Here is a 57,486-nt window from a genome sequence, read left to right on the forward strand (position 1 = left end):
AAGCTCGTCGACTTCGGCATCGCCAAGGCCGCGCTCTCCTCCAGCGAGGTGACGGAGGCGGGCCTCGTCAAAGGCAAGGTGGCCTACATGGCACCGGAACAGGCGCTGGGGCAGCCCATGGACCGGCGCGCCGACATCTTCGCCATGGGCGTGGTGCTCTGGGAGCTGCTTGCCGGCCAGCGCCTATGGCACGCCGACACCCCCGCGGCCACGCTGCAAAAGCTGATGCAGGAGCCCATTCCCTCGCTGTCGGCGCTCGTGCCGGGCCTGGACCCGCGGCTGGAGGCCATCTGCACGCGCGCGCTGGAGAAGGACCCGGCCCGGCGCTTCCCCACCGCGGGTCAGTTCCGCGAGGAGCTGGAGGCCGCGCTCGAGGGTCTGAGCCCGCGAGCACCGCGCCGGGACGAGATCGCCCGCACCCTCCAAGCCCTCTTCTCCGAAGAGCGCGCCAAGGTCGAGGAGCGCATCCAGCAGATGATGCGCTCGGCCCATGACGAGGACCTGGACCTGGACGTGACGGTCGAGGCAGAGCCCCTTGCGCCCGCCCTGCCCAGCCTCGTCACCCCGGCCAGCCGCAAGCAGCCCACCAACCCCTTCTCGCGCGCCCAGGCCCACACCGTCCCGTCCATTCCCAAGTCCGAGCCCACCACCCCTGCCCGGGCACCTGGGGCCTCGAGAAAGCGGGGGGTCCTCCTCACCGTGGCCGCCCTCACGCTGGTGCTGCTGGCCAGCGCCGCGGGGGTGGTGGGACTGCGTGACTCCGGTGGCAGGCCCCCAGCAGCAGTGGCGGTGGCCGCGCCCGCGCCCGCTGCCGAGCCCACTGCACGGCCGGACCCCATGGTCTCGGGCGAGCTGGTGCTCCGCATCTGCGGCTCCAACACCATCGGCGCGGAGCTGATGCCTGCCCTGGTGGAGTCCTTCCTCAAGCAGAAGGGGGCCAGCCAGATTTCGCGCGTGGCAGGCCTCCAGGCGGATCAGCTCTACATCTCGGCCCAGGTAGCGGGCCAACCCCGGCCGCAGCTCATCCGCATCGACGCGCAAGGCAGCGCCACCGCCTTCACGGGCCTGGCGGCGCATACGTGCGACCTGGGCATGGCCTCCCGCCCGGTGAAGGACGACGAGGCCGAGAAACTGAAGGCCGCGGGCCTCGGGGATGTACGGCTGCCCGGCGGCGAACACGTGCTGGCGCTCGACGGCATCGCCGTCATCGTCCACCCGGCCAACCCCGTGCGCGAGCTGACGGTGGGGCAGCTCCACGGCATCTTCACCGGCCGGCTCAAGGACTGGTCCGAGGTAGGAGGCACAGCGGGGCCCATCGGCCTCTACGCGCGCGACGACAAATCCGGCACCTTCGACACCTTCCAGAACCTGGTCCTCCACAAGGACAAGCTGCCCGGTGGTGCGAAGCGGTATGAGGACAGCAACAAGCTGTCGGATGACGTGGCGGGAGATCCCTCGGGTATTGGCTTCATTGGCGTGGCCTACGTGCGCAACGCGAAGGCGCTGGCGGTGGCCAGTGGAGAGGCCTCCGCGACGTTCCCCTCGGCCTTCACCGTCAACACCGAGAGCTACGCCCTCGCCCGCCGCCTGTACCTCTACACGCCGGTGGGCACCCGGGTGCCGCTGATGTCCAATCTGGTGGGCTTCGCGCTGTCCCCGGCGGGCCAGGAGGTGGTGCGTGCGCAGGGCTTCGTGGACCTGTCCGTCGAGGCCCAGGTGGTGGAAGCCTGCACCCGGTGCTCGCCGAAGTACCGGCAGCTCGTGAAGGGGGCCCGGCGGCTCAACCTGGACTTCCGCTTCCGCACCGACGGCGACACGCTGGACTCACGAGGCCAGCGTGACCTGGAGCGGCTGGTGCTCTTCCTGCGGGGCCATTCTGGCAAGCGGCTGCTGCTGCTGGGCTTCTCCGACGCGGGAGAGGACCCGGCCGCCAGCCACAAGCTCTCGCTGGAGTGGGCCAGGCGGGTGGGCACGGAGCTCTCGGCGCGCGGCGTCCATGCCGCGGAGGTGCGGGGCTTCGGCGCGGAGATGCCCGTGGCGCCCAACACGGAACCGGCCGGCCGCGAGCGCAACCGGCGTGTCGAGGTCTGGCTCGAAGGCTGAGGCTCCCCGACGGACGCGCGGTCTACCGCAGACGCCCCTCGAGCCAGGACTTGGTGAAGATGTTGGGGTCGAGCGGTGCCAGCTCCACCTCTTCGTACTTCACCACCACCCGGGTGCCCTCCTCCTCCTCCATCTCGAGCACCTCCTTGTAGTGGTAGACGAGCTCCCCGCTCACCGGATCCTTCAGCCGCTGGTAGGCGCGGATGATGTCCGTGCGCAGCACCTTGCCCGAGGGGGCGTACCCCACGCGCTTCACGATGTTGTCATCCGGATCCACCCAGAGCCGGTACAGCGGGAAGGACACCTGGGCATCCGGCTTCGCCGTCAGCAGCAGCTTGCGGTAGGCCGTGCCCTCGATGGTCTCCACGCCCTCGTCCTTCGCGGTGTAATCCTCCGCGAGCTTCGAGCGGTCGAAGTCGCCCTCGCACGCGATGGTGCCGACGATGTTGGCGCGCTGGGTGGTCCGGTCCCACTGGCCGGTGGCCGGGGTGTACTCCCACATGTTCTTGCCGATGCGCAGGTAGCCGCCTCCCGCCATGTTCCGGGGCTTGGTGATGAGGAAGAGCAGGTTGCTGGACGCGTCGCGCCGGTACACCAGCATCTCCGACACGCGCTCGGAGCCATCCTTCCGGGTCTCCTTCATGCGCACGGCGCCCTTGTAGTCACTCGCGAAGGACATCCGCTTGTCGATGCGGCGCAGGAGCTCTTCGGGAGACTCCTTCTCGGCGGCACCGGCCAGGGACGGGAGCAGCGCGGCGAGGATGACGGCGAGGCATGTCGGCAGGGCACTCGGTTTCATCACAGGGACTCCATGGCGGAACGAGGAGCGAGGGCAGCGGCGCGAGCCGCGGGGAGGATGGAGGCCACGCCCGCGGCCAGGGTGACGAGCAGCACGGCGAACAGGGCCTCCACGGGCTGGAGCTCCAGCGGAAGCGTGCCGCTGAAGAACAGGCTGGAGACGACCTCGGGGAGGACCACGGAGCCCTGGAGCACCTTGCACAGGGCGGCGGCCACACAGACGCCGGTGGTGGAGGCCGTCAGGCCCAGCAACAGTCCCTCCAAGACGAACATCCCCACCACCGAGGGCCGCTGCATCCCCATGGCACGCAGCATGCCGATCTCCCGGGTCCGCTCGCGCACGGCGACGCTCAGGGACACGAACAGGCCCACGATGACGACCGCGAGCACCACCAGGCCCACCAACACGGTGAGGGCCGCGAGCCCGTCCGTCACGAAGGAGAGGAAGGCTCCCTCGTCCTCCCAGGTGGTGACGTCGAGCCGCTGGCCCGCCCAGCCCTCTCGCAGCAGCGGCCCCGTCTTGTCGTCGAAGGCCTGGTGCAGGGCCGGGAGCACCTCGAAGCCCGCCTGGCGCAGCGACTCGCGCAGGTGGCTCGCCAGCGCGTCCACGTCCGTGTCCCGGCCGCACGTGAGCTGGAGCACCCCGACGGCCTCGGGCCGGAAGCCGTTCAGCTCGCGCAGTGTGGCGTTGGAGACGAGGATGCCCGCGGTCTCCCCCATCAGCCCGGCCCTGTCCGTGATGGCGACGACCTCGGCATCGAGCGCGTTGCGCTTGCCTCCCAGGGTCCGGGTGAAGAGCGTCGTCATGTCGCCCACCTTCACCCGGAGCCGCGCGGCGAGCTGCGAGGAGAGCGCCACCGTGCGCGGCTCATCCAGCGCCTCGAGCGAGCCCTCCTTCACCTTGAAGAGGCGCAGGGAGTCCCGCTCGCGCGAGGCGTCCAGGCCCACCAGGTACGAGCGCGTCCGCTGCAGGCCCGCCTTCGCGGTGGCCGAGCCGCGGCCGCGCTCGCGCAACTGGCACCCGGCGGGGAGGAGCGGCTCCACCACGGCCCGCACCGGGCGGGCGTCCCCCAGCACCGGGGAGATGGCGTCGGGATGCGCCTTGAAGAAGCCGCCGACGTTGACGTCCCCGCTCAGCAGCGTCGTCACCGCCTCACGCTGGGCCGAAGCGACGCCCGTCTTCAGGGCCATCATCCCCACCAGCAACGCGCTGGAGCCGGCGATGACGGAGAACAGCAACAGCCCCCGCTCCCGGTGGAGGAAGAGGTTGCGCAGGGCGAGGTGCAGGAGCGCCAGCATCCGTCAGCCCTCCGCCCGGCTCATGGCCACCCGGGGAGTCACCGCGCTCCCGCGCCATGCGGGCACCAGCGCTGCGCCCATCATCCACACCACCACGCACAGCTCCACCGTCAGCACCTGCCACGCCTCCAGCTGCGGAGTCAGCACCGCGCCTCCGAGGAAGAATTGAAGGGACGGGTCGGGCACGGGGATACCTCCGCCCGCTCCGAACAGCAGCAGGGCCGCCCCGAGCCCGATACCCACGAGGCTCCCCACCGCCCCGAGCAACAACCCCTCGAGCAGCAGGGAGAGGAACACCTCCCGGCGCTGCATGCCCACCGCGCGCAGGGTGCCCACCTCGCCCACCCGCTCGCGCGCCAGCAGCAGCAGCGTCCCCGCCGACACCAGCAGCACGAAGAAGCCGAGCAGCGCCGCGAGCACCACCAGCAGCACCTGCGTCATCCCCACCACCCCGCTGACGAAGCCGCCCACCTCTTCCCAACCCACGGTGCTCAAGGGCAGCTTCCGCTCGCCCGCGAGCTGGCGGATGCGCTCGGCGGTCTCCTCGGGTGACGCACCGGGCTTCAGCACCACAGCGGCCTGGAGGATGCTGTCGCCCCTCAGCTCATCGTCGGTGAAGGTGGAGGGAATGTGCTCCACCCGCTCGAAGACGGGGGCCACCCAGGCGGACTTGGAGGCCTCCGTGTCGACGATGCTCGGCCGGCCGAACGAGGTGGACGACGCCGGCTCCGGTGCATCGGAGAACCCGAGCGTCTTCGCGAGCCCGCGCGCCTCCTCCACCTGCGCCCGGGAGAGCCGGCCCGACAGGGCGCGCAGGGTGACCAGGTCCACGAGGTGCGTGGCGTTGACCCGGCTGGTGTCTCCGCCGAGACCGCGGAACCGGTAGGTGCCCCACACCCGCACCGGGACATTGGGGCTGTCGTCAGCCATTTTCTTCAGGACGAGCATGTCCCCGGGCCGCACGCGGTACATGGGCAGGTGCGGGGCCAGCTCGGCATAGAAGAGCGCGTAGCGCGCGTCGAAGTTGGCGTCATCCAGCGTCAGGAACTCCGTGAGCAGCGCCTCCAGCTCACCCGGGTGTCCCAGCACGCGGGCCAGCACTCCCTGCAACGCGGTGGACCGCTCCACGTCGAGCCGCGCCAGCAGATCCGGAAGCTCGGTGAGGTTGCGCGTCACCAGCGTCCTCAGCCGCTCATCCTCGGCAAGGGTTCCTCCCCGCTCGCGCTCGCGGTGGAGCTCGTCGAGCCGCGCGGCCAGGGGCAGCTTGAACTTCTCCTCGTAGGCCCCCTGTCCCAGCAGGATGCCGCGCGTCCCCGGAGGCGGCATCTGCCCCGAGAGCAGCTCGAAGCGCGGGAAGGCCCGCGTGAACAGGGGCAGGTCCGTGCCCAGCAGATCGACTTCAATGGACTCGCCCTCCCCCACCTGCTTGGCCACGTGGTTCTCGAGGAACTCCAGGGCTGGAATGGGCTCGGTGGAGAACCGCGCCCAGAAGGTCTCCGAGGCAGCTTCCTCCAGCGCGCGCCGATCCTCCTCCACCTCCGCCCCGCTCGCGAACGCCTCCTCGCGCCGGCGCGAGTCGTGGGAGATGCGCTGGACCGTGCGCGCCAGGTCCTCCCCGATGCGCTTGAGCCGGGCCTCGCGGGCCTCGGAGGCGGGCTCCCGCACCACCGCGCGAGCCGCCGCGAGCTTCTCGTCCAGGTAGTTGCCCCGGAACACCATGCCCAACCCCACCTCCAGGGGGACGACCTCCTGCACGCCCTCGACCGAGCGGAGCTGCACCTCGGTGGCGGGATAATCCGCGATGGGGGTGAGCTGCGGAGCGCCACCAGGGCCGATGATCATCTGGGGCGGCTCGGGCGAGGCGGAGTGGTACACCTGCAGGTGTCCGGCGCCGCTCTCGATCATGCTGCGCCGCGTCCCGTCATAGATGCTCGCCACGAGCGAGAGGCCCAACGTGAGCAGCAACGCCATACCGGCGGCGAGAAGGCCCACGAGCCAGCTGTGGGGCCGGGCCTTCACGCTCTGCAACGCGAACAACACCAGCATGACCGGGGGACTCCTGCTGTCGTGCGCACCACCTCGTCCGGGCTCCTCGGGGGAGACCCGGACCCAGGGTGGAGCTGGTGGGGGGAACCCGGACTTTAGGGAACTCCCCCCGCCCGAGACAAGCCACCCACCTCAGGGGGTATGCAGGGCGTGCAGCAGCAGATCCACCTGCGCATCGGTGAGCTGGGACACGTCCAGCTGGCTCAGGTCCACGGAGCGCCGCAGATGGTCCGCCAGCCGGGAGACCGAGGGGTGCTCGAACAGCGCCACCTCGCGCAGCCGCAAGCCCGTGCGCTCGTTGATGCGCGCCATGACCCGGGTGGCCTGGAGCGAGCTGCCCCCGAGGGAGAAGAAGTCCGTCTCCCGCCCCACCGCGTCCACGCCGAGCACGTCGCGGAAGGCCTCGACGATGACCTCCTCGAGCGGCCCCGTGGGCGCGTCACCGGATCCGCCCGAGGCCCGTGCGGCGAGCGCCTCGCGATCCACCTTCCCGTCGGGACCGCGCGGGAGCGAGGGCACCCGGTGGAGCACGGCGGCTGGGAGCCCCGGAAGAGGCGGGCCATCGCCCTGCGCCACGAAGAGATGGGCCTGCTCGAGCGGCGCGCCCTCTCCCAGACCCACGGAGCGCCAGGGCGGAGCCGAGCCCTCCACGCCCGCGAGGACGTGCGACTCGCCGGACTCCACCGCGAGCACGAGGGTGGCCAGCGCCTGGGAGGGCTCGAGCATCCGGTAGCCGGGAGGAGACGCCTTCAGCCCGCGCGCCATCCCCGTGGCACGGATGGAGCTGAACGAGACCGCCACTGCGCGCCGCCCCTCCGCCGCGAGCGCCTGAGCGAAACGGTCCACGAAGCCGGAGGCGGCGCAGTAGCCCGCGTGCAGCCCGGCCCCGAGCGTCCCCATGAGGGAGGAGGCGAAGACGAGCACCACCTCCGGCCGCTCCCGGAAGGACTCGGCGAGGGCCACGGCGCCCAGCACCTGCGCGGCCGCGCTCCCCACGAGCTCCTCCGCCGTCTGGCGGCCCAGAGGCGCGGACTCCAGGGTATTGGCGAAGTGGAAGGCCCCGTCGAAGGCGCGGCCATGACGGGCCTCGGCACCGCGCAGCACCTGTTGGAGCCTCGCCACGTCCGTGACGTCCACCTGAACGTATTCCGCGGCCCCGAGCTCGCGCTCCAACGCCTCGGCCACGGCATCCCGCTCGCGGCGGCCCACGAGCACCAGACGGGCACCGAGGCTCCGCCGCAGGTAGCGCGCCCAGAGCTGCCCCACCCCTCCGAGCGCACCGGTGACGAGGTAGAGCCCCTCCCGCTTCAAGCGTGGGTTGCTCCCGGGCCGCGAAGGAACCCAGGGAGTGAAGACCCGCTCGGAGCGCTGCCCCTCGCGCCAGAGGACCTCGCGCGTGGGGCGCAGCCCCTGGAGCTCCTCGGCCACGAACCGGGCGGCCAGCTCTTCCACGGGAGGCACCCAGACGATGCGGGCTTCCAGACCGGGCGTCTCCGCCATCGCCGACCAGAGCAGGCCTGGAGCCATCAGGGACGCCACGCCCGCGGCCTGAACGCTCTCGGAGAGGGGCACCACGACCCGGAGCCGGAGGGGCGCGGTGGCGGCATGCGGAGCCAACGCCCGCACCAGCGCCAGGAGCGGCGCCACCACCTCCGCCAGCGCGCCGCGAGCCAGAGCAGATGACCCCTCCGTCCGGCCCACCACGTACACGATGTCCTCGACACGAGCGCCCTCCGCTTCGAGCGCACGCGCCACCGCTTCACCAGGGCCCGGCGCCACCCGCACCACCCGCCGGCCAGCGGCATGGGAACGGAAGGACTCGGCGAACCCCTCCCCGGCGATCAGCAGGAGCGGACCGGACGGCACGGCCTCTGCCCCGGTGAGCTGGGGCCGGGGCACCCAGCGCGGAACGGCCAGGCAGGGCGGCAGGGTCGACGGCCCGCCCAACGCGCGTTCCGCCTCACGCCTCTCGGCGGACAGCTCTCCCGACTCGAAGCGGCCCCGCATCTCGGTCCGTCCGCGCTTGCCCAGACCCGTCTTGGGCACCTGGTGCTCGGAGACAGGAATCAGGTGAGCGATCTGCAACCCGAGCGTCCGTCCCACGTGCTCGCGGATGGAGCGCAGCAACTCCGCGAGAGGCGGCGCCTCCGGCGAGGGGACGAAGAAGACGACGAGCTCATCCGTGCGCGCGCCGGCCGCCCGCGTGGGACTGGCCACGGCGAACGACGGCAGCACCCCCGGCACCTGCTCCACCGCCGCTTCGATCTCCTGGGGGTAGACGTTGGCCCCGTTGATGATGAGGACTTCCTTCTGGCGGCCGGCGATGGCCATCTCGCCGTCGCGGACGATGGCGAGATCCCCCGTGCGGAACCATCCCTCGGGCGTGAAGGACTGGGCGTTGAGCGCGGCGTCGTCCAGATACCCGGACATCACCGAGGCCCCTCGCACCTGGAGATGACCGATCGTCCCCTCCTGCACCACCGCGTCCTGTTCATCGACGATCCGCATGGCGGCGCCCGCCACGGGGGGCCCGAGCACGACGAAAGGATCTCCAGCCAGGGTGCGGACTCCGCGCGTGGCGAAGAAGGCCGACGAGGTCTCGGCCATGCCCCACATCGGGCAGATGACATCCTGCCGGAGCCCTTCCCGGGCGAGCGGCACGAGGAAGCGCTGGAGCGTGTCCACGACGAGGGGCTCGCCCGCGCAGACGAGCACGCGCAGGCGCGAGAGATCCCACGCATGGCGCTCGCCGCGCTCGAGCCGTTCAGCGACGAGGCCGTAGGCGAAGTTGGGGGCCCAGCTCTGGGTGGCGCGGAGCTCGGAGAGGAGGTCCAACCAGCGCAGCACGTCGGCCAGGACGTAGTCACGCGCGACGAGGGTGTGCGAGGTCCGCGTGCGCACGCTGGTGATGTGAGCGAAGGCCACGCCCGCGACGTGGTCCAGGGGCATCCAGCTCAAGCCGGTGTCCTCGGCGGTGTACCAGCCGCCGACGATGACGGCGTCGCACATGGCCAGCAGGTTCTGGTGCGCGAGGACGACTCCCTTGGGGCGTCCGGTGCTGCCGGAGGTGAAGGACAGCAGAGCGGGAGCCTCGGGCGTCAGCGTCACGGGGTGGCCCTGACGCGTCCGGTCCAGGGACTGGAACGCGGCGGTGCGCAGACCATGGGCCTGAAGCGCCGAGGCGGCACGCGAGTCGGTGAGCACGAGCGGGCCGCCCAGACGCTCCGACGTGGACAGGATGCGGGCGACACCGGGATGAGAGCGCTCGAAGGAGGGCGTCCAGGGCATGGGCACCGGGACCAGACCGCCCAGGAGGCAGGCCCAGAAGGCGCGGATGTACTCACCCGGCTGCTCCAGCAGGAGCATCACGCGCTGTCCGGCCCCGAGCCCCAGCGCCTCGAGCCCGCCCAGGAGTTGAAGGACCTCGGCCCAGAGGTCGGCGTAGCGGACGGCCTCGCGGCGGCCCTCGGTGTCGATGAACGTGACGGTGCGCTCGGGCTGACGCTCCGCGGCGAACCGCAGCACGTCACCGAGCACGGAGGGCTCACCGGGAGGGCTTCTCCGGGGGCCCCCATCGACGAGGGCCGGACGCCCCGAGCCAGCACTGTTCGCGGAGGAGGCACGCACCGGAGCATCGGCCACCGCGCTCTCCTTCGGGAGCAGGGGCTCGGGCAGCAGCTCGTCGAGTGGCGCGAAGACCTCGGTGCGCGGCCTCGGACCCCGGAGGGCCACGGCCTCGCGACCCTCCCGGAGCAAGCGAGCCTCGAGTTCCTGGAGGAGCGAGGGCGACACGGGAGTCAGCCGGGAGAGGGCCTCGATATCGGGCGAGCCCGAGGCCGTGAACGGAATGACATCGATGAGCGCGACCCGTGGGGCCTCGGAACCCAGACGCTCCTGGAGGAGCGAGTCCAGGACCTCCGCGCCCACGGCCCGGCGAGGAACCACCCAGGCCACGGCGGAACGGCCCTCGCCCACCACCTGGACGTCCTGCACTCGGGAATCCGCCAGGAGGATTCGCGTGGACTGCTCGGCCAACATCGTTCGAGGCGCCATGGCGCGGGATGGTAACGCACGGCGCGCGAGCACCGGAACCCAGGTGGATTTGCATTGAAGCGCGCGGAAGGGAGAAGCTGGCGCCCCCCCGAACGAGGTTCCGATGACGGCTCCGCGGAGCGCCCCGCCCCCTTCCCTGGCCCAGTCACTGCACTTCTGGGCGCGCAACGCCTCGAACGAATCGGCGCTGCTGCGCACGTCACTGAGCGTGGGCCTCTTCGACGCACTGCCCGTGGAGGGCGAGGGCACGCCGGTGCCGGTCGAGCGGCTCGCGGAGAAGGTGGGGGCCTCGGTGCGCGGAGTGCGCTCGCTCGTCGAGCTCCTGGTGTGCCTGGGACTGGTGCACATGGATGAGACGCGAGGCCTCGCGCTGACCCGTCCGGTGGCGGCCTTCCTGCGGGACGCCGCGTTCCGCGAGAGGCTCCAGGAAGCGGCGCAGTGGTGGGGCGCCATGGGCCATCTGGAGGAGGCGGTGAAGACCGGGGAGCCCGTCACCCACGAGGGCCAGCGCTGGGACGTGCTCGAGCACTACCGGCGGCTCTTCCTGGAGACGACGCCCTCGCCCTCACCCGAGGCGGAGAACTTCTTCGACCGCTTCGCGCGCAGTGCCGCGCGCACCTGGCTGCTGGTCGCCGTGGGCCGGCTGGGACTGCTCGAGCAGCTCGCCACGGGCCCGAAGGACGAGGCGGCGCTCCGGAGCGCCACCGGTGCCAGCGAGCGGGGCCTGCGCCGGGTGCTGGACGTGCTGACGCACCTGGGCATCACCCAAACCGAGGGCCAGACGAGCACCTTCACGGACGAGGCGAAGCAGGTGCTCGATGGCAAGGCGCTGCCGTACCTGCTGCGCTCCTTCTCCGTGTCCGCGCAGTACTGGGAGGCGCTCGAGCGGCTCGAGGAGACGGTGCGGCACGAGCGCTTCATCCTGGACCTGAAGGATGCAGAGGTGAGCCGACGCTTCTACGCGGACAACTCGAACCAGATCACGGCGGTGTTCGCCTCGCACTTCCAGCTCAGCCGGCGCGCGGCGGCGACGATCGCCCAGGTGCGCCCGTTGGCGAGGGCGTCGGTGCTCGACATCGGCACGGGCTCGGGGGTGTGGGGAGTGGCCTTCGCGCGGACGGAGCCCACGGCCCAGGTCACCTACTTCGACCAGGAGGTGGTGCTCGCGCAGGCCCGGCGCAACGTGGAGCAACTCAAGGCACTGGGCCAGGCGCGCTTCTGGCCGGGCAACCTCTTCACCCAGGACTTCGGCGAGGCCGCGTACGACTTCATCATCCTGCCGCAGGTGCTCAACGTGCTGCGGCCCGAGTCCCTGCCAGACATGTTCCGCCGGGTGGCGCGAGCGCTGAAGCCGGACGGCATCCTGGTCATCGCCGAATACGTGCTGAACGAGCGGCGCGACGGCCCGATGGATCATCTCTACTTCGGGCTGCGGCGCTTCCTCACCAACGAGGGAGACCTGCTGTCCCACTCGGAGTACGCCGCGCTGCTGTCGGACGTGGGCCTCACCTCAACGGTCTGCCTGCCGCTGCCTACCCAGGAGCTGCTCCTCGCCGCGCGCCCCGGGGTGATGCTGCCCGAGCAGCTCGCACCTCCCGCCCGCGCGGCCGCCTAGTACAGAGCGCCCCCACACGCGAGAGGTGCTTCGGCGAGTCGCGGCCTGGACTGTGCCTGAGGCGCCGCTCGCTGGCATGGGGGCCGCCGTGCAGCGTGGCCTGTCATGGGGAGACAGGACAGCTGTCCGTCATCAACAGTTTGCGCCCAGCCGCACCTGCGTTCCCGCCGGGACTCGTGCCTCCGGCCCCACCGGACCCAAGGCCTTGCTCGGAGAGCGCCGTGAAGGAGGCGAAACCGGCATTCGGGCCGCACCACACACCCACCGATGGGCCGCCACCACCACCGCCACCCGCGCCGCCCCTACCGCCATCGCCGCCCTGGCCACCCTTGCCGCCATCGCCGCCCGCGATGTGGAAGGGGAGCTCTTGTCCCATCGAAAAGTACCCGGAGTCCCCCATCCCTCCGGCACCGCCCGAGCCACCCAAGCCCCCCTCACCACCCGCGCCGCCGCTGCCACCCGGGCCACCGCCGAGCGCTCGCAGTTGCGTGCCTTCACCCACTGTCACCCGCGAATCGATCAGGAGCAGCGCGATGGATGCCCCGCCACCTCCGCCGCCCTGTCCACCTGTGCCGCCGCAACCACCGCCGCCGCCTCCCCCGCCGCCTCCACTGGCAAAGGGAGCAGGGAGGAACACGATCTCTTCGCTGCAGATTCCGCCGCCTCCTCCGCCCCCGCCACCCTCGCCGGGGAGGCCTGCGTCACCAGCGCCACCTTGCTGGTTGGGGCGCCATGTCAAACCCGTCAGATCCAGTACCCCCAGACCACTGCCCCCCGAGCCGGAGGGGCCCTTGGCGCCCAGGACTCCCGGGAACCCGTTGCCACCCGAACCGCCATGGCAGTCGCAGAATTCGGGGTCCGACTCGCAATCGACGACGCCACCGCTCCCCCCATTGCCGCCTCTCGTATTGGGCTTGCCTGGACGGCCCGCGATGCTGCCGGAGTTTTTGTCCGATATGCCCGCTCCACCCACTCCACCCGAGCGGTCGCTCCCCGAGCAGGTCGTCATTCCCGCCGGGCCGGCGCCGCCTGCGCCGTTGTCATCGGAGGCCTCACCGCCGTTACCTCCCCCAACACCCGCCTGGCCTGGAGTCCCGGAGCGGCCGTCCGCGCCCAGCGCCCCGAGGCCCGCCTCCAGCACGACGTCGCGCAGTTCCACCCCGGAGGACCGCAGCACGCGCAGGGCAATGGAGGGCGCACCGGGCTCCACCCCGTTCGCGGAGTGGATGCTCACGTGCTCCAGCACGATGCCCGCGTCAGACAAGTCGCGCACGGTCAACCCCACCGTGCCACCCGCCAGGCGCGAGCGCTGTCCCGGCCTCGTCACCCAGTCGTTGACCCCGCCATAGCCACCGTACAAGGACACGGGGACATCCAGGGTCAGTCCAGCCTCGTCGAACGAACCGCTTGCCAAGTAGATGGCCGCCTTGCCTCGGACCTGGCCACTCCGAAGCCGTTGGAGCGCCTCCCCCAGTGTGCGCAGGGGCGCTTCCGGTGAGCCTGGACTGGCAGGGGCATCGCTGCCCTTCACCGGATCCACGTAGAGCCCAGGCGCGGAGGGCACGCCGTCGCCGTTGCCCATGTCCGAGTGGCGTTTGCGCCAGTCATCCACCGCACCATCGAAATCGGCGCAGGCGGAGATGCCGACGAGCAACACCGCCACCCCCAGGACGAATCGCGACCCAATCGAAGCAATCATTGCCATCTCCCGTGGACGAAGGCCGACGTTCCATCCGTACTCACACCGAGTGCCATGGGCTGAGAAGTTCCGCCCAGCAGGTACAGGCCCGCCGCGACGCCCAGCCCCACGAGGCCCGCCCCCGCGAGTCCGAAGCCCGCCGTCTGCAATGCCTTGCCACGCGACGCGGTGGCTTGTGCGTCCGCGTCCGTGGCGATGTCGTCACCGCCCAGCTTCGCCAGCTCGCTCCTGGACAGCCCATAGGACACCCCTCCCGCCGCCAGGAGAACTCCGCCCGCGATGGTGGGAAGGAGCGCACGCGAGCGCGAGGAAAAGGCCTGCCCTGGCGGTGGTGGCACGCCGGACTTCGTCTCTCGCTGAGCGATGGCCTCTTCGTCCCGTTGTTTCGCCTCGCGCATGTCGCGAATGAACTCCTGCTCCCTCTTCACTTCCGCGCGAACGAACTCGAAGTGCTTTTTCAGCTTGGGAGACACCTCCACGGGCAGCGTCGCATCCGGCCGGAGGAACAACGCCGCCCTGAATGCGCGGTTGGCCTCATCCATCCGGATCATCTCGGCCAGGATGATGCCCTGGTAGAGCGCGAGCGCGACGCTCGCGTCCACGCCAGGCACCCTGCGTTTGGCCTGCTCGATCTGCTCCAGCGCGCGCTCGTACTCGAGGCTCTCGTACAGGCGATTCACCGAGGCGAGGTCGCCCTCGACGGTACGGGAGCCCTTACCGCCCTGCGCATGCGCGGCGAGGGGGACAACCAGCAGCACGGCGAGCAGGGCGGCAGAGAAAAGTGGAGGAGCGGCAGGGCGAGAGGCACCAGCGGCCTTCGAGACTTCAGGTGGGCTCATCTTCACTCCGTACGTGAGGGGCCAGGAGTGCCCCGGGCGTTCGGGGGGAAAAGAGGGAAGGGCCCGGCCGGCGTCCCAAAAAACGCCTTCGTCCAGGCGCGGCCGCCTGACGCAGCCCGTCATCACCCGTGAGGAGCCCGCTCGCTTGCTAAGAAATCAAGTGTCGGCTTAGACTGGGATTACGTCTTTTCCGTCCCCCCCGGAAGGCCCCATGGCCCCAGCGCAGCTGGACAGCTCCCGCCGCACGAGCGATGGCACGACGCCCGCCTCGCGGGAGCGATCCACCTCGGTGGCGGCGCGGCTGAGGGCCACATACGCGCGAGAGGTGGCTCGGATGGGCAACCACGCGCACTCGCCGGCCGCGGGAATCGGGCACATGGCCTTCCATCTGGGACTTGGGGTGGGAGCGGCGCTCGGGGCGCACGCGCTGCTGGAGACGTGGCCCGGGGCGGGCTGGGTGCTCTACCCGCTGGTGGCCTTCTTCATCGCCACCCGGTTCCGAGCGCTCGGCAACATGCTGCACGAGGCGTGTCACGGCATGTTCGTGAAGGGCAAGCGCGCCAACCGCGTCTTCGGGCACGCACTGGCCATCATCGATCTCACCGCGCTCGAGCCCTACACGCGCGAGCACTTCACGCACCACCAGCACCTCGGAGATCCGGAGCGGGACCTGGACTTCATGCCCCGGCGCAAGTTCGGGTTCGCCGAGTCGACGGAGCACTTCGCGCGGCGCCACCTGCTGCGGCCGCTGACGCTCGTCCACCTGCCGTCCTTCGTGCGCCCGGTGCTCTTCAGCCGCACGGATCCGTGGCCGGTGACGCTGAGCCGCTGGGCCTTCTACGCGGGGCTGCTCACGCTGGCGCAGTGGGGCGTGGGCTGGAAGGCCTTCGGGCTCTTCTACCTGCTGCCCTACTTCGTGGCCTACCAGGTCATCCGCTACTGGTCGGACGCGGTGGACCACGCGGGCATCATCGGCTCGGCGGACGAGTTCCACCGCTCGCGCAACCACATCTTCAAGTGGGGGCTGCTCAACCGGGTGCTCTTCCCGCGCAACGACCAGTACCACCTCACGCACCACCTCTTCCCGGCCGTGCCCACCACCACGCAGGGCCGGGTGCACGCGCTCCTCCTGAAGGATCCGGAGTACGCGGACCGTCCGCACGCCTTCAGCGCGTTGCTGTGACGCGCTCGATGGCCTCGAGGGCCTCGGGGAAGCGCTCCGGGGACATGCCCAGACCCAGACGGAAACCGTGGCCGCGCTCCAGCGGGTGGGCGCCCGCGGCATCACCGTGCTCCATGGCGCTGAGCGGCAGGACGAACACCCCGGCCTCGCCGAGCGACTGAAGCTTCGCCTCGAACTCCTTCGGGCCGGCCACGCCGCGCACGCCGATGCAGGTGACGAGACCGCCCGCGGGAGCCACGCCATACACGCCCTGGGAGCGCTCCAGGAAGGAGGCGAGGATGCGCCGGTTCCGCATCCACTCCGCGCGCGCCTGGCTCACGGCGGGACTGCCGAGGTCCTTGAGCACTTCATAGGAAATCCACTCGGTGACCGGATTCACGGTGTGCGTGGTGTAGTTCTTCTCGTTCTGGACACGCGCGAGCATGGCGGTGTCGCCGACGCACCAGCCGATACGCAGACCGGGACAACCCAGACACTTGATGAAGGAGCCGGTGACGAAGGTGCGGGCGCCGGGGCGGTACACGGTGGCGCCGAGCACCACGCTCTCCGAGGAGAGGAACCGGTAGTGCTCGTCCCCCACGAGCGTGGCGCCGGACGCATCCACCCAGCGGGAGACGCGCTCGAGCAACTCCGGCTCGAGCACCAGCCCGCTCGGGTTGTGGGGGTTGTTGATGATGACGACGTCCGGGGACTCGCGCTCGAGCCGGGAGAGCCACTCATCGGCATCGACGGAGGGCACGCCGCGCGAGTCCCAGCGCACGGGCAGGCGGACGATCTCCGCACCCTGCTGCATGGGCAGCTCATAGAGGAGCTGGAAGGCGGGCCAGGCGAGAGCCACCTTGCGAGGGCGGAGCTGCCGGAAGAGGAGCAGCAGGGCCTCACTGGTGCCGGTGGTGATGAGGACGTTGTCGCGGGTGGCGCCGGGGTGCATGGCGGCCACGAGGTCGCGCAGGTCGGCACGGCCCCAGTTGGGGCTGTCGCGCAGCGGAGTGGAGAGGAAGGTGTCCATGGCCTGCTGGGGGCTGACACCGGAGCCGGTGAGCAGCTCCCCCACGGTGCGGGGCCGGGCACCGGACTCCCCGAGGTTGTAGCGCGCGGTGAAGCGCGAGCCCTCGAGGTAGTCCTCCATGAAGAACGAGCGCAGGAGTTCCATGTCTCTCCAGACGGGAAGGCGGACGGAAGGAAGGAGGCGTCAGCGGGAGGGGGCTGTGTCCGGCCAGGGGACGTCCCCGCGCGAGGCGATGACGACCTGCTGGATGGGCATCTCGAAGCCGCGGGAGGACGAAAGCCCCACGGGCTCGAGCAGCCGCCTGAAGTCGGGCATGGACAGCACATCGCCCTCGTTGGACACGTAGCGGCGCAGCGAGAAGTAGAGCGCGTCGAGGGAACCATCGCGCCGATCGGTCAGCAGGTAGCCCGAGACGACGAGCAGCCCCCGGGGACGCAGCGCGCGGGCGAGCTTTCCGAAGAAGGACGGAAGCGACTCGGGAGGCAGGGCGGGGATGACCTGGGGCAGGAGGATGACGTCGTACTGGGATTCGCCGTAGTCCACGGAGAGACAGTCGCCGGCCCAGTAGCGCGCACGGCCCTCGAGCTTGAGCTTCGCGATGTTGGGCTTCACCTGCTCGAGGACGTGCTCGGAGTCCAGGTAGGTGACGTGCACCGAGGGGTCGGTCAGCGCGAAGGCGGCGCCCCAGACGCCCGAGCCGGTGCCCACGTCGAGGACACGCGCGTCCTTCAGCGGGCGCAGGGTGCCGACGAGCTCCGCGGCCTTGCGGCCCAGCTTCACGTGCGAAGCGAAGATGCCGGTGATGCGCGAGGCATTGCGCTGGTAGATGCGCTTCGCCACCTCGGGGTCGCGCAGATCCAACCGGAACCGGGCCTGGGTGACGGCCTCGTCCAGGTGCCCGAAGGCCTCCCAGTAGTCCATGGTGGCCGGGAAGGCGCGCTGGAAGTACGGCAGGCTGCTGGCATCCAGCGAGCGACCGGCCAGCTCCGTGAAACCGAAGGCCTCGCCCTCCTGCCGGACGATGCCCATGGACACGAGCACCCCCAGCACGACACGCAGCGCCTCGGGCTGCGAGCCGGTGACCTTCGCCAGCTCCACGAGCGGCCGGGGACCCGAAACCATCGCCTCCAACAGCCCCACCTCACCGCTCGTCACGAGCGCCTGGGTGCGCAGGAAGCCGCGAACGGCCCGGTCGTCATAGTCCTCGGCGGCGGCGCTGGGCGCGGGCGCACGGGGCGCCAGGAACTCCCGCCGATACAACCCGAGCAGGTCTCGGGACTCACCGTGCCAGTCCACCGGGGCGCCAGTGCGGACGGACTCGGGAAGCTTCGCGGACACGAGCCACCAACCGAGCGCCTCGCGCATACGGGCGGTGAATCCGGAGCCACGCAGGAAGGCGCTCTCCACCGGGAGCGAGTAACCCCTCCCCTCCTCCAGCCGGACGAAGCCGAGCCCCACCAGCGGCTCGATGACGGAGCGGGTGCCGCGCACAGTGCCGCCGATGCGCTGTGCGAGCGACTCCAGGGACACGGGCGGTGCGGAGCCCTCGTCCGGGAGCTGCGCGAACAGCCCGAGCGAGAAAGCACCCAGGAGCGCCGCCGACTCGTTGCTCGCGTCACGGGCCCAGAAGTTGAGTTGTTGGACGAACGCGGTCTGGGAGGACGCGGGAGAGGACTCCGCCAAGACAGGCTCCTCGTCGGTGGGGGGAACGGGAGTATGGCCCAGGTGGGCTCGGACTTTCACCTGGGGGCGGGAGCCAGCCGCTTCCACGCGGCGGCGAGTGCATCCGCGGCCACCACCACGTCCTCATGCGTCGTCGTCCGCCCCAGGGACAGACGCACCGAGCCAAGCGCCGCGGAGGGCTCCACGCCCATGGCGGTGATGATGGAGGAAGCGGACTCCTCGCCCGCGTGGCACGCCGAGCCCGTGGATGCGGCCACCTCGGGCGCCGCCGCCAGCAGCGCGGAGCCGCTCACGCCGGGGAAGCGGACGTTGAGCGTGTTGGGCAGCCGCTCCTCCGGGTGGCCATTGAGCACCAATCCCGGAACGAGCCCCCGCAGCCGGGCCCAGAGCTCATCGCGGAGCGCCAGCACCCGGGCCGCCTCGCCCACCACGGTGCGACGCGCCACCTCGCAGGCGACCCCGAGCCCCACGATGGAGGCAACATTCTCCGTCCCCGGGCGCAGGCCGCGCTCATGTCCCGCTCCGAGCAACACCGGACGCAGCGGCGTGCCCCGGCGCACGTACAGCGCCCCCACGCCCTTGGGCGCGCCGAACTTGTGACCCACCACGGTGAGCAGGTCCACCCCGAGCTCCTCGACGGACACGGGCAGCTTGCCCACGGACTGGGCCGCATCGGTGTGCATCAACACGCCCCGGGCGCGGGCCTCGCGGGCGATCTCCGCGATGGGCTGCAACACGCCCGTCTCGTTGTTGGCGTGCATGAGGGAGATGAGCGCCGTGTAGGGCCGCATCACGGCCACCGCATCGGAGACACGGACGCGGCCCGTACCGTCCACGGGGAGCCACCGCACCCGCCAGCCGTGCTTCTCCAATTCACGGCACGGCTCGGTGGTGGCGGGGTGGTCGATGACGGAGGTCACCACGTACCACTTCTCTGGGATTGCCTCGGCCACTCCGCGGATGGCGAGGTTGTTGGCCTCGGTGCCATGCGCGACGAAGAGGATCTCCTCCGGCGCCGCGCCGATCAGCGCCGCCACCTGGGCCCGGGCACGGTCGACGGCCTCGCGGGCCCGGCGTCCGTAGACGTGCGCGCTCGACGGGTTGCCGAAGTGCTCGCGCAGATAGGGCACCATGGCGTCGACCACCTCGGGCAGCAGCGGCGTGGTGGCGTTGTGGTCCAGGTAGATGGGGTCTCGAGGCGCGTTCATGAGGCCTGGCATTCTCGCCCATCCCGAAGGACTCCGGCGAGGCTCACGGAACGTCTGTTGGATCCCAACCGGTGTACAGGTCCTCGTTCATCGCATCCAACCGCCGCAGGTCCTCGGGAGAGAGGGAGAAGTCGAAGACGTTGGCGTTCTCGCGGATGCGCTCCTCGTGGACGGACTTGGGGATGACCACGAGGTCATGTTCGAGACACCAGCGGATGAGCACCTGCGCGGGGGACTTGCCGTACTTCCGGGCGATCTCCACCACCCGCGGGTCCCCGAGCCGGAGCCCCTTGGTGAGCGGGCTGTACGCCTCCACCGCGATACCCTTGCTGGCGCAGTAGCGCAGCAGCGAGGGCTGATGGAGGAACGGGTGCTGCTCCACCTGATTGACGGCGGGGACCACCTGGGAGTGCGCGAGCAACTGGTCGAGGTGGTGTTCCAGGAAGTTGCTCACCCCGATGGCCCGGCACTTCCCCTCGGCGAGCAGCTTCTCCATGGCTCGCCACGACTCCAGACGCCGGCCAGGCACCGGCCAGTGCACCAGATACAGGTCCACATACTCGAGCCCGAGATCCTTCAAGCTGCGCTCACAGGCGCGCAGCGTCGAGTCATAGCCCTGGTCCTCGTTCCACAGCTTGGTGGTGACGAAGATGTCCTCGCGAGGCAGAGCGCTCTCGCGCACCGCGGCCCCCACGTCCCGCTCGTTGCCGTAGATACGGGCCGTGTCGATGTGCCGGTAACCAGCCGCGAGCGCCGCGCGCACCGCCTGGCGCGTCACTTCACCCCGAGGCGCCCGGAAGACCCCCAGGCCCAGCCGGGGAATCTCCACGCCATTGTTCAGCTTCACGGTGGACTGGAGGTTCAGCGTCATGGTGCTCCTCTCGATCGATGTGGCTACGAAAGCTCCGCGCGGACCGCGTTGATGAACTCATCCAGATCAAAGGGCTTGGGAAGGATGCGCCGCACCTGCGGCGTGCGCCGGAGCCGGTCCACGTAGGCGGACATGATGAAGACGGGGATCAACCGTGTCTCGGTATCCGCCGCGAGCTCCTCGAGAATCTCATTGCCCTCCTTGCCAGGAAGGATGAGGTCGAGCAGCACCAGGTCCGCCCGCTCACGCTTGATGGTCGGAAGGGCCAGCAATCCATCGCCGACTCCGACCACCTCGTAGCCCTCGGACTGCAGGAGATCCATCTCCGCCTCCCGGATCTCCTCCTGATCCTCGACGACGACGATCTTCTTCTGAGTCCCCAATCGAGCGCCCCCAAAGCTGGTGCCTGGATATCCCTGCATGAAAGTACAGCCACCTGCAAGGCAGGTGGGGGATTCAAGCGTGGGGCGGAGCGGCGACAGGCAGACTGAAGGAAAAGGTCGAGCCCTGCCCGTGCACCGTCTCCACCCATAGCCGTCCCTGATGGGCCTCGATGAACGACTTGTTGATGAACAGCCCCAGGCCGAGGCCTTCCTTCGCCTGACCCACCAGCGTCTGGGCCCGGTGGAAGCGATCGAACAGGTGCGAGCGTTCGTGCGAAGTCAGTCCCGAGCCCCGGTCGGCCACGGAGAAGAGCACCTCGTCACCCGAGCGCTCCAACCGCACGAGAATCTCCGTCCCGGTCGGGGTGTACTGAGCCGCGTTGGTGAGGAAGTTGGTGATGACCTGAGCGATGCGCCGGCGGTCGGCGATGACCTGCGGGATGTTGGCGGCGAGCTCCACCACCAGGGGGTGGGCCCGGAGCTTCGGCTCGAGCCGTTGCAGCACCTCATGAACGAGCTCCGGAAGCGAGAGCGGCTCCGGGTGCAGCTTCATCTGGCCGGCATCAATGGAGGCAACGTCCAGGAGCTCCTCGATCATCGACACGAGGCGGCGCTCGCCCTGCCGGGTCTGCTCCAGCCGGCGGATGATCTCCGGAGGCACATCACGGCGGGAGCGCAGCAGACGCAAGGCCATCTCCGTGTTGATGAGCGCGAACGTGAGCGGTGTGCGGAACTCATGACTGACCAGGAGGAGGAACTCGCTCTTGAGCCGCTCCAGCTCGCGCATCTGGGAGATGTCGTCGTAGACGTCGATACGGCCCAGGACCTTGCCTTCCAGGAAGACGGGGCTGCTGAAGTGCACGAGCACGCCCCAGGGATCCTTGAGCACCATCTCTGCCTGGGAACGCTCCTCGGGTTGCTGCGCCAGGCGAGTGAGCCTGACCAGGAAGCTCTCCGGATCGGCCGCGCGCCGGGCGAGCGCCATGGTGACCTGGTCGATGGACTGCCCCAGCACCCCGGAGGGCTCGAGCCCGAGGACACTCTGGATGCGGCGGTTGAAGTAGCGGATCTTCCGGCCCTGGTCGAACACCAGCACCGCGCTGTTGACCGATTCGAGCACCGCGCGCAGCTCGCTGTTGGTGTGCAGCAGCGATTGCTCGGACGCCGTCAGCCGTTCCACCAGCCGTTCGAGCTCACCCGCCATGCGGTTGAAGGCCTGGGCCAGGTTCTCCAGCTCGTCCCCGGTCGTCAGTGTGATGCGGCGGCCCAGGTCTCCCATGCTGAAGGCCTGGGCCGTCTCCTGCAAGGTGAGGAGCGGGTTGGTGATGCGGAACGAGACGATGTTGGCCAGGGTAATCGTCGCGAGCGCGACGCCCGTCAGCAACAGGAGGAACACCATGGTCATCGTCGACAGGGACCGGTAGGCCTCCTGGATGGGCAGCTCCGCCACCAGGGCCCATCCCAGGTCCGGCACATACTCGAAGGCGACAATCCGACGACGCTCGTCCTGCTCCATCACTCCGCTGTGTCCCATCAACGCCCGACGAGCGGCGACGTCGTCCTCGCCCATGGGAAGGCCCAGACGGGAGGGATCCGGATGACCGATGATGTGTCCATTCTCGTCGACGAGGTAGATGCCCCCGCCCTGCCCCATTCCAATGGCATTGAGCTGCTCGCTCAGCCCTCGCAGATCGATCACCGCCACCATCACTCCCGGCAGCCGATGTGCCTCATCCTCGATGGGAACGGCGTAGGGCGCCACGAGCGGCCTTCCCGGCAGCTCCGACGGGATGACCCTGCCCAGGGTGGGCCGGCGGTAGTGCACGGCCTCTGAGAAGCACTGCAGGTCCCCCAGGTTCCTGCCCAACAATGCCGGGCTCGGTGGATACGTGGCCCGGACGATCCCGCTGACGTCCAGCAGCCAGATGCCCCGGTACAGGCCAGACTCCTCATACAAGGTGCGGAGCTGCGCCTCGAGCAGCGGCAGATTCCACGCCGTCACGTCATTCACCAGGGCGAGCTGCCGCGCTGCCATCAACGCCGCGCCCTGCCCATCCTGGACATACTGACGCACGAGGGCCGCACTGCCTCGGGCGAGCGCTTCGTTTCCCAGGAAGACCTGCTTGCGCAGGGCGTGCTGCATCATGGCATTGGTCACGCCCCCCAGCACGAGCAACGGCAACAGCACCGCCAGCGTGGAGGCCCGCAACAGCCGGTGGGCCAGACGCGTCCGGATCTGGAGGCGCAGGCGGGGCAGGGCTGGCAGGAGCAGGCCGAAGAAGCCCAGCACCCCATAGGCCTCGGCCCCCAGCCAGCGGTGGTTGCTGGCGAGCAGTGCCGCGAACAGCAGGAGGGCCGCTCCGGCGCACAGCTCGGCGGCGGTGCGCCAGGGGGCCGCCGGTGAGAGCCAGAGCGTCGTGGCGAGCGCCATCCCCGCCAACACCATGCCCGTCCCCACCCACTGGAGGCCTTGCGGCTGCAGTGCGTACACCACGGGAGTGAAGGAACTCGGCCACAGCAGCATGGTCAGCCCGAACAGCAGCTCGAGAGTGGCCAGGTACAGGCGGAAGGGAGGCCAACCTCTGCGCAGTAGGAGTGGCTCCAGCGGCACGAGGAAGGTGAGGAGCCCGAAGCTGAGGATGGCGGTGGGAATCCGCTCGGCGAGCGCATACGCCACCCACACCCAGCCGAACGACACCATGAAGAGGAACCGGGCTCCCCAATCCAGCCATGGAGGGGCCGACAGCAATCTCGGCAGCAGCAGGAAGAGCCCGCTCAAGAAGAGCAGGAGGCCCAGCCCGGGGAGATAGAAGAACAGACGCGTGTAGAGGTCCCGCTCGAACTCGTAGGGCACGAAGAACATCGTCACCCCGAAGAGCAGGGCGATGATGAGCGCCGACCACGTCAGCAGTCCTCCGGAGTCGTCCCGCCCGGGGTCCTTGCGGCCGCTGTCCATGAATCTCCTTCGCCCGGACTGCACAAGCACCCGACCTCAATGACGCAATTGATTGATCTCCGCCGCGGCCTCGTCAGCGGCCTCCTGGACAGGAGCGCCCGCGAGGATCCGCTGCATCATCCGCTGCTGAGCTTCCGTGATGCGCGAATAGGCGGGGGAGACCGGGCGAGGCATGCCCTGCTCCAACATGTACCGGACGACATCTGGCTCGCGGCGCTGTTTGCGGATGAATCGACGCCCGGCATCGAGCCGCGCCGGTATGAGGGAAGTCACCTCTGGCTGCACGTCCAGGCGGGAGAGGAACTCGATGTATTTGAAGGCCTCCTCCGGATGCGGCGAGGCAGCGAAGACCACGAGGTTCCAGCCGCCGGCGGTGCTGTGAGGCTCCTTGCCAAGAGGGGCGGGAAGCACGGCCACTCCCCAGTCCAGCTCGGGTGCACGGAGGCGGAAGGTGTCTTGTTGCCAGGAGCCCAGCAGCGCCATGGCCACCTTCCCGGAGAGGAAGAGCTCCACCGCCGCGGCCTCGTTGCGCTTCTCGGTCCCGGGCGGTGCGAAGCGAGTCAGCTCGCGGTAGAACTCCAGCGCCTCGACGGCCTCGGGCTGGTTGATCCGAGCCTGGCCGGTGGAGGCATCCACCACCTGACCGTCGTTGCTGTAGATGAAGGCATTGATGCTCGCCACCAATCCCTCATCCGCGGCGCCCAGCAGCACCAACCCGTACTGCTCCGGAGGCTGGGTGAGACGCCGGCCAACCTCCTGGAGCGCCGGCCAGGTCGTGGGTGGGTGCTCGGGATCCAGGCCCGCACGCCGGAACAGCTCCTTGTTGTAATAGAGCAACATCCAGCCGTCGATGCTGAGCGGGACTCCCCAGACGTGGTCCTTGTAGAGACAGGTCTCCCAGGCGCTGGGGAAGAAGAGCCGCGCCTGGGCCTCACGGGCCAGGAGACCATCCAGGGGAAGGATGGCGCCACTCTCGGCGAACTCCGCCATCCATACCTGGTCCAGGGTGGCGATGTCGGGGGGATGACTCGAGCGGAGAGCCTCCAGGAGCTGGGGGCGATAATGGGGGGACGGGAAGGTGCGAACCTCCACGCGCAGGTGGAGGTTCTCCGCCTCGAAGCGCTGGCGGACACGCTCTTGCGCCTCCTGGATATCCAGGGCGGATTGCTGGAAGGTCCAGAACCGGATGACCACCGGTTCAGCGGAAGACTCTCCCGCCGGACGCACGTCACGAGACTCGGGCCGTGCGCAACCCACCCCCAGTGCGCCGAGAGATGCGCAGAGAATCCACAGCTGCATGAGATCGGGCCATCGCACGTTCGTGGGCCCGTCTTATGCCCGGCGGGCGTGAGGGCCTATTGGACTGGCAGCGGCTCATCCAGGAGGTCAACACAACGTGCCTCACGCGTGTGGGGTACAGGATGCGTCCGGCAACACCTCGTGCACCGCTGCTCGGCTCGACGCACCGCGTCTCTCCGCCTCGCGGCCGCTCAATCCTTGACGGGCCGTCAGGGTGACGCCCGATGGGACGTCCGCTTTCAGACGCCCTGCCGCCATGCAGGCACGATCCCGAGCGCGCTTGGTTGACCGGCCGCACACAGGGTCAAAGGATTGAGCTGTCATGAGCACGCAAGAGCCGAGGATCGTGGTCACGTCGACGGACATGGAGCGGCTGCGCACCCTCATCGACACGACCGCGGGGGACCAGGCGGAGACGCTCGATGCGGAACTGCTGCGCGCGGAGGTGGTCGATCCCACGCAGGTTCCACCGGACGTGGTCACCATGAACAGCCGCGTGGTGTACCGGGACGAGGACACGCAGGAGACGCGCGAGGTGACGCTCTCCTATCCGAAGGACGCGTCCCTGGAGCAGGGACGGGTATCCGTGCTGGCGCCCGTGGGCGCGGCGCTGCTCGGGCTCTCGGTGGGGCAGGAGATCGAGTGGCAGCAGCCCGGAGGGAAGCACAAGCGCCTGCGCATCGTCTCGGTGACCTACCAGCCGCAAGCGGCCGGCCATACCCACTGAGCCCTCCGTCCCCTCCTCCCTCGGGACGGGGATGGGTGCGGCGAGCGGGCCTCCCGGGTGGAACCCCGGAGAGGCGGGCCGTTGTTTCACGCAGGAGCGCGGAGCGCGACCCGGGCATCCTCTGGTACAAGCCCTCCGCGCATGCCGGTGTCCCCTTCCCCTCCTCCGGTTCCACCGAGCCGTGAGCGCTTCGAAGCGCTCGTGGCCCAGGGCTACGATCAGGTTCCCCTCTTCCGCACGGTGGAGCTTCGCGACCTGAAGCCGTTGGAGCTGCTGCGGGCACTGCCCCCGGGACACCGCTTCCTGCTGGAGAGCACCCGGACCTCCAGCGAGGGCCGCTACTCCTTCGTGGGTGCCAGGCCCTTCCTCACCTTCCGGGCCCGGGGCGGCCGGTGCGAGGTGAACGGCGAGCCGAGCCCGGGCACTCCATTGGCCACCCTGCGTGAGCTGCTGAATCGCTGGAGGGGCATCCGGCTGCCGGGGATGCCGCTCTTCTGCGGTGGAGCGGTGGGCTTCTTCGCCTACGAGGCCGCTCATTACTTCGAGACCCTGCCCCGCCACCCGAATGACGACCTGGGGCTGCCGGACATCGCGCTGGACTTCGTGGACACCTTCGTCGCGGTGGACCACCAGGAAGGCCGGGCACTCGTGGTGGCCACGGGCAGCGACTACGACGACTGTGAGCGGCGGGTGACGGAGCTGGAGCGCCTGGTGCGGGACGTCGATGCCCGAGGCCCCACGGCTCCCGCGTGGCGCCTCGCGGACGAGCAGAAGCCGGACGTGACGTGGCGCTCCAACTTCACGCAGGAGGACTACCTGCGCGCGGTGGAGCGCGTGCGGGAGTACATCCGCGCGGGAGATACCTATCAGGTGAACCTCTCACAGCGGCTGGAGGTGGAGCCGAAGCTGCACGCGCTGGAGCTGTACGAGGCCCTGTCCACCATCAGCCCCGTTCACTTCGCCAGCTACCTGGAGGTGGACGGATTCGAGGTGGTGAGCGCCTCGCCCGAGCGGCTGGTGCGGGTGGAGGACGGCCAGGCCATCACGCGGCCCATCGCGGGCACGCGCCGCAAGGGGACGCCGGAGGAGAACGCCCGCTTCGTCCACGAGCTGCGCACCAACGAGAAGGAGCGCGCCGAGCACGCCATGCTGGTGGACCTGGAGCGCAACGACCTGGGGCGCGTCTGCGCCTACGGAAGTGTCCAGGTGGCGAAGCTGATGGAGATCATCGAGTACGCCCACGTCATCCACATCGAGTCCGAGGTGGTGGGCCGGCTGGCTCCGGGGGTGGAGCCGCTCGACGTGGTGGCGGCGGTGTTCCCGGGAGGCACCATCACCGGCGTGCCGAAGATTCGCACCATGCAGCTCATCACCGAGCTGGAGCCGCACGCGCGAGGCCTCTACACGGGCTCGCTCGGCTACGTGAGCTTCACGGGTGAGCTGGACCTGAACATCGTCATCCGCACGCTGGTGATGAAGGGCGGCAGGGCGCACGTGCAGGTGGGCGCGGGCATCGTCCACGACTCGGAGCCGAGGCGCGAGTACCAGGAGACGCTGCACAAGGCGCGCTCGCTGCTGCTCGCGCTGTCCGCGCGCCCCGTGGGAGACGCGGCATGATGCTGCTCATCGACAACTTCGACTCCTTCACCTTCAACCTCGTGCAGGCGCTGGGGGGACTCGGAGCGAAGCTGAAGGTGGTGCGCAATGATGCGCTCACGCTCGCCGAGGCGGAGGCGCTGCGGCCGGACCACATCGTCATCTCTCCAGGCCCATGCACGCCGAACGAAGCCGGCATCTCCCTGGAGATCATCCGCGCCTTCGCGGGCCGGGTGCCCATTCTCGGGGTGTGCCTGGGGCACCAGTCCATCGGGCAGGTGTTCGGCGGGCGCGTCGTCCGGGCCCCGGTGCCCGTCCACGGAAAGACAGGCGACATCCACCACGATGGCCGGGGCGTCTTCCGGGGACTGCCGGACCCGTTCGTCGCCGCGCGCTACCACTCACTGGTGGTGGACCGGGCGAGCCTCCCGGACTGCCTGGAGGTCTCGGCCTGGTGCGGCGACCTGGTGATGGGCCTGCGCCACCGGGAACATCCGTGGCTGGAGGGCATCCAGTTCCATCCCGAGTCCTTCCTCACGCCGCATGGGAATGAGCTGCTCGCCCGGTTCCTGGAGGCGCGCATCGGATGAGGGACACGGTCGCGGTGAATGGAGAGGTGCGACGATTGGAGGAGCTGCGGCTCCAGGACTTCCTCCAGTCCTACTTCTTCGGCGCGGGCTTCTTCGAGACGTTCCTCGTCACCGGAGGCGCACCGATGTTCCTCGAGCGGCACCTCGCGCGGCTGCGGTCGAGCCTCGCGGCCCATGCGGACAGCGTGCGCGCACCGCCTCCGGAGGTGCTCATCGCCGGCTCCGTACGCGATGCGCTGCGCCGATGCCTGGAGGCGGATCCCCACCTGGGGCCGGGCTTCACCGGAATCGGCAAACTGGTGGCGGGAGATGGCCGGCTGCTCCTGTCCTTCCGCGACCTGGCACCCCAACACGAGCGCACCCTGCGCGAGGGGTGTGTCCTCGACGAGTTGGAGGACCGCGGCTACCGCCGGGGCGACCCCACCCTGAATCACAAGAGCATCTCGTACCTCCGGCAGTACGTACACCTCGGGCGAGGGACCGTCTTCGCCAATGAGGCCGGAGAGCTCTGCGAGGTTCCGAATGGGAACCTGTTCTTCCTCGTGGGTGACTCGGTGGTGACCCCGCCGCTGGAGGCTCCATGCCTCCCGGGCATCATCCGCTCCGTGCTGCTGGAGGAAGGACGGCTGGGGGGAATGCCCGTCGTCGAGCGCCCGATGAAACGCGAGGGACTCGAGGACGTGAGCGGCTGCGTTCTCACCAACTCCGTCAGTCTCGCGCTGGCAGTGCCGCGATTGCTCGGGCGGGAGTTGCCCGGAAGCCACGCACTGGCCGAGCACGCTCGCGCCGTGGTGCGGGAGCACGCGCGGCGCGAAGACTGAAGACACTCACCGTGGCTTTCCCGCCGGCGCCGACGGGATGGCGCGGAAGCCAAGACCCTGCTCCACCTCGGCCTCCGTGAGCAGTCTCCAGGCGCCCTCCGGTACGTCCAGGAGCAGCTCGCCCACGGCCTCACGGTGCAGCGTCCGCACCGGATGCCCCACCGCCGCCAGCATCCGCTTCACCTGGTGGTGCCGCCCTTCGGTGAGCACCAACTCGACTCGGCTGGGGGCCAGCAACCGGGCACCCGCTGGCCGGGCCGGTCCGTCCTCCAAGAGGATGCCCTCGCGCAGCCGCTGAAGGGACTCCTCCGAGGGCTGCCCCTCGACCTCCGCCACGTACCGCTTGGACACGTGGGTCTCCGGAGAGGTCGCGTGCGCCACCAGGCGCTCCTCGTTGGTGAAGAGCAGCAGGCCCGTGGTGTCCCGATCCAACCGCCCCACCGCGTACCACTCATAGCCTCGCAACTCCGGGGTCAGCACCGCCCTCAGCCGCTCGAAGACGGTGCCGATGCCCTCGGGGTCGCTCCCGTGCACCACCACGCCCGCGGGCTTGTGGAACATCAAGGCCAGCGTCCGCGCCTCCAGCGCACGTGGCTGTCCATCCACCCTCACCGCGCTCCCCGAGTGCACCGGTGCGAACGGGTCCCGCTCCACGTGCCCGTCCAGCTCCACCCGCCCCTCACGGAGGGCCTGCTCCGCCTCGGCCCGGGACATCACTCCCGCCCGTCCCAGTGCGCGCACCAGCCAGTCCGCGCGGCTCCCCTCCGGTACCGGCTCCTTGCGCCGGCGCGCGGCCTCCAACCACCGCGGTGTCTTCGGCTTCCTCGCCATCAGTGCCTCCACTCCCGGCTCATCCGCGCTCCATTCCTATTCCCCACGCCGCCGCACCTTCCTCCGCCGCCTGCTCCGCGAGCAATTCCCCTCTCGTCCCTGGGGCTTGCCTGAGCGTGCCTACCTTGAGCCATGCAACGTTTCCAACCGACTCGGAGGAGACCGCATGGCCACCGTCACTCAAGGAGGCATCCAGGGTTCCAGCTTCACCGGCACCGGCACGAACCTCGGAAGCCATGACGTATCCGCCCGCGACTCGAGTCCCAGTATCGCGGCACAAGGCAAGGAGCAGGTGAAGCACTTCACCGGCGCGACCCGGGATCGCGTCTACCAGCAGGTGGACAACAGGAAGGATGAGCTCATCAAGGGACTCAACGGCTTCGCCTCCACCCTGGAGGATGCCTCCCAGAACGCCGAGGGCCTCTCGCAGCAGGTGCTGGATGGCGCCGTGGGTTACCTCCGCAGGTTCTCGGATCGCATCGAGAACGGCTCCACCGAAGACCTGGTGCGGGATGCGAAACAGTTCGTCCGCGAGCGGCCCGGCCCCTTCTTCGCCGGCTGCATCGCCGTGGGCTTCCTCGCTGCTCGATTCCTGAAGGATTAGGGAGGCCGCGATGCAACCGGGCAATCCAGAGACTCGCAGAAGCTACGGCTCCGAGGACCGCACCATTCCGGGCGACGGCATGTCGGGACGCGCCTTCGGCTCGATCATGGGCGAGTTCTTCGACCAGGCCAAACGGCTGATTCGCGCGGAGCTCACCCTCGCGAAGACCGAGCTGCGCCAGGAGCTGACGAAGTTCAAGGCAGGTGGCGTGATGTTGGGCCTGGGCGGGGCGCTGCTCTTCATCGGCGGCATCGCCTTCATGCTCTTCGCCTGCTACGTGCTGGCGCTGGTGATGCCCTTCTGGCTCGCGGCGTTCATCGTCGCGGTGGGCTTCCTCGGCATCGGCGCGGGCATCGCCTACCTGGGCGTCCGGCGCATGAAAGAGCTCCACGCACCCAACAAGACGATCCAGACCCTCAAGGAGGACGGGCAATGGGCGACCAGGACGTTCCAATCCATGAAATCTCAGATGCAAGGGCACGCATGAGCGAGCTCGCTGATGAGTTCGCCCGCCGCCTGGAGCCCGGGTACGTCAAGGCGATGGCCGCGGACAAGGCCACGGAGCTCAAGGAGCAGGCCCGCGAGCTGGCCACGGAAAAGGCAGCAGAACTGAAGACGCATGCCAAGGAGGCGGTGATGCGCAGGACTCATGAAATCAAGGAGCGAGCGGACACGCCCAGGGGCTGGCGCCTGCTCGGGGCGATCATCGGTGCCAGCGTGGGCTCGGTGCTGATGAAGAAGGCCTTCGCCGCACGCCGCGGGTCCGACTGGAGCATGTCCTCCGAGCGCCGCCGCATGTACGGCGAGTATGACGAGGAGCTCCCGGCGCTGGTGCCCTCTCCCGATGGGGGTCTCATGCGGCCCACGAGGGACAGTTCGCTAAAGGACCGCACCTCCGAGACCCTGGACATGGCGAAGGAGAAGGCCTCCGAGCTGAAGTACCGGGCCTCGGACTGGTACGACACCGTGTCCGACAATCCGGTGCTGCTGGCGATCGGCGGCCTCGCGATTGGCGCGCTGTGCGCCAGCTTCATCCCGGTGAGCAACCGCGAGCGCCAGCTCTTCGAGCCCGCCAAGAGCAGGGTGAAGGAGCGCATCTCCGAGCTCGGGGAACAGCTCGAGAGCAGCCTCTCGGGTCAGCCGGGAGCCGTGAGCAGCGAGGAGGAGGAGGAGGTCCAGGCCTCCGCCGCCTCGGAGAGCGAGAGGGAGCGAGGCACCATCCCCCCGCTGCCACCGCTCGAGGACTTCACGTCCATCCACTGAGCAGGTGCGATGAAGAATGAGGCACACGAGGCCGGACGGGGCGACACGCGCCTCGGCCGGCCTCGCACTATCCACCGTTCGCCGCAGCCGGGGCGAGCGCCCGCCACTCGTGGTCGAGGATGGCGTAGATGAGGGAGTCGCACCACTCGCCCTTGAGGAACATGCTCTCGCGGAAGTGCCCCTCCTTGCGCATGCCCAGCTTCTCCATCACGCGGAAGGAGGCGGGGTTGCGCGGGTCGCAGTCGGCCCACACGCGGTGCAGCCCGAGCGTCCCGAAGGCGAAGTCCACGACCGCCCGCGCCGCCTCGGGGATGTAGCCCCTTCCCCACTGGGAGCGGTCGAGGATGTACCAGAGGGTGGCCTCGCGCTGCTCGGGATCCGTGATGCGCATGCCACAGCGCCCGATGAGCCGGTGGCTGTCGCGCAGCACCACGGCGAAGTCGTAGACGTGACGGGGCGTCTCGCGCGCCTGGGCCATCACCTTGAGGATGTAGGCCCGGCTCTCCTCGGGGGTGCGGACGTCATGGGACTGGTAGCGCACCACCTCGGGGTCGGACTCGTAGGGGTGGGTGAAGCGCCAGTCCTCCTCCTCGAACTCGCGCAGCAACAGGCGGGGCGTGGTCAGCGGCGTGGTGAACAGCATGACGGTCAGGACTCCTGGCCCGGCGTACCGGGGAAGAAGGGGTGGGCCTTGCCCTGCTCGTCCACGAAGGAGAAGTCCTGCAAGCGCACGGCGTCCGGGGCCTCCGGGTGCTGGCGAGCCTCCACGAGCCGCGCGTAGGACAGGGTAGCGATGTCGTCTTCCTTCGCGCCGGCGAGCGCGAGGAATCCGGGACGGCTCTCCCCGTCACGCAGCAGCGTGGGCCGGTGCCCCTTGAAGTCGATGGCGGTGGACACTCGCTGGAGGGCGGCGTGGGCCTGGGCGAGTTGCTTCGCGGTGCGCATGCGGAGGGCAACTTCCTCACGGGTCTGGCAGGTGCCGTCCACGTGGACGGAGACCCACAGGGTGTCCTGACGGGTGGAGAAGACGAGAACGCGGCTCTTGGGCAGCTCGCGGGAGAGGGCATCGGCGGCCTCCCCGGCGGCCTCGCCCTCGACGTGGGGCCACAGCCGCAGCGCCTTGCCGGGTCCGGCGGCGAGGAAGGCCGGCAACCGGCGAGAGCCGAGCCAGCGCTGCACCTTGGTGCGCGCCGCTCCCAACACGATGAATCCCTGCGCGGAGTCACTCATGGCCGCAAGAGCACGGCGGCGCGGCGATTCCGTCAAGGAGAAAGCAGGCGGACGGACAGGCCACAGGCCGGACGCCGGAGGGAGGACGGGCACGCGCTGCCTTCACGGAGGCTTCGTTTGACTCCTCCCGGGCGCCTCTGCCATGTGCGGCGCGTGATCCCCGCAGAACAGCTCGTCGCGCTCCAGCCGCCTCCTCCAGGGCCGGCGGTGGCGTTCACGCTGCGCCTCGGACAGGCGCTGCACCAACATGGCACTCCCGCCCACCGGCTGGAGGAGCAGATGCGCCTGGTGTCGCAACGGCTCGGACTCGAGGCCCGCTTCTTCTCCACTCCCACCTCCATCTTCGCCTCCTTCGGTCCTCCCGAGGCCCTTCAGACCTGCCTCATCCGCGTGGAGCCCGGGGAGATGGACCTCGGGCGGCTGGCGAGCCTCGATGCGCTGGCGGACTCGGTCATCCGCGGCGAGCTCTCCCCCCAGGAGGGCGCCACGCGAGTGGAGGCCGTCCTCGCCGAGCCTCCTCGCTACGGCAATGCCCTCCACCTGCTGTGCTGGGCCCTGGCCGCCTCGGGGGGCGCCCGGCTCTTCGGCGGCGGCCCTCGGGAGATGGGCGCGGCGGCGCTGATCAGCCTCCTCATCGGAGGGCTGGACCTGTGGACGCGGCGGCAGCCCTCGAGGGTCTGGGTGCTGGAGCCGGTGGCCGCCATCCTCTCCTCGGCGCTGGCGGTGGTGGCGGCGAGCCTCGTGGGCCCGCTGTCGGTGCAGATCGTCACGCTGGCGGGCCTCATCGTGCTGCTGCCCGGCCTCAGCCTGACGGTGGCCATCAACGAGCTCGCCACGCGCAACCTCATCTCCGGCACGTCCCGGCTCACGGGCGCCGCGCTGGTGTTCCTGGAGCTCGGCTTCGGCGTGGCGCTCGGCACCCGGCTCACGGAGTGGTTCCCGCTGCCCGCGAAGCTCGGCCCGATTCCCACGCTCCCGGCGTGGACGGAGCCCCTCTCGCTGATGCTGATGATGTTCGGGGTGAGCATCCTCTTCCGCGCCCGGCCTCGTGACTGGGGATGGATCGCCGTCGCCGGAGGGCTGGCCTATGCGGGCTCGCGCCTGGGCGCCCAGGTGCTGGGACCGCAGCTCGGCGCGTTCCTCGGAGCGCTCATCGTCGGGATGGCCACCAACCTGCTCTCGCGCCTGCGCAACCGCCCGACCGTCATCACCCTGGTGCCCGCCATCATGCTGCTGGTGCCGGGCAGCGTCGGGTTCCGCAGCATGGAGTCCCTGCTCGCCCGGGATGTGCTCGCGGGCGTGGACACCGCCTTCTCCATGCTCATGGTGGCCGTGGCCCTGGTGGCGGGGCTCCTGTTTGCCAACGCCCTCGTCCAGCCGCGCAAGGTGCTCTGAGCCACTCGCCCTCCGCCCGGCCCTGGGCTTGACCGCCCGCCTCCCTTCTGGCATCTTGATTTTGAAAACGAGAATCAGAATCAATTTCAACTTTCAAGCAGAGCGCCGAGGAGCACCCCATGCCGACCCCCTCTTGCTGCCGCACCCTCCTGGCTCGCACCCCCAGCGCGGAGGTGGCGCGCTGCACCTGCGGACACATCCACGTGAGCCTCGGGCCGGTGACGATCCGCATGGATGAGGGCACGCTGCACGCGACCTGGCACACGCTGGGAGACGCCCTGCGGGCGTTGTCCGAGGCGCCCCCGAGCCCGCCCGAACCCGCGACCGCCACCGGAGGGTGGAAGCAATGAGCACGTTGACGGAGCTGCTGCGGCGGGCCACCGCCGACGAGGTGCAGGCGGTGACACGCACGGCCTTCGCCGGGCGGCTCGCGCGAGGAGAGCTGGCGCGCGCGGACTACGTGCGGTGGCTGTCCTGCCTCCAGGCCATCTACGCGGAGCTGGAGTGGGCGCTGCAGTGGAACATCCGGCATCCGGCGGTGGGCCCCCTCTGCCTGCCCGAGCTGTGGCGCAACGAGCTGTTGCAGGATGACCTGCGCACGCTGCTCGGCCCGGGCTGGTATTCGAGCGCACCGCGCCAGGACGCGGCGTCCTACGTGGAGAGGCTCGGTGTGCTGTGCGACGAGGCCCCCGGACTTCTCGCCGCGCATGCCTGGGTGCTCTACGCCACGAACCTGCCCGGAGCCGGGCAGACGGGCACCGGGATGACTCGAGCGCTCGGGTTGAAGGGGAACGCGGGAACGGTCTTCCTCCGGTACGCCACCCACCTGGACGGAGAGGCCTACCGGGCGCACCTGCTCGACATGCTCGACCAGAGGCCCCTGGATGGGAAGGCCCGCGAGGCGCTCGCCCACGAGGCCCGACGCGCCGTGCGCGAAGTGCACACCCTCTTCGAGACACTGGGCCGGCAGCTCACGCTCGTCCAGGCGCGGCGCGAGAGCACCAGGCCGGGAAGCTGGCTGCCTCGACTGCTGGTGCCGGCGAGAGGGATGTCCTGAGCACCCGGGTGCATCCTCCACACGCGGCTGGGCACGGCAGGCACATCAATGAAGAGGCTGTCCGAGGGAGTCGAGGACGGGGCGTCGCGTGGGGAGGGTGCGGTGCTCGTGATCGTAGAAGCACTCGGGACCGAGCAGGGAAATGAGCTCGCGCTCGCGGGCGATGCCTGTCTCCGTGCCGGCGTCGGTGGGCAGTTCGTAGGGTTGGACGAGGACGATGTCCTCACCCAATCGCTTGTGGCACTCGGTGGGCAGTGCAGCAAAGCGCTGCCCAAACATGCGAACGAACGGAGGCCCATAGAAGTTGCGCCAGACGAGTCCCGGAAGTCCCTCGCTGTAGTCGCGCACGGTGAACTCGTCTTCCGAGTAGGTGAACGCCCCTTCCTCCGTGGGAATGCTCTTGTGGACGCGCCGCCGTTGCTTGCCTTCGATATCCTTTTCCAGTCCGGCCAGGGCGAGGGGCGATTGAACGAGACGCATGAGTTCCGCCACCTGCGGCGCAAAGGATTCACGCCAGGTGGCTTTCGCGGCGGTGCTGACCGACGTCATCCAGGAAATGGAGCCCGCATAGGTGAATGGTGAGCTGGGAAGTATGGGCGAGAACCAGATGAAGGTTCGATCCGTCCTGGCTGCGACGCACAGGCTCCTGTGCTCCTCGTAATGGGCGACGAGCGGAGCGAGGTCGATGCGGCTCGGCTCGATGGCTTTATCGAGTGCAGCGGAACCGTAACGCCGGGGCTCGAACCATCTGTATTTGAGGAGAATGAGGTCGAGGAATTCTCGCACGACCTCACCCGAGGGACGCCAAGGAGGGAGATCTATCTGGAGATCGAGGTATTTGACGGGCATGTATCACTTGGAATCAAAGAGCAAGGTTGTAGCGAAACGCCAACCGGAGATGTGTACAGGAGCGCGTCATGGGTAATACCTCACGCGAGCACTACCGAGCTTTTCCAAGGCCCGCAACCGTTTGAGAAGTGAGCCTGAAAGAAGCGTAGGACCATCGGCGTGCTGGGAAGAGCGAACCCAGAGTTCGAGGTGTCCACCGTATTTCTCCACATACTCAATCATGGCTTTGAGGTTGCCAGAGAGGGACAACTCCTTGCGCGCCTTGGCCTCGACAAAGGGGTAGGGCTGACCCCACACCAACTCCGCTGGAGTCCCCTTCACTGAATCGGCAACGAAGCCCTGCGCGCCGCTGCCCGGTGGCGGCATCATCATCGCGGTGTTGCGCTCGTACTTGTGGGTTTGGAGGATGGCGTCCTCGAAGGCGTTACCCGCCGGTTTGTTCTTGAGGATAGTCTCGTACAGGCGCTCCCAGTCCGCGTCCGGCTGGAAGGAGAAGCGGCGGTATTTCTCCGGGTGCCGGAACTGGTAGTCCACCCAGCGCTGCGCCTTGTGCGCTCGAGTGCCAGGCAGCAGCCGACTACCATCCGGCAGTATTCGCACGCCCAGCAGCGGCACCTTCTGGCTCGCCCGCAGAGCCTTGGCCGCCTCGCGCAGCGGCGCTTCCAGCCCGTGTGCCACCCGGTTGAGGAATCGCACTTCCTCCTCGGTGAAGGTGTGACCCCGGGAAGCCGCCGCCAGCAGGCGTTCAATCTCCTTCGCGTCCGCGGGCGACAGGTGCGAGGCCACGCGTGAGAGCACCTCCACCTCGTCCAGGCCTCGGCCCGTGAGTAGCGCCAGCCTCTCGGCGCCCTCTCCACCGGCCTTTAGCAGCACGGTGCCCGTCACGAAGGGCACCAGCACCCCCAGCGCGCACACCAGGCGCTCGTTGCGTGTGAGGGGGCGGTCGGTGAAGCTCCGGCCGGTAACCGCCGCCCGCGCGTCCACCACCTCGCCCGACCCCGGCAGCAGACCCACCGCCAGTTCCAGCAACAGCTCCTCCGAGGTGTACACCTCCGGGTCGAACGCTTCGTTGTAGTCCAGGTGCACCGGTGCCACCCGGCCCAACTGCACCGCCGTGGCCAGGGCGGAGCGGCTCGCCAGCACGTAGAGCGCCACCTCCTCGGGCGTGCGCTTCAGAAAGTCCGGGTCTTCCGTGTGCGCGTAGGCCCACGCCAGCGTGGCGTTGCCCAGGGCTCGCAGCGATTGCTCTCTCAGGGGCGACTCGCTCAGCAGGTAGCCCGGCGCCACCCGGCGCGGAGGAGGCAGGTATGTCTCCAGCAGCTCGCGTCCCCAGGTCTCGTACTCGGCCAGCTTGCGCTGCACAGCCTGCCAGCGCACCTCGCGCTGCCGCTCCTCCGCCAACAGTTCCACATACCGCGCCAGGGGAGAGGGAGCCTTCTCCAGCACCGCCTCCAGTTGCAGCAGCACCCACGCATCCAGCCTCTTCAGCGCCGACAGGCCCTCTCGGCGCTCCGCCTCGGAGAGGCCAGGGGCCTGGAGCTTCTCCCGCTGGTGGCGCAGGAAGACCTCGTAAGGGGCCTGGAGCAACCTGGCCGAGAGCACCGGGCCCGTGGACTCCACCTCCTCCCTCCACATGCTCTCGCTCCGCCTCAGCGTCAGCACTACCTCGCCCTGCTGGCCACGCACGTACCGGTACAGCGCCCACTCCAGCAGGGTGCGGAAGCTCTCCGCCTCCACCTCGCCAACCTCCGGGCCTGTCCCCTCGTATTGGCGAATGCCGAGCAGCCGTACCCGTTCGCCCTCCACTCGCAAGGCGAGCGCCAGCCATGCACCCGCCCGCTTCAGCCCGCGCGCCGCCGCCCTGGTCTGGGCGATCACCTCCTGCGTCCCCTCCAACACCTCGGCGCCAGCTCTTGCCGAGGGCCTCGTGCCCAGACCCGCCTCGCTGGTGAATGGGCGCGGAGGGCCCTGGCCCGGAGACCCCATGCCGAGTTCCAGGCGCTGGCTCGAGCCGACATCCGTGTAGCTCCGGCACGCGGCGACTGCGGCCAGCAGCAAGACAAAGAGGAAGGAGGGAGTCCTCATGACGAGGTGGGGGAAGCGCAGTCTACAAGCACTCGAGCAGTAACGTCTCCGCCCGCTCCCCGGAGTCACAGGGAGCGCACGAGCCGCTTCATCTCGAGCCTTTCAAACGAGCTCACCCGCCTCGCGCCACCTCCACCGCGCGCAGGATCGCCTCCGGCGTCGCGGGCGAGGCCAGCTCCACGGGCGTGCGCGGCTGCCCGAAGGCGGCAACCGCGTGCCGCAGCGCCGTCACCGCGCCGATGGCCAGCATGAACGGCGGCTCTCCCACCGCCTTGCTTCCGTGGATGCTGTTGTCCTGGGGCGCACGCTCCAGCAGGGCGACCCGGAAGTCCTCGGGCGCGTCCCCCACCGCCGGAATCTTGTACGTGTCCGGCGAGTGCGTGACGAGCCGTCCCTTCGCGTCGAACAGCACCTCCTCGCACGTGAGCCACCCCAGGCCCTGGATGAAGCCACCCTCCACCTGGCCCAGGTCCACGCTCGGCACGAGCGAGGTCCCCACATCGTGGAGGATGTCCACTCGCCGCACCCGGTGCTCGCCCGTAAGGCCGCTCACCTCCACCTCCACCACGGCGGCGCCGAAGGCGTAGTAGTGGAAGGGCTTCCCTCGTCCGGCCACCCGGTCGTACGAGATGTCCGGCGTGCGGTAGTAGCCCGTGGCCGACAGCGACACCTGCGCCAGGTACGCGGCATGCACCACCTCGGCGAAGGTCACCGAGCGCTCGGAGCGGGCGGGAAGGAAGACGCGGCCCCCCGCGAAGGCGAGCGCATCGGCCTCTCCGCCGCGCTCGAGTTGCAGCAGCCGCGCCGCCACCGGGCGCAACCGGTCCCGGAGCACCTCGCACGCCTGCTTCACCGCCTGGCCGTTGAGATCCGAGCCGCTGGAGGCGGCCGTGGCCGAGGTGTTGGGCACCTTGTCCGTGGCGGTGTGCATCACCCGGATGCGCTCGGGGGGCACACCCAGCTCGTGGGCGCACACGGCCCGCATCTTGGTGTGCAGTCCCTGCCCCATCTCCGTGCCGCCGTGATTGAGCTGCACGGTGCCGTCCGTGTACACGACCACCAGGGCCCCGGCCTGGTTGAGGAAGCTCGTGGTGAAGGAGATGCCGAACTTCACCGGCTGGAAGCCCAGGCCCCGCTTCGTCCACCGTGAGGAGGCATTGAAGGCGTCGATTTCCGCGCGGCGCCGGGTGTAGTCGCTGGAGGCCATCAACTCCGCGTGGATGCGCGGCAGGCGGTTGCCCTCCACGGCCTGTCCGTACGGGGTGAGGTTCCCGGGGGCGTCCCGGTAGTAGTTGCGCTCGCGCACCACGGCCGGATCCAACCCGAGCCGCTCGGCGGCATGGTTGAGCACCTCCTCCATCACGTACATGCCCTGGGGCCCGCCGAAGCCGCGGAAGGCCGTGTTGGAGGGCAGGTTCGTCCGGGCCACCCGGCCGGTGAACTGCAAGGCCGGGATGAAGTACGCGTTGTCGAGGTGGAAGAGGGCCCGGTCCAGGATGGCGTGCGACAGGTCCGTGCTCCACCCGCCGTCGGAGAACAGCTCGACCTTCAGCGCGAGCAGCCGTCCCTCCGTGTCGAGCCCGGCTTCATAGCGGCCCCAGAAGGGGTGGCGCTTGCCCGTGAAGGCCATGTCCTGATCCCGGTTGAGCCACACCTTCACCGGCCGCCCGGTCGCATGTGCCCCCAGGGCCGCCAGGGCCGCGAACGGTGCCGCCTGGGTCTCCTTGCCACCGAAGCCGCCTCCCATGCGCGGCACCTCCACCACCACCTGGTGCCGCCCCGTCCCCAGCACCTCGGCCACGATGGCCTGGACCTCCGACGGGTGCTGGGTGGAGCTCCACAGGTGCACCGTGCCGTCCTCCCCGGGCACCGCCAGCGACACCTGCGTCTCCAGGTAGAAGTGGTCCTGTCCGCCCGTCATGCACTCGCCAGAGAGGCGCACCGGCGCGGCGGCGAGCTCGGCATCCGGCTCTCCCCGGCCGATGACGTGCGGGGTGGTGAGGAAGGAGCCCGCCTTCACCGCCTCCTTCAGCGACAGGAGCGCGGGCAACGGCTCGTACTCCACCTCCACCAGCGCGGCGGCACGGCGAGCCAGGGCGGCGCTCTCCGCCAGCACCAGCGCCACTGTCTGTCCCTGGAAGTGAACCTCGCCCTCGGCCAGCAGGGGCTCGTCGTGGATGACGGGGCCGACCTGGTTCTCCCCGGGGATGTCCTCGGCGAAGAACACGGCGTGGACTCCGGGCAGGGCCCGGGCGCGCGAGGCGTCCCTGCGCAGCAGGCGCGCATGCGCGTGTGGCGACGTGACGAGGTGCCCCACCAACATCCCCGGCGGTTCGGGCATGTCGTCCACGTAGACGGCCTCGCCACTGGTGTGCTTCAGGCCGCTCTCGTGCGGGGCCGGGGCATGCAGGGGCGAACGGGAGGGCTCGGACTGCTGGGCGCGGACGGAATCGGGAGAAGAAGGAAGCGTGCTCATCCGGGTCACCTCACCTGCACCGTGGCCGAGTGCTGCTCCGCGAGCCGGGGCATCGGCTCCGCGAGCGTCTCGTGGAAGAAGCCGCGCAGGAGGTTCTTCGCCACCCTCCCCCGGTACCAGGCCGAGCCTCGATGGTCGGAGAGCGGCTTGAAGTCCTCGTCCAGCCTGGCCAGCGCCTCCTCCACCGTCGCCTCCGTCCAGGGCCGGCCCACCAGCGCGGACTCGGTGTGCCGGGCTCGCGCCGGGGTCGCAGCCATGCCTCCGTAGGCCAGCCGCGCCTCGGCCACCTTCCCCTCACCGTCCACCACCACGCGGAAGCCCGCGGCCACGGCGCTGATGTCCAGCTCGCGCCGCTTGGACACCTTGTAGGCCAGCGCCCTCGCCCCGGATGGCTGCGCCGGCACGTCCACGAAGGCCAGCATCTCTCCGCGCCCGAGCGCCGTGCGCCGGTAGCCCTGGAAGAAGTCCTCCAGCGGCATCCGCCGCTCTCCCGCCCGCGAGCGCAGCACCACCTCGGCCCCCAGCGCGAGCAGCACCGGCGCCAGGTCTCCAATGGGCGAGGCGTTGCACAGGTTGCCGCCCACCGTCGCGCGGTTCTTGATCTGCCGCGAGCCGAAGTAGCGCAGCATCCGCTCCAGGGGCGGGCACGCGGCGCGCGCGTAGTCCTCCAGGTCCGTCAGCCGCACCGTGGCGCCCAGGCGGTGCCCACCGCCGCGAGGCTCCAGCACGCGCAGCTCGGACAGCCCCTCCAGCGACACCAGCAGCGGCGGCTCCGCGTAGCGCTTCGTCACCTCCAGCGACAGGTCCGTCCCGCCCACCACGAAGCGGGCCTCCGGGTGCTTCTCCAGCACGTCCCAGAGGGCCTCCTGCGAGCCGGGGGTGAAGAAGCGTTGGGTGCCGGACGCATACGCCAGGTCCATGGGCTCGGGCCGCGTCTCCGAGAGCGCCCGGGCGAAGCGATCCTGGGGACGCAGGCCGGCCACCTGCTTCGCGGCGTCGCGGATGGGCCGGTAGCCGGTACAGCGACAGAGGTTGCCGCACATCTGCGCGTCCAGCTTCCAGGGCTCGTCCAGGTCGCGGCGGTGACAGGCCTCCAGCATCGCCATGGTGACGCCCGGGGTGCAGTAGCCGCACTGCGAGCCGAGCTCGCGCGCCAGCGTCTGCTGGACGACGTGGTACTTCCCGCCCTCCTTGAGCGCCTCCACCGTGTACACACGCTTGCCCTGCACCATGGGCAGCAGCACGAGGCACGCATTCACCGCGCGCAGGGTGGGCGTCCCCTGGCCATCGTGCTCCAGCACCGCGACGGAGCAGGCTCCGCAATCGCCCTCGGCGCAGCCCTCCTTGGTGCCGGTCAGGTGCGCCCTGTCCCGCAGGTAGCGCAGCAGGGTCGTGGTGGGAGAGAGCCCCGTCTCCTCGACGGGCCGGTCATTCAGGAAGAAGCGCAGACGTTCCATGGACCTCCCCCGGTCCATCCATACGGGACGGCCGGAGGAGCCAGCGTACTACGGCCCGAGCCAGGGGTGCTGCCTCTCCAGGGAGGCCGGGGAGTGCCCACCTCCGGACGCTTCAGCCGCGCATGGTGAGGAGGGCCACCAGGGAGACGAGGAAGTAGGGCACCAGGCCCGCGGCGCCCGCGTAGTCCTTGGCCATGCGCTGGCCGAAGAAGAGGGCCACGAAGGAGAGTCCCGAGAGAGCCGCGCCCCACATGGCCACCCGCGCGCCGCCGGACAGCACCAGGGACACGGCCCCGGCCGCGCTCACCGCGCCAGAGGCCAGCTCCAACACCGTGAGGGTGGCCAGCAGCAGCGGCACCACGCCGCGCAGGTGGCTCTTGGCGAAATGTCCCGTGAGCCACCCCAGGTTGCCCTTCCAGTCGACCACCTTGTCCACGCCGGACTGGAGGAAGGTGATGGCCAGGAAGAGGGCGCACAGCACCTGGACGAGCCAGAGAGGGAAGAGGTTCGAGTCGAAAGGCGGCATGGGCGCGCACTCTACCCGCCCTGCCCGCTTCCCAAAGAACCGAGCAGCGGACTAAAGCGGGCAGACGGACGGCCCCCACCCCTTCCGGTCACCAGGGGGCGCCCCCATTGTCCATCCATGGCCTCTGAACAAGCCGCCCGGCGGGTCTTCATCGGGCTCATCCTGCTGTCCATCGCCCTGGTGCTGGTGGTTGCCTCGCCCTTCTTCGAGGCCTTCTTCCTGGCCGCGGTGCTCGCAGGAGCCTTCCAGGGCCTGCAGACGGGGTTGACGCGGCACCTGCACGGCAGAAGAGGGCTGGCGGCGGGCCTCATCTGCGTGGGCATCATCCTGGCCCTGCTGGTCCCCATCGCCGCCCTCACGGCCTTCATCATCTCCGAGGTGGCCAAGGGGGTGGAGTTCATCTCCACCACGGTGCAGCAGCGAGGGCTGGAAGGACTGCTGGCCTATGTCCCCGGCCCGATGCAGGGCCTCGTGGGGCGATGGCTGGACCGCTTCCAGACGGAGAGCGTCGGGCTCTGGCAGTTCCTGCAGCAGCACCTGAGCACGCAGGGCGCCGCCGCGGCCCAGACGGTGACCGGGGTGGTGGCCACCACGGGCACGGCGGTCTTCCAGGTGGCGATGATGCTCATCGCGCTCTACTTCCTGCTGGTGGACGGCGGACAGCTCGTCATGTGGCTGGAGAGCGTGTCCCCGCTCAAGCGCGGGCAGACGACGGAGCTGCTGACCGAGTTCCGCACCGTCACCAAATCCGTGCTGGTGTCCAGCATCGCCACCGCGGGTGTGCAGGCGCTGGCGGCCCTGGTGGGCTATCTCATCACCGGCGTGCCGGTGCCCGTCTTCTTCGCGGCGGTGACGTTCTTCTTCGCCCTCATCCCCGCCGTGGGCGCCGCCGTGGTGTGCGTGGCCGCCGCCGTGTTGCTGCTCGCCACCGGACATCCCGTGGCCGCGCTCGTACTGGCGCTCTGGGGCATCATCGTGGTGGGGCTCTCCGACAACGTCGTCAAGCCCCTGCTCGCCAGGCGCGGCATGCACATGCACGGCGCCATCGTCTTCTTCTCCCTGCTCGGCGGCCTGGCCGTCTTCGGCGCCATTGGCCTGCTGCTGGGGCCGCTCATCGTGGCCTTCTTCCTCACCGTGGTGCGCATCTACGAGCGCGACTACGGCCGGCCCTCGCCCCGCCCCGGAGACCCGGGCACTCCGCCGCAGGAGAAGCCCGTGCTGGCGGAGCCCACCGTGGCCGAGGGCGAGGAGTGGGAGGACGCTGGGTTCCACACGAATGGCGGTGGGGCGGAGAAGCCCCGCCACTGAGTTCCGGGGCCAGGGCGGGAGCCCTTCCTGGACTCCCGGGAGCAGCGCGCGCCCGGGAGCCCTCGCGAAGCGGGACTACGGCTGGACGCCGGCGCCGGTGATGCTGAGCGTGTAGCTGCTCGTCGCGCCCGAGTAGCCCACCACCTTCACGTAGTACGTGCCCGGAGCGCTGGCGGAGTAGGTCCCCACCTCCGGGTTGCTCGAGGTGTAGCCGCGCGCCGCGAACAGGTTCACGTCGTCCGCGGTGTACAGGTACCAGTCGAGATCCCCCACCCCGGGCATGGTGAGCTGCACCGTGACGACGCCCGGCGTGGTCACCGTGAACTTGAACCAGTCCACGTCCGTGCTGGTGGAGATGCTCCCCTTCACGCTGGTGCCCGCCCCCACCCGCCCGTTGGCCGTGGCCGCGGTCTCATTGGACTCGGTCTCCTGGGTGATGGCGGTCGACGTATCCGGAGGAGGCGTGGAGGTGGTGATGGAGAAGGCCGCGTTGCTGACATCCGTGACGGCCGTGTTGGCCGCGTCGCTCACCCGCACCTTCGCCGCCGAGCTCGCCGTGTCCGGCACCGTCCAGGTGTAGCTGCCCGCGGAGGCCGGCGTGCTGGCGGAGATGACGGTCCACGTGCTCCCGTCCAGCGTGTACTCGAGCTTCACGTTGGTCACGTTGCTCGCCGTCCAGGAGAGGGTGTGGCTGCTGCCGCCCACCCAGCTCTCCCCTCCGTTGGGCGCCACCACCGTGACGCTCCCCGTGGGCGGAGTCGTGTCATCCGCCGGGATGAGGAAGTCCTTGATGATGGCCATGTGCTGCATGTTCGAGGCATTGCTATCGCTCGACACCGCGGGGGAGATCTCCGAGATGGGCGAGTACACGCGCGTGTCCAGCACCAGGCCCGCGCTGAACGAGCTGGAGCCGATGACCGTGGCCGTCTGGTAGGCGCGCAGGCCCGAGTTCACCAGCACGTGGTCATACGGCTTGGAGCGGCTGGCGTTGGTGTTGACGTTGCCGTTGCGGTCCGCCGGATACGGGCTGCTCGTGGACACCACCTGGCTGAAGGTGGAGAAGAGGCTCTCGGAGCGGGTGTCGGAGTTGAAGTCACCGCCAATGGCCAGGAAGTCCCCCGCGGGGATGTTCGCCTGGATGCGCTGCACCAGGCTGTTCGCCTCGTTGTTGCGGGTGCCGGCACTCGAGGTGAGCAGGTGCACGCTCACCACCCAGAGATCCCTGGGGCCGGGGATGTCGATGCGCGCATAGGCGAAGTCGCGGTTGTCGACATACGGATCATCCCACTCGCCCGCGTCGAGGATGGGGTAGCGGCTGATGACGCCATTGGGGATCTGCGCCCCGCCCTCGCGGTAGTAATAGAAGTTCGTCCCGAAGGCGGTATCCACGAAGCTGCGGATGTCGGCGGCCGAGTTGCTGCCGTAGTTGAACTCCTGGATCATCACCACGTCCGGCTTCGTCCCCTGGAACATGCGGGTGCCTTCGCCCGGGTCGTAGCTCTGCTTGTTGCCGCTGGTGATGTTGGCGGCCATCAGCCGCACCCGGACGTCCGCGAGCGGAGCGCCGCTGGCGGACATGCCGTCATCCGAGGGTTCGCGCGAGTCCACGGGAATGCCCCCACCGCACGCGGCGAGGATCAGGGAGAGCAACGGAGCCAGCAGCCAGCGGCCAGCGCACTTCGAGGGACGGGACTCTTGCATCGGATACTTCCTGCCCGCGACCCGCGGGCGCTTGGGGGGGTGACGGCGCGCATCATCGCCCATCCGCCCCCCGCTGTCTCGCAGTCTCACTGTCAAATTCCAGCATGACTCGCCGCGGCAGCGGACAATGCGACGAAGAGGTAGCGAAGGGCTTTACCCAGTGTGACGAAACCGACGAAAGGCGCCCAGCGCACACCCACGAGGCCGGCGGCGAGCACGAAGACGTCTCCCACCACGGGGACCCACGCGAGGGCGAGCACCGGGGCGCCCCAGGTGGCCAGCCGCGCCTTGGCCCGCTCCAGCCGGGGACCCTCACTGGCGGTGCGGCGTTGAACCCAGCGCCCCAGGGGCCCCCCACCCCCGTGCGCCACCCAGCGTCCCAGGAGATAGACGGTGATGGCCCCGAGCACGTTGCCCACGGTGGCCACCACCACGGCCGGCGCCGGGGACACCCCTCCATAGATGAGCGCGGCGAGCACGGCCTCGGAGGGCGCCGGCAGCACCGAGCCGGCCACCACCGCCACGAGGAAGAGCCCCGGCAGTCCCCATTCGGCGAGCGTGGATGCGTCCGGCATCGTGACTCCCACTTTAAGACTTTCTGGGACACGTCATGGCAGACACGAACTCCCTGTACTCCCGGGAGGGCTGGCCGCCTGCCTGCCCATTCCTACCTTCCAGCTGACTCCTACCCCGTACCGAGGTCTCCCATGAAGCCGCTCCTCGCCCTCGTGGCCACGGGCGCCCTGCTTGCCAGCGGGCCCAGCCTGGCCCAGTCCACCAAGCACATCATGAGGCTCAGCGAGCTGCTCCTGCTGCCGCCGGTGTCCACCGTCACCAAGAACCAGACCACCACCGGCGAGTGGAAGGACCTGCTCCACACCACCCTGACGACGCAGCAGCCCAAGAACCTGGTGATGGTGGTGGCGCTCGAGGCCGGCCTGCACACGGACGCCCCGGCACCCACACCTACACGCGGCAGGCCCATCACCGGAGAGACCTCCTCGGCCCGAGGCACCCTGGAGCTGCGCCTCCTCGTGGATGGAGTCCAGGTGGCCCCAGGCCCGCTCATCCTCACCGAGAGCTCCCAGAACCAGATGACCCGCTTCGGAGACATGCTCGACAGCTGCTCGGACACGGACGGCGACGGCACCGTGCTCGCCAGCGAGTGCATCTTCACCGGCGAGGAGCAGCAGCGAGTGCTGGGCGCCATCGACCTGCACGCACTCTCCTTCGCCCTGGACGACATCGACACCGGCACCCACGATCTGCGCGTGCAGGCGCGCATCACCGTCACCAGCCAGGGCGCCAGCGGCTCGGCCTCGGCGGGCGCATGGCTCGGCCGCGGCTCCATCACCCTCGAGGAAGTCCGGCTGGTGAAGAGCTTCGACATCTCCGGGTGAGCCCAGATGAAGAACCTCGGACTGGCATGGCTCGTCGTGGGCCTCGCGGCCGGTGCCACCCCGAGGGGCTCGGCATCGCAGGGGTTCGAGAAAGTGGGCGAGGAGGTGATCATCCGCCTCGAATCGCCGCACCCGTACACGGCGGTGGAGCAGCGCGCCACCAACGGGGCACTCCACATCGACACGCTCACCCACCCCGGGGCCTCGTACATCGCCCCGCACTTCGCCACGCTCGAGCTGGAGGAGGGGGACTACCTGTTGGTCCGCTCGCCGGATGGCTCGCGCTCGTGGCGCTACGACAACTCGCACCCGGGCGCACGCGATGGCTTCTGGGGCATCCACATCCCCGGAGACACCGCCCTCATCGAGCTGCACGGCCCGATGACGAGACGCCAGGGGGTGCTCGGTGGGTACGGCTACCGCATCGACAAGTACGCACGGGGCTACAACGCGGGGGAGGCCGGCGCGAATGACATCCACCCCGAGGCCCTGTGCGGCGTGGACGACTCCGGCCCGGCCCGGTGCTACGAGAGCAGCGAGCCGCAGATCTACAAACACAGCCGGGCCGTGGCGCGCCTGCTCATCAACGGCACCACCGCCTGTACCGGCTGGCTCGTGGGCAACCAGGGCCACCTGCTGACGAACAACCACTGCATCAGCACGGACACGGACGCTCGGAACACCACCTACGAGCTCATGGCCGAGGGCGCCACCTGCTCGGCGAGCTGCGCTTCGTGGGGTGCATGCCCGGGCACGGTGGTTGCCGCCAGTGCCACGCTGGTGAAGACGGACGGCCCTCGGGACTACACGCTGGTGCGGCTGCCCACCAACCCCACGCCCACCCATGGCTTCCTCCAGCTTCGCCCCACCGGCGCGGTGGTGGACGAGCGCATCTATGTGCCGCAATACCCGGCGGCCTGGGGCAAGAGGATCGCAGTCACCTCCAGCGCCACGGCTGATGCCTCCGGCTACGCGGAGGTGTACAGCCTCAACGAGGTGGCGTGCCAGAGCGGCGGCCCCTCCGACGTGGGCTACTACGCGGACACCCAGGGAGGCTCGTCGGGCTCACCGGTGCTGGGCTACTCCGACCATCAGGTGGTGTCGCTGCACCACTGCGCCAACTGTCCCAACCGGGGCGTTCCCATCCAGGAGATCATCAACCACCTGGGCAGCAGCCTTCCCCCGTGCGCCCTGCGCAGCAGCACGTGCCCGGATCCATGGGGCGCCGGCGGCCCCCCTCCCCCACCGCCGGCCAACTCCTTCACCTACAGCGCCACCAACACCAACAGCGCCCAGCGGAACACGGTGAACAGAAGCCTCGCCCTCAACGCGGGGGACGTGGTGGAGGTGGGCACGTGCAACCTCTCGGGAGCGACCGCCCACGGCGACACCTACCTGCGCCTGTACGGAGGCGACGGCGTCCTGGCCGCCTACAGCGATGACGCCTGCGGCCTCTCGTCCTACTTCAAGTACACCGTGCCCACGGGCAGGAGCGGTACCTACGAAATCCGTGCCGGCTGCTACTCCAGCTTGAGCTGCGATGGCACCGTGGTGTGGAAGCGCAACGGCTCGCTCACGGGCCCGTAGCGCCCCCCGGGCGCCCTCCCGGCTCCCCTGCTGTCAGGTACAGGAGCCTTGCGGCCGGTACCTCGTCACAAAGAGGGGCGTGCTCGTTCATCCTCTGGGGACGCCGTCGCTTCGCGGCGCGACAGCCGCCCACCGGCGACGGTGGGCCCGGGGAGAGCGATGAGCACGGCATCGAGACGAAACTCGTGGAGCCGGCTCCAGGTCCGCCCGCTGGGGCTCCTGCTGAGCATGCTGCTCGCCCTGCTGCTGAGTGGCTGCCTGCCCACGCCCATCATCCACCAGTTCAGCACCACGCCACCGGTGGCCTGCCCGGGCGACGAGGTCACCCTCCGGTGGGAGACGAACGGGCCTGTCCGCATCGAGGCCACTCCCGAGGTCCCCACGCTCGGCAGGAAGCGCGACACGGGGACACAGAAGGTCACCATCAGCGGGCCCACACGCTTTCACCTGGAGGTCTACCGCGTCTTCGGCCTCAAGAAGGAGCTCACCGAGAGCGAGGTGCTCTCCCCGCCGAAGGACCTCGAGTACGGCGTCGTCGACGCCGAGGGCCAGAGTCACTTTACGTGCTCGACGCAGACAGGGGCCCTCGAGTCCTCCTTCCAACTGGACGACAGCCACATCTCGCCCAACGTCCGCGTCGGACAGGTGACGAACATGAACGTGCGCCCGCTGGTCATCAGCAAGGGCGACGTATCCGAGACGGTGGGAGAAGGCGCGAAGGCGCCGGGGTTCGAGGGACAACCCGCCCAGGGACTCTGGCGGCTGCGCGTCCCGCTCGACGAGGGCGAGAGCTGCGAGGACGCGCTCGAGTCGGTGGACGGCCGGTTGATCATCAAGTTCCAGCTCTCATGCCCGAGGTGAAGTCATGACCGCGCTCGACGAAATTCGAACGATCGTCATCCTGATGCTGGAGAACAGGTCGTTCGACCACATGCTCGGGCACCTGTCCCTGGAGCACCCGGAGTGGGATGTCGACGGGCTGAGAGACCCCGACACGAATCCGCGCTACGCCAACTTCTTCCAGCAGCGCTTCTTCCGGCCATTCCTCATCGGGGACGAGGCCTCGGTCATCCGAGACCCTCCGCACAGCCGCCACCTGGTACAGGTCCAGATGGCCCGGAGCGCCAGCGGCAAGAAGTACCGCATGTCTGGCTTCGTCGATGCCTATGTCCAATACACCCAGCACCAGGCCGAGCATCCGCCGCCGATGGGGTATTTCAATTCAGACGGGGCCTGGATGACGTCCTTCCTGGCCAGGGAGTACTGCGTCTGCGATCGCTGGTTCACGCCCCTGCCCTCGGACACGCAGCCCAACCGCTGCATGGCCTTCACCGGAACCACGCAGATCGATGACACGGGGTCGCGGCTCATCCCGTGCCAGGAGCATGTCTTCGATTGGCTGAACGACCACGGCGTGCGGTGGCGCGTCTACCATGACGGGCCGCCGTTCTTCCTGCTGTTCGGGAGGTTCCAGGAGCTGGTGGGATTGAAGTACCGCCCCATCAGCGAGCTCGCGAACGACATCCAACGCGAGCCCCCGGACGAAGCTCCGCAGGTCATCTTCATCGAGCCGCGCTACTTCGACTTCTTCTGGTCGGACGCGCCACCCAACTGCAACCATCCACTCGCCCGCGTCTGCAATGGCGAGATGCTCCTGCACCAGGTGTATACGGCGCTCACGAGCAACCCGGAGAAGTGGGCTCGGACGCTGTTCATCCACACCTATGACGAGCACGGTGGCTTCTTCGACCACGTGCCTCCCCTGCTCATCGACAACCTCATGCCTCCCCAGGCGAAGTACACGGAGCGATTCACGACGACCGGACCACGGGTTCCCGGATTGCTCGTGTCCCCCTGGGTGCGGCCGGGCAAGGCCTTCCACGGCAACCTCGACCACACGTCGATGCTCCAGCTGCTCGCCGAGAAGTTCGGGTCGGGTCCGGAGGACTACTCGGCCTCCGTCACCCACCGGAGGGCCCAGGGAATCCGAAGCCTGTCCGAGGCGCTCACCGATGTACCCCTCGTGCGGCCCCTCCCCCCCATGCGGGCGCCCCGGCCATGTCCCCCCGTGCCCTCGATGAAGCGGCAGCCCAAGGCCCCCAATGAGCGCGCCTTCCAGGAGGCGGCCCTGGAGTTGCTGAAGCACGAGGGGCCCATCGCGACCGGAGCGAAATACCCGGACCTCATCGGAGCCCCCCTGACGGAGACCCCCTGACGGCGCGACTACTCGAAGGAGAGCGTCGAGCCGCCGCTGAGCTCCTGCGAGAGCACCGAGGGCCGGCCGACGATGCGCACTTCACTGCCACCGGAGGCCGTGACGCGCAGGGTGTCCGAGACCCGCATCACCGCGGAGCCCCCACCACTGGAGTGGAGCGTGGCCTCACGGGCGCAGAGCTCGCGCGCCCGCAGGATGCTCCCGCCCGACATGTTGCTCGTCACCCGGGTGACACATCCCGCCAGCGTCACGTCCGCGCCTCCGCTCACGTCCATCGAGAAGGACTCGGTGGAGAGACCCCGAATCTTCACCGTGCCACCCCCGCTCGCGGCGAGTGAGAAGGACGCCGGAGCGACAGTGCCGCTCACGTCCACCGTGCCCCCACCCGAGCGGGTGAGGGACTCCAGGCCCGGCACCGTCACCTCCACACGCAGGGGGTTGGGAGAGGTCCAGCCCGCCACGTCCTCCGGACGGAAGTAGATCCGGAGAGCATTCGCGCCCACCTTCTCCGTCCGCATCAACGCCACCAGGTTGTCATCCCCCACCAGGCGCACCTTCCTCGGCTGGTTCGCGTCCACCACCACCGTGGCGTCGATGCCGTCGTTCACCTCGAGCGCCACGAAGTCCGGCGTCTGCCGCTCCTCCTCCACCTGATGGCCACTCCCCACCACCTGTGGCCCGAATCCACAGCCCGTGAAAGCCACCACCGCCGCCAGCGACAGCCCCACCCACAGTCCGCGAAATCCGACGTTCATGTTCCCACTCCCGAGTGTCCTGGCCGGTGACTCCGACCCCGGACGCTGAAACACCAGAGCCCTGTGGAACTGTCACCGGGCATGAAGAAAAGTCCCGGGCCTCCAGTCCCAGCGCGGGCCAGGGATAGATTCCCGGAATGCAGCGACTTCCCCCACCCGCCTTCGCGCTCCTCCTCGCCGCCCTGTGCGCTGTCGCCGTCTTGCCCGCCAGGGCCGCCACGCCCCAGTCCGAGGAGGCCCGCCACTCCATCGGCTTCCGCGTCCTCGAGCGCACCGACTCCTCTCGCGTCTCACCCCGCTTCCCCAAGGGACGACCGCTCCAGATTTCCCTCTGGTACCCGGCCGCATCCGCCTCCCCACCGCTCACGTATCGCGACTACTACCTCCTCTCCACCCGGGAGCTCTCCTTCGAACCCGTGGACAAGGCCGTGGATCGCGAGGCGATCGCGAAGTTCACGTCCTTCCTTGCCGCCGCGGGCGTGAAGGCCGAGGACGCCCAGACCTTCCTCGCGACGAAGATGCGCGCCTCGCGCAACGCCGCTCCGGTGCTCGGACGCTTTCCGCTCATCCTGATCGCCCAGGGCAACGACCAGTCCGCGCATGATCAGGCGTTCCTCGCCGAGTCCCTCGCCGCCCGCGGCTACGTGGTCGCGACCGTCCCCTCCCAGACGCGGCTCGGCAGCCCGATGACAGAGGAGCGCGAGATTCCCACCCAGGCGGAGGAGCAGGCCACGGACCTCGCCTTCACCCTCCGCGCGCTCCGCTCCGAGCCCCAGGTCCGCGCCTCCGGGAAGTACGGCCTCGTGGCCCACAGCTTCGGCGCGCGCTCGGCCCTCCTGCTGATGATGAGGGACTCCGATGCCGCGGCTCTGGTCAGCCTCGATGGCGGAATCGGAGGCAAGGCCGGCAAGGGCTGGCTCGAGAAGGCCCGGAGCTTCGACCGCGCGAAAGCAACGGCTCCCCTCCTCCACTTCTACGAGGTGGGTGACCGCTTCATGGTCCCCGACCACGAGATTCTCCGCTCGCTCGACCGCGCCAACCGTTGGCTCGTCAAGGTCGATGGGATGCGTCACGTCCACTTCACGAGCCTGGGCATCGCCGTCCGGAGCCTCCCGGCCCTCGCCGAGAAGACCTCCGCGGAGCCGCGCACCCCACGGGCCTGGGAGGCCGTTGCCGAAATGACCGCGAGCTTCCTGGAGCGCTTCATCGGAGATGACACCGACGCGCAGGCGGAACCCGGCCGCTGGACACCTCCGGCCTCGCCTCTCCTCCATCCAGAGAAACTGCCCGCCCTGCACCCTGGCGCCGGGGAATAAGGGACCGCATCGCGAAGGACGACGGGCGCGCCGCACCTTTCAGGGCGCTCCGGGTCTCAATTCCTGCTGCGTGGGGATGCGGATTAGCACACGCAGCGCCCTCAACCGATGGTACCCCACGGAATAGAGTTCGCTTCCGATGGCGACCACGGTCGGAGGCGGGGGCTCGGGCTGCATATTCAGCCAGGTGTCCGCCTCCTCCCGGGTCGCGAAGAACTGAAGGGGGCCCGAAGCCCGAGCGGAGTGGATGCTCTCCAGGTACTCCTCGAAACCATGGTGCTCCCCCACGTGCATCACGAAGTCGAGGGAGATTCTGGCGGCTCCGATGGCCTCGAGTTCCTGTGGCGAGGAAATACGCTGCTCCAATTCATGGAGGTGGAAGCAGGTCCACTTGAAGAAGTCGAAGAAACTGAAGCGCATGCCCTGGATCGGACTGGGTGGCGCCGTCTCATCTGCATTCCCAGGCTCGTCCTCATCCTCGGCGTCATCCATTTGCGCCAACTCCTCTCTGGAGGGAATGCGGAGCAACTTCCGGAAGTCAGGCTCGCGTATGTACGCGACGGTATAGAGCTCATTCAATGCTCCGATGATGGCTCCGTGGGGTGGCGAGGGGTGATTCCGCAGCCAGGTGTCTGCTTCTTCCTTCGTCGCGAAAGTGAGGACGGGAAGGAGCGGCGCGGTGTCGAAGCTCTCGAAAAACTCCTCAAACGCACCTGCCTCGCCCCTTCCTACGATGAAATGAAGCGTGGTCCTGGAGTTCTTGAGCGCATCATGTTGCTCCGAAGTGAATGCGTGTCGCTCCACCTGATGGAGCAAGGCCAGGGTGCTCTTGGTGAACTCAGAGCTCATTCAGGCGTTCCATTGGATGGTGGGGGCTCATTCCTTCTCAGACTGCCATGAGCGCCACGGGGACCAGGACAATCGCTCCCACACCAGCAGACATGGTCACAAATGCGACACCGGCGATGACGACTATCGTGCCCATGAGGAGTTCCTTCCGGTTTCGCCTCAGCCACTCAACTGCGTCACTCGCAGCAGGAAACAACAGGGCGTGTGAATTCTGGGATTCAAGACACTTTTCGAGTTCCATCAAACATTTCGTTGAGCAGAAGCGCCCCTTGCCGCCATCCTCCCTTTTGACATGACTAAGACTGGACGGGAGCCTGCGTTTCATACAGTTCCGATAGCAATCTATATTCTCCTGGTCACAATCCCTCGGGCGCTGTGAAGCGAGCACGATGTTTCCAGTCACATCACCAGTGTTGGAGAGGTGGCTATACAGAGGCAGGTCGAACTCAGTTGTTCGCAGCCATGAGTGGCTGACCCGACCATCCGGTTCCTCTTGGATGATGAGTACGAAGTCGGAGAGCTCTTCCACACTCGGGGGGCCAGAATGGCGAGTACTACCGCAGGAGACCAGCAGAAGGATTAGAATTGACGCGAACTGCCTATAACCGGCACAGGTTCTCATGTTGGTTGCGAAGTTCACCGGTGAGCATGGGAGTGACCATGCGGTGTGCCACAGACTGGTCTCGGAGCCAAGGCGCTCGACGGTGCTCATCCGCAATGACGATGAGCGCCCTCACGCCGCGGCGGCGTGGTCCAGCGAGCGCCATGTGCCCAGCGCCCACTCTTGCTCCTCTGGATCATCGAAGCTGACAACGCACAGCGCCCGATGCGCGCCGGACTCGCACAGCGCCGTGAGCCGGCAATCCCCCGGCTCCACGTGCAGCGTGGCCCGTCCACTCACCCGCTCACCATGGTGCTTGAGCTCGTACGGCACCTCCGCCTCGGGACCCGGAGCAATGCCTCGCACGTCCTCCAGCGGCACGAAGCGCACGCTGCGGCGGTGGTCTCTCGCCACCCAGCTCCCGTCCGCCAGGCGCGTCTCCGCCAGCGAGCCAGGGATTCGGATCTCCCAGCCCTCGGGCAGCGACACCTGCACCGAGCCACGCCGGTAGCCGATGAGCGGACCCGCGGGCGCAGCGATGGCCTGCCGGGACACCTCCTCCGCCAACGTGCCACCCAGGCCAAGGTACCCCAGCACCTGCTGCCACTCGCGCCACGGGTAGGGCAGCTCCGGCTCCTCGCGCCACGCCTGCTCCAGCAGCCGCGCCACGTCCCGGAAGAGGTGGCGCTCCTCCTCGAGCAGCGGCGGACGCCACACCATCTCCGTCCAGATACGGCTGAGCGCCCGGCCCAGCTTCGTCGATGCGCCCAGGCCTGGCTCCCACCACGGGAAGATGTCACGGCCGAGCAGCGGATCCTCGTGCACGGCGCGCAGCCAGGGCTCGTCACGCGGGCCCAGCGGCGTCAGCAGGGCACCGGGGTACTCGAAGCCGTGCCCGGCCCGCATCGACAGCGTCGCCCCCGAGTGGCCATGCTTGCGGAACTCCAGCACCCGGCCGGCCATCTCCTTCAGCCAGACGAGCATGCGAGGGGCAATGCCGCTCGCATCCCCGGTGTGGAAATACCCCGTGGGGTCCCCCACTCCCGCGGTGGTGATCGCCGGGTCGGCCCAGTCCACCCGGAGCGCATCCCCCAGGTCATGGAGCAGGTCGCACAGGTAGCGGTGGTAGCCGGGCCCCACCATGGAGGTGTTGGCCGAGACGACCACCCGTCCCTTCCCGGCGGCCACGATGGCCACCTCCTCCGCGGCCGGGTGCAGGCGCAGGAACAGGATGGGCCCGTGGGGGCCCTCCACCGTGCGAGAGCTCTCCAAGAGCTCCTCCGCCACGTCACGCACCCAGCGATCCACCCGCCGCAGCCAGGGCCGAGGAGCTTCGGGCGAGGAGAAGAGCTCCTCGGTTCCGTACCAGCCTGCCAGCAGCAGCTTCACTCCCATGGCGTCCGCTCCTCTCCGTCAGGCGGGGGCTCCATCTCATCGCAACGAGCAGAGCCGGTGGATTATGTCTCCGGGCAGAGGGAGCGCTGGAGATTCGCGGCGAGAGAGACCTGGAGGCAGGAACCGGCCGGGCGCTTCCTCCGCCCGCCGTCCACGCGCCCTCCGGCCCATCGGCTCACGGGCCTCATGACCAACGGATGTCGTAGTCGACGTCGAGCGGAGCCAGCCGGTTCCCCATCACCACGAGCTCCTTCGCCGTGGACTGCTCCAGCGCGGCGATGAGGACACCCTCGTTGTACGCCAGGGGCAGGAAGTCCCGGCGCGCCATCAGCTTCACCTGCCGATCCCCCACCCGTTCCACGAAGCGCTCCCCGTAGCTCAACGAGGCCCGGTAGGCGCTGGGAAAGCTCGCGAGCAGCCGCTGAGGATCCGTGCCCGCCAGCGCCATCATCGTCTTGCCCACGGTGGACTGGAGGAAGTCTCCGGTGGCGCGCCGCCCGAGCTGGCGCAGGACGGCGTCCGCGCCCCCATGCTTCGGGCCGAGCAGCTCGACGGCGGTGAAGAGGCCCTTGAGGAAGTCCGCCACCGGGTAGCTGAAGAAGTCCACGAACCGCTTCTCACCCGAGGCCGCGAAACACCTCGCCCGAATCTCCTCGCCCCCGAGCGCGCGCACCGCATCGAGCAGGCCGTTGAAGAACATCCCGCGGCAGGTGTCCACGGGGGTGACCACGTTCAGCAGTTGTTCCAAGCCGGGGGCGGCAATGGCGGAAGTGGCGGGGGTGCTCACGGTGGGGGGACTCCTGAGAGCATATCTGGCGGCTGCTCGCCTGCCCGCCAGACAGGGGGATTCCTATTAGAGCGCAAAACACCACTCCCCGGGATCACGCCGTTCGGATGGCCGCGGCCGATTGCAGACCCAACTCCGCGACCGCCACCTCGCGCATACGGAATTTCTGGATTTTTCCAGTCACCGTCATCGGGAATTCGTCCACGAACTTCCAGTAGCGGGGAATCTTGAAGGTAGAGATGCGGCCCGAGCAGAAGCCGACCAGCTCCTCCTGGGTGAGGGTGGCGCCGGGCTTCAGCTTCACCCAGGCCATCACCTCCTCGCCGTACTTCTCGCTGGGCACGCCGATGACCTGGGCCTCGCTGACAGCCGGGTGCGTGTGGAGGAACTCCTCGATCTCCCGCGGGTACACGTTCTCGCCGCCGCGGATGATCATGTCCTTGATGCGGCCGACGATCTTGACGTAGCCCTCCTCATCCATGGTGGCCAGGTCACCGGTATGCATCCAACCCGCCACGTCGATGGAGGTCCGGGTCGCCTCGGGGTTGTTCCAGTAGCCCAGCATCACGCTGTAGGCGCGCGTGCACAGCTCACCGGGTGTGCCACGGGGCACCACCGCACCGCTCTCCGGAGCGACGATCTTCACCTCCACATGCGGGTGCACCCGGCCCACGGTGGAGACACGCTTGTCGAGCGGATCATCCAGCGCGCTCTGCGTGGACACGGGAGAGGTCTCCGTCATGCCGTAACAGATGGTGACCTCGCGCATGTTCATGCGCGACTGCACCTTCTTCATCACCTCGACGGGACAGGGCGAGCCCGCCATGATGCCCGTGCGCAGCGAGGAGAAGTCGAACTCGCCGAAGCGCGGATGGTCCAGCTCGGCGATGAACATGGTGGGCACGCCATAGAGCGCGGTGCAGCGCTCGGCCTGCACCGTCTGCATCACCGCGAGCGGATCGAACGCCTCGGCCGGAATCACCATGGTCGAGCCGTGGGAGGTGCAGGCCAGGTTGCCCAT

48 protein-coding genes (2 of these 48 only partly in view) are annotated in these 57,486 nt (G+C 69.1%); 19 read left to right on the forward strand and 29 right to left on the reverse strand.

The features are described from left to right. Positions 1–2,103: the 3' portion of a substrate-binding domain-containing protein gene (locus tag DAT35_RS34220; protein ID WP_158502022.1), read on the forward strand. It extends 510 nt beyond the left edge of the window; only the last 2,103 of its 2,613 coding nucleotides appear in the window; its start codon lies beyond the left edge, outside the window; its stop codon occupies positions 2,101–2,103. A gap of 22 nt (positions 2,104–2,125) precedes the next feature. Here the strand turns inward: DAT35_RS34220 and DAT35_RS34225 are convergent, their stop codons facing one another. The 4 genes from DAT35_RS34225 to DAT35_RS34240 all read right to left on the reverse strand — a co-directional run bounded on the left by DAT35_RS34225 (position 2,126) and on the right by DAT35_RS34240 (position 10,299). Next, on the reverse strand, positions 2,126–2,902 hold the full coding sequence (locus tag DAT35_RS34225; protein ID WP_108073135.1) for an outer membrane lipoprotein-sorting protein: 777 nt from the start codon (positions 2,900–2,902) through the stop codon (positions 2,126–2,128). Then, entirely contained in the window at positions 2,902–4,200 is a 1,299-nt protein-coding gene (locus DAT35_RS34230; RefSeq protein WP_108073139.1) for an ABC transporter permease, read from the reverse strand. Before DAT35_RS34230 ends, DAT35_RS34225 begins: the two co-directional genes overlap by 1 nt. Before the next feature lie 3 nt (positions 4,201–4,203). Continuing rightward, positions 4,204–6,246, reverse strand: coding sequence for an FtsX-like permease family protein (locus DAT35_RS34235; protein ID WP_108073141.1), 2,043 nt, complete (start codon positions 6,244–6,246; stop codon positions 4,204–4,206). 132 nt (positions 6,247–6,378) lie between these two features. Then, on the reverse strand, positions 6,379–10,299 hold the full coding sequence (locus DAT35_RS34240) for an SDR family NAD(P)-dependent oxidoreductase (protein WP_233261890.1): 3,921 nt from the start codon (positions 10,297–10,299) through the stop codon (positions 6,379–6,381). Positions 10,300–10,402: 103 nt separating this feature from the next. Here DAT35_RS34240 and DAT35_RS34245 point away from each other — a divergent pair, with 103 nt between their 5' ends. Continuing rightward, positions 10,403–11,914, forward strand: coding sequence for a class I SAM-dependent methyltransferase (locus DAT35_RS34245; protein WP_108073148.1), 1,512 nt, complete (start codon positions 10,403–10,405; stop codon positions 11,912–11,914). Between the two features lie 103 nt (positions 11,915–12,017). Here DAT35_RS34245 and DAT35_RS61890 read toward each other — a convergent pair whose 3' ends face one another. Together DAT35_RS61890 and DAT35_RS34255 are read right to left on the reverse strand one after the other, a co-directional pair. After that, positions 12,018–13,613 (reverse strand): hypothetical protein, encoded by a 1,596-nt coding sequence (locus tag DAT35_RS61890; RefSeq protein WP_158502023.1) that lies wholly within the window; start codon positions 13,611–13,613, stop codon positions 12,018–12,020. Next, on the reverse strand, positions 13,610–14,452 hold the full coding sequence (locus DAT35_RS34255) for a tetratricopeptide repeat protein (protein ID WP_108073150.1): 843 nt from the start codon (positions 14,450–14,452) through the stop codon (positions 13,610–13,612). Before DAT35_RS34255 ends, DAT35_RS61890 begins: the two co-directional genes overlap by 4 nt. A 211-nt stretch (positions 14,453–14,663) precedes the next feature. Between DAT35_RS34255 and DAT35_RS34260 the strand changes: the two genes are divergently transcribed. Next, the gene (locus DAT35_RS34260) at positions 14,664–15,635 is read left to right on the forward strand and encodes a fatty acid desaturase (protein WP_108073152.1); all 972 of its coding nucleotides are present in this window, start codon (positions 14,664–14,666) and stop codon (positions 15,633–15,635) included. On the opposite strand, the gene DAT35_RS34265 is transcribed toward DAT35_RS34260, so the two are convergent. The 7 genes from DAT35_RS34265 to DAT35_RS34295 form a co-directional block, all read right to left on the reverse strand. Then, positions 15,619–16,788: a pyridoxal phosphate-dependent aminotransferase gene (locus DAT35_RS34265; protein ID WP_108073154.1), complete on the reverse strand. Its 1,170-nt coding sequence runs from the start codon at positions 16,786–16,788 to the stop codon at positions 15,619–15,621. The two genes, DAT35_RS34260 and DAT35_RS34265, sit on opposite strands and share 17 nt — an antisense overlap. Before the next feature lie 39 nt (positions 16,789–16,827). Continuing rightward, positions 16,828–18,327, reverse strand: coding sequence for a class I SAM-dependent methyltransferase (locus DAT35_RS34270; RefSeq protein ID WP_108073156.1), 1,500 nt, complete (start codon positions 18,325–18,327; stop codon positions 16,828–16,830). 56 nt (positions 18,328–18,383) lie between these two features. Beyond that, a complete protein-coding gene (locus DAT35_RS34275) occupies positions 18,384–19,535 on the reverse strand; it encodes a cysteine desulfurase family protein (protein ID WP_108073158.1) in 1,152 nt (383 codons plus the stop codon). Between the two features lie 43 nt (positions 19,536–19,578). After that, a complete protein-coding gene (locus DAT35_RS34280) occupies positions 19,579–20,406 on the reverse strand; it encodes an aldo/keto reductase (RefSeq protein WP_108073160.1) in 828 nt (275 codons plus the stop codon). 23 nt (positions 20,407–20,429) lie between these two features. Beyond that, complete coding sequence (locus DAT35_RS34285; RefSeq protein WP_158502024.1) at positions 20,430–20,789, reverse strand: response regulator; 360 nt, start codon at positions 20,787–20,789, stop codon at positions 20,430–20,432. A 73-nt stretch (positions 20,790–20,862) separates the two neighbouring features. Then, positions 20,863–23,745 (reverse strand): sensor histidine kinase, encoded by a 2,883-nt coding sequence (locus tag DAT35_RS34290; RefSeq protein ID WP_108073164.1) that lies wholly within the window; start codon positions 23,743–23,745, stop codon positions 20,863–20,865. A 36-nt stretch (positions 23,746–23,781) separates the two neighbouring features. Continuing rightward, positions 23,782–24,972: a sugar ABC transporter substrate-binding protein gene (locus tag DAT35_RS34295; protein ID WP_158502025.1), complete on the reverse strand. Its 1,191-nt coding sequence runs from the start codon at positions 24,970–24,972 to the stop codon at positions 23,782–23,784. Positions 24,973–25,366: 394 nt separating this feature from the next. Here DAT35_RS34295 and rnk point away from each other — a divergent pair, with 394 nt between their 5' ends. From rnk to DAT35_RS34315, 4 genes are all read left to right on the forward strand, one after another. Then, on the forward strand, positions 25,367–25,771 hold the full coding sequence (gene rnk, locus DAT35_RS34300; RefSeq protein ID WP_108073168.1) for a nucleoside diphosphate kinase regulator: 405 nt from the start codon (positions 25,367–25,369) through the stop codon (positions 25,769–25,771). Between the two features lie 141 nt (positions 25,772–25,912). After that, the gene (locus tag DAT35_RS34305; protein ID WP_108073170.1) at positions 25,913–27,388 is read left to right on the forward strand and encodes an anthranilate synthase component I family protein; all 1,476 of its coding nucleotides are present in this window, start codon (positions 25,913–25,915) and stop codon (positions 27,386–27,388) included. Then, positions 27,385–27,957 carry an aminodeoxychorismate/anthranilate synthase component II gene (locus DAT35_RS34310; RefSeq protein ID WP_108073172.1) on the forward strand — a complete coding sequence of 191 codons (573 nt, stop codon included), beginning with the start codon at positions 27,385–27,387 and terminating at the stop codon, positions 27,955–27,957. The genes DAT35_RS34305 and DAT35_RS34310 overlap by 4 nt, the downstream gene beginning before the upstream one ends. After that, the gene (locus DAT35_RS34315) at positions 27,954–28,778 is read left to right on the forward strand and encodes an aminotransferase class IV (RefSeq protein WP_108073174.1); all 825 of its coding nucleotides are present in this window, start codon (positions 27,954–27,956) and stop codon (positions 28,776–28,778) included. Before DAT35_RS34310 ends, DAT35_RS34315 begins: the two co-directional genes overlap by 4 nt. A gap of 6 nt (positions 28,779–28,784) precedes the next feature. On the opposite strand, the gene DAT35_RS34320 is transcribed toward DAT35_RS34315, so the two are convergent. Then, entirely contained in the window at positions 28,785–29,609 is an 825-nt protein-coding gene (locus tag DAT35_RS34320; protein WP_108073176.1) for a pseudouridine synthase, read from the reverse strand. A 166-nt stretch (positions 29,610–29,775) separates the two neighbouring features. Here DAT35_RS34320 and DAT35_RS34325 point away from each other — a divergent pair, with 166 nt between their 5' ends. From DAT35_RS34325 to DAT35_RS59330, 3 genes are read left to right on the forward strand one after another with little or no spacing between them, the layout of a single operon-like run. Beyond that, positions 29,776–30,213, forward strand: a complete 438-nt coding sequence (locus tag DAT35_RS34325) for a hypothetical protein (RefSeq protein WP_233261891.1) — start codon at positions 29,776–29,778, stop codon at positions 30,211–30,213. 10 nt (positions 30,214–30,223) lie between these two features. Further along, on the forward strand, positions 30,224–30,700 hold the full coding sequence (locus DAT35_RS34330) for a phage holin family protein (protein WP_233261892.1): 477 nt from the start codon (positions 30,224–30,226) through the stop codon (positions 30,698–30,700). Continuing rightward, a complete protein-coding gene (locus DAT35_RS59330) occupies positions 30,697–31,476 on the forward strand; it encodes a hypothetical protein (protein WP_158502026.1) in 780 nt (259 codons plus the stop codon). Before DAT35_RS34330 ends, DAT35_RS59330 begins: the two co-directional genes overlap by 4 nt. 67 nt (positions 31,477–31,543) lie before the next feature. Here the strand turns inward: DAT35_RS59330 and DAT35_RS34340 are convergent, their stop codons facing one another. Both DAT35_RS34340 and DAT35_RS34345 read right to left on the reverse strand, forming a co-directional pair. Then, entirely contained in the window at positions 31,544–32,119 is a 576-nt protein-coding gene (locus DAT35_RS34340; protein ID WP_108073178.1) for a GNAT family N-acetyltransferase, read from the reverse strand. Between the two features lie 5 nt (positions 32,120–32,124). After that, the gene (locus DAT35_RS34345) at positions 32,125–32,706 is read right to left on the reverse strand and encodes a hypothetical protein (protein ID WP_108073180.1); all 582 of its coding nucleotides are present in this window, start codon (positions 32,704–32,706) and stop codon (positions 32,125–32,127) included. Between the two features lie 156 nt (positions 32,707–32,862). Here DAT35_RS34345 and DAT35_RS34350 point away from each other — a divergent pair, with 156 nt between their 5' ends. From DAT35_RS34350 to DAT35_RS34360, 3 genes are all read left to right on the forward strand, one after another. Then, complete coding sequence (locus tag DAT35_RS34350; RefSeq protein WP_369946272.1) at positions 32,863–34,101, forward strand: threonine/serine exporter ThrE family protein; 1,239 nt, start codon at positions 32,863–32,865, stop codon at positions 34,099–34,101. A 119-nt stretch (positions 34,102–34,220) separates the two neighbouring features. Next, positions 34,221–34,451: a hypothetical protein gene (locus DAT35_RS34355; protein WP_108073184.1), complete on the forward strand. Its 231-nt coding sequence runs from the start codon at positions 34,221–34,223 to the stop codon at positions 34,449–34,451. After that, a complete protein-coding gene (locus tag DAT35_RS34360) occupies positions 34,448–35,158 on the forward strand; it encodes a heme oxygenase (biliverdin-producing) (RefSeq protein WP_108073186.1) in 711 nt (236 codons plus the stop codon). Before DAT35_RS34355 ends, DAT35_RS34360 begins: the two co-directional genes overlap by 4 nt. 45 nt (positions 35,159–35,203) lie before the next feature. Here the strand turns inward: DAT35_RS34360 and DAT35_RS59335 are convergent, their stop codons facing one another. The 5 genes from DAT35_RS59335 to DAT35_RS34380 form a co-directional block, all read right to left on the reverse strand. Further along, the gene (locus DAT35_RS59335; RefSeq protein ID WP_108073188.1) at positions 35,204–35,944 is read right to left on the reverse strand and encodes a hypothetical protein; all 741 of its coding nucleotides are present in this window, start codon (positions 35,942–35,944) and stop codon (positions 35,204–35,206) included. 129 nt (positions 35,945–36,073) lie between these two features. Beyond that, positions 36,074–38,092, reverse strand: coding sequence for a hypothetical protein (locus tag DAT35_RS34370; protein WP_108073190.1), 2,019 nt, complete (start codon positions 38,090–38,092; stop codon positions 36,074–36,076). 112 nt (positions 38,093–38,204) lie between these two features. Then, complete coding sequence (gene xdhB / locus DAT35_RS60125; RefSeq protein WP_199243080.1) at positions 38,205–40,568, reverse strand: xanthine dehydrogenase molybdopterin binding subunit; 2,364 nt, start codon at positions 40,566–40,568, stop codon at positions 38,205–38,207. Between the two features lie 5 nt (positions 40,569–40,573). Then, the gene (xdhA, locus tag DAT35_RS60130; protein WP_199243081.1) at positions 40,574–42,025 is read right to left on the reverse strand and encodes a xanthine dehydrogenase small subunit; all 1,452 of its coding nucleotides are present in this window, start codon (positions 42,023–42,025) and stop codon (positions 40,574–40,576) included. A 112-nt stretch (positions 42,026–42,137) separates the two neighbouring features. Beyond that, positions 42,138–42,551, reverse strand: coding sequence for a DoxX family protein (locus DAT35_RS34380; protein WP_108073192.1), 414 nt, complete (start codon positions 42,549–42,551; stop codon positions 42,138–42,140). A gap of 117 nt (positions 42,552–42,668) precedes the next feature. On the opposite strand from DAT35_RS34380, the gene DAT35_RS34385 reads away from it, so the two are divergent. Further along, the gene (locus DAT35_RS34385; RefSeq protein WP_108073194.1) at positions 42,669–43,859 is read left to right on the forward strand and encodes an AI-2E family transporter; all 1,191 of its coding nucleotides are present in this window, start codon (positions 42,669–42,671) and stop codon (positions 43,857–43,859) included. A 75-nt stretch (positions 43,860–43,934) separates the two neighbouring features. Here DAT35_RS34385 and DAT35_RS34390 read toward each other — a convergent pair whose 3' ends face one another. After that, positions 43,935–45,560 carry a pre-peptidase C-terminal domain-containing protein gene (locus tag DAT35_RS34390; RefSeq protein WP_158502027.1) on the reverse strand — a complete coding sequence of 542 codons (1,626 nt, stop codon included), beginning with the start codon at positions 45,558–45,560 and terminating at the stop codon, positions 43,935–43,937. A gap of 92 nt (positions 45,561–45,652) precedes the next feature. Next, positions 45,653–46,135, reverse strand: coding sequence for a YqaA family protein (locus DAT35_RS34395; RefSeq protein WP_108073198.1), 483 nt, complete (start codon positions 46,133–46,135; stop codon positions 45,653–45,655). 132 nt (positions 46,136–46,267) lie between these two features. Between DAT35_RS34395 and DAT35_RS34400 the strand changes: the two genes are divergently transcribed. From DAT35_RS34400 to DAT35_RS34415, 4 genes are all read left to right on the forward strand, one after another. Then, on the forward strand, positions 46,268–46,960 hold the full coding sequence (locus DAT35_RS34400; RefSeq protein WP_108073200.1) for a hypothetical protein: 693 nt from the start codon (positions 46,268–46,270) through the stop codon (positions 46,958–46,960). A gap of 6 nt (positions 46,961–46,966) precedes the next feature. Continuing rightward, positions 46,967–48,547 carry a serine protease gene (locus DAT35_RS34405; protein WP_108073202.1) on the forward strand — a complete coding sequence of 527 codons (1,581 nt, stop codon included), beginning with the start codon at positions 46,967–46,969 and terminating at the stop codon, positions 48,545–48,547. Positions 48,548–48,706: 159 nt separating this feature from the next. Then, a complete protein-coding gene (locus DAT35_RS34410) occupies positions 48,707–49,408 on the forward strand; it encodes a hypothetical protein (RefSeq protein WP_108073204.1) in 702 nt (233 codons plus the stop codon). A gap of 4 nt (positions 49,409–49,412) precedes the next feature. Beyond that, the gene (locus DAT35_RS34415) at positions 49,413–50,762 is read left to right on the forward strand and encodes an alkaline phosphatase family protein (RefSeq protein WP_108073206.1); all 1,350 of its coding nucleotides are present in this window, start codon (positions 49,413–49,415) and stop codon (positions 50,760–50,762) included. An 8-nt stretch (positions 50,763–50,770) separates the two neighbouring features. On the opposite strand, the gene DAT35_RS34420 is transcribed toward DAT35_RS34415, so the two are convergent. Further along, a complete protein-coding gene (locus tag DAT35_RS34420) occupies positions 50,771–51,517 on the reverse strand; it encodes a head GIN domain-containing protein (protein WP_108073208.1) in 747 nt (248 codons plus the stop codon). Between the two features lie 137 nt (positions 51,518–51,654). Between DAT35_RS34420 and DAT35_RS34425 the strand changes: the two genes are divergently transcribed. Next, complete coding sequence (locus tag DAT35_RS34425) at positions 51,655–52,833, forward strand: dienelactone hydrolase family protein (protein ID WP_108073210.1); 1,179 nt, start codon at positions 51,655–51,657, stop codon at positions 52,831–52,833. A 39-nt stretch (positions 52,834–52,872) separates the two neighbouring features. Here the strand turns inward: DAT35_RS34425 and DAT35_RS34430 are convergent, their stop codons facing one another. The 5 genes from DAT35_RS34430 to DAT35_RS34450 all read right to left on the reverse strand — a co-directional run. Continuing rightward, positions 52,873–53,649: a hypothetical protein gene (locus DAT35_RS34430; protein ID WP_146210013.1), complete on the reverse strand. Its 777-nt coding sequence runs from the start codon at positions 53,647–53,649 to the stop codon at positions 52,873–52,875. Between the two features lie 70 nt (positions 53,650–53,719). After that, a complete protein-coding gene (locus tag DAT35_RS34435) occupies positions 53,720–53,923 on the reverse strand; it encodes a hypothetical protein (RefSeq protein ID WP_108073214.1) in 204 nt (67 codons plus the stop codon). A gap of 492 nt (positions 53,924–54,415) precedes the next feature. After that, positions 54,416–55,678, reverse strand: coding sequence for a hypothetical protein (locus tag DAT35_RS34440; protein ID WP_108073218.1), 1,263 nt, complete (start codon positions 55,676–55,678; stop codon positions 54,416–54,418). A 184-nt stretch (positions 55,679–55,862) separates the two neighbouring features. After that, a complete protein-coding gene (locus tag DAT35_RS34445) occupies positions 55,863–56,465 on the reverse strand; it encodes a DUF2378 family protein (protein ID WP_233261893.1) in 603 nt (200 codons plus the stop codon). 94 nt (positions 56,466–56,559) lie between these two features. Continuing rightward, positions 56,560–57,486, reverse strand: partial view of an AMP-binding protein gene (locus tag DAT35_RS34450; RefSeq protein WP_108073222.1) — the 3' portion only. 714 nt of this gene lie beyond the right edge of the window; 927 of the gene's 1,641 nt are visible here — the last part of the coding sequence; its start codon lies beyond the right edge, outside the window — the gene reads right to left on this strand; it ends in the stop codon at positions 56,560–56,562.

The sequence above is a fragment of the Vitiosangium sp. GDMCC 1.1324 genome, assembly GCF_003044305.1.
GTDB lineage: Bacteria > Myxococcota > Myxococcia > Myxococcales > Myxococcaceae > Archangium.

Coding starts and splice junctions, on each gene's coding strand:
- DAT35_RS34225 (WP_108073135.1), bottom strand. CDS start 2,902: ATGAAACCGAGTGCCCTGCCGACATGCCTCGCCGTCATCCTCGCCGCG.
- DAT35_RS34230 (WP_108073139.1), bottom strand. CDS start 4,200: ATGCTGGCGCTCCTGCACCTCGCCCTGCGCAACCTCTTCCTCCACCGG.
- DAT35_RS34235 (WP_108073141.1), bottom strand. CDS start 6,246: ATGCTGGTGTTGTTCGCGTTGCAGAGCGTGAAGGCCCGGCCCCACAGC.
- DAT35_RS34240 (WP_233261890.1), bottom strand. CDS start 10,299: ATGGCGCCTCGAACGATGTTGGCCGAGCAGTCCACGCGAATCCTCCTG.
- DAT35_RS34245 (WP_108073148.1), top strand. CDS start 10,403: ATGACGGCTCCGCGGAGCGCCCCGCCCCCTTCCCTGGCCCAGTCACTG.
- DAT35_RS61890 (WP_158502023.1), bottom strand. CDS start 13,613: ATGATTGCTTCGATTGGGTCGCGATTCGTCCTGGGGGTGGCGGTGTTG.
- DAT35_RS34255 (WP_108073150.1), bottom strand. CDS start 14,452: ATGAGCCCACCTGAAGTCTCGAAGGCCGCTGGTGCCTCTCGCCCTGCC.
- DAT35_RS34260 (WP_108073152.1), top strand. CDS start 14,664: ATGGCCCCAGCGCAGCTGGACAGCTCCCGCCGCACGAGCGATGGCACG.
- DAT35_RS34265 (WP_108073154.1), bottom strand. CDS start 16,788: ATGGAACTCCTGCGCTCGTTCTTCATGGAGGACTACCTCGAGGGCTCG.
- DAT35_RS34275 (WP_108073158.1), bottom strand. CDS start 19,535: ATGAACGCGCCTCGAGACCCCATCTACCTGGACCACAACGCCACCACG.
- DAT35_RS34280 (WP_108073160.1), bottom strand. CDS start 20,406: ATGACGCTGAACCTCCAGTCCACCGTGAAGCTGAACAATGGCGTGGAG.
- DAT35_RS34290 (WP_108073164.1), bottom strand. CDS start 23,745: ATGGACAGCGGCCGCAAGGACCCCGGGCGGGACGACTCCGGAGGACTG.
- rnk (WP_108073168.1), top strand. CDS start 25,367: ATGAGCACGCAAGAGCCGAGGATCGTGGTCACGTCGACGGACATGGAG.
- DAT35_RS34305 (WP_108073170.1), top strand. CDS start 25,913: ATGCCGGTGTCCCCTTCCCCTCCTCCGGTTCCACCGAGCCGTGAGCGC.
- DAT35_RS34310 (WP_108073172.1), top strand. CDS start 27,385: ATGATGCTGCTCATCGACAACTTCGACTCCTTCACCTTCAACCTCGTG.
- DAT35_RS34315 (WP_108073174.1), top strand. CDS start 27,954: ATGAGGGACACGGTCGCGGTGAATGGAGAGGTGCGACGATTGGAGGAG.
- DAT35_RS34320 (WP_108073176.1), bottom strand. CDS start 29,609: ATGGCGAGGAAGCCGAAGACACCGCGGTGGTTGGAGGCCGCGCGCCGG.
- DAT35_RS34325 (WP_233261891.1), top strand. CDS start 29,776: ATGGCCACCGTCACTCAAGGAGGCATCCAGGGTTCCAGCTTCACCGGC.
- DAT35_RS34330 (WP_233261892.1), top strand. CDS start 30,224: ATGCAACCGGGCAATCCAGAGACTCGCAGAAGCTACGGCTCCGAGGAC.
- DAT35_RS59330 (WP_158502026.1), top strand. CDS start 30,697: ATGAGCGAGCTCGCTGATGAGTTCGCCCGCCGCCTGGAGCCCGGGTAC.
- DAT35_RS34340 (WP_108073178.1), bottom strand. CDS start 32,119: ATGCTGTTCACCACGCCGCTGACCACGCCCCGCCTGTTGCTGCGCGAG.
- DAT35_RS34345 (WP_108073180.1), bottom strand. CDS start 32,706: ATGAGTGACTCCGCGCAGGGATTCATCGTGTTGGGAGCGGCGCGCACC.
- DAT35_RS34355 (WP_108073184.1), top strand. CDS start 34,221: ATGCCGACCCCCTCTTGCTGCCGCACCCTCCTGGCTCGCACCCCCAGC.
- DAT35_RS34360 (WP_108073186.1), top strand. CDS start 34,448: ATGAGCACGTTGACGGAGCTGCTGCGGCGGGCCACCGCCGACGAGGTG.
- DAT35_RS34370 (WP_108073190.1), bottom strand. CDS start 38,092: ATGAGGACTCCCTCCTTCCTCTTTGTCTTGCTGCTGGCCGCAGTCGCC.
- xdhB (WP_199243080.1), bottom strand. CDS start 40,568: ATGAGCACGCTTCCTTCTTCTCCCGATTCCGTCCGCGCCCAGCAGTCC.
- xdhA (WP_199243081.1), bottom strand. CDS start 42,025: ATGGAACGTCTGCGCTTCTTCCTGAATGACCGGCCCGTCGAGGAGACG.
- DAT35_RS34380 (WP_108073192.1), bottom strand. CDS start 42,551: ATGCCGCCTTTCGACTCGAACCTCTTCCCTCTCTGGCTCGTCCAGGTG.
- DAT35_RS34385 (WP_108073194.1), top strand. CDS start 42,669: ATGGCCTCTGAACAAGCCGCCCGGCGGGTCTTCATCGGGCTCATCCTG.
- DAT35_RS34390 (WP_158502027.1), bottom strand. CDS start 45,560: ATGCAAGAGTCCCGTCCCTCGAAGTGCGCTGGCCGCTGGCTGCTGGCT.
- DAT35_RS34395 (WP_108073198.1), bottom strand. CDS start 46,135: ATGCCGGACGCATCCACGCTCGCCGAATGGGGACTGCCGGGGCTCTTC.
- DAT35_RS34400 (WP_108073200.1), top strand. CDS start 46,268: ATGAAGCCGCTCCTCGCCCTCGTGGCCACGGGCGCCCTGCTTGCCAGC.
- DAT35_RS34405 (WP_108073202.1), top strand. CDS start 46,967: ATGAAGAACCTCGGACTGGCATGGCTCGTCGTGGGCCTCGCGGCCGGT.
- DAT35_RS34410 (WP_108073204.1), top strand. CDS start 48,707: ATGAGCACGGCATCGAGACGAAACTCGTGGAGCCGGCTCCAGGTCCGC.
- DAT35_RS34415 (WP_108073206.1), top strand. CDS start 49,413: ATGACCGCGCTCGACGAAATTCGAACGATCGTCATCCTGATGCTGGAG.
- DAT35_RS34420 (WP_108073208.1), bottom strand. CDS start 51,517: ATGAACGTCGGATTTCGCGGACTGTGGGTGGGGCTGTCGCTGGCGGCG.
- DAT35_RS34425 (WP_108073210.1), top strand. CDS start 51,655: ATGCAGCGACTTCCCCCACCCGCCTTCGCGCTCCTCCTCGCCGCCCTG.
- DAT35_RS34435 (WP_108073214.1), bottom strand. CDS start 53,923: ATGGAACTCGAAAAGTGTCTTGAATCCCAGAATTCACACGCCCTGTTG.
- DAT35_RS34440 (WP_108073218.1), bottom strand. CDS start 55,678: ATGGGAGTGAAGCTGCTGCTGGCAGGCTGGTACGGAACCGAGGAGCTC.